We start from the raw sequence: 56714 nt of genomic DNA, 5'->3' as shown, positions 1-56714 counted from the left end.
CCGATCCTGGTGGTCTACAACATCCCCAACCGGGACTGTAGCGGCGCCAGCAGCGGCGGCCTGCCCAACCACACCGCCTACCGGCAGTGGATCGACCAGGTGGCCGGTGGCCTGAACGGGCGACCGGCGAGCATCATCCTCGAACCCGACGTACTCGCGCTGATGTCGGACTGCATGAACTCCTCCCAGCAGGCCGAGACCCAGGCGTCGATGGCGTACGCCGGCAAGGCGTTCAAGGCCGCCTCCAGCCAGGCCAGGGTCTACTTCGACGCGGCGCACTCGGCCTGGCTCGCCCCGGCGGCGATGGCCTCCCGGCTGGTCGCGGCGGACATCGCCAACAGCGCCGACGGGATCTCGGTCAACGTCTCCAACTACCGCACCACGACCGAGTCGGTCAACTACGCCAAGGCGGTGGTCGCGGCCACCGGGGCGCCGAACCTGAAGATCGTGGTGGACACCAGCCGGAACGGCAACGGCCCCGACGCCCGGGGCGAGTGGTGCGACCCGGCGGGCCGGGCGATCGGCACCGCGAGCACCACCGAGACGGGCGACCCGGCGGTCGACGCGCTGTTCTGGATCAAACTGCCGGGCGAGGCGGACGGTTGCATCGCCGGTGCCGGCCAGTTCGTCCCGCAGCGCGCGTACGACCTGGCGATCGCCGCCCCGAACCCGCCCACCCTGCCACCGACCACCCGGCCGCCGACGACGGCCCCGCCGACGACCCGGCCGCCGACCACCCCACCGACCACCCCACCGCCGGCCGGCACGAGCTGCCGGGTGACCTGGACCGCCAACTCCTGGACCGGCGGATTCACCGCCGAGATCCGGGTGACGAACAACGGTCCGGCGCTCAACGGCTGGACTCTGACCTTCACCGTCGGCTCCAACGTCCGGTACAGCAACGGCTGGAACGGCGTCTGGAGCCAGTCCGGTACCCAGATCAGCGTCGGCAACGTGGCCTGGAACGGGTCGCTGCCGACCGGCGGTACCACCAGCGTCGGCTTCCAGGGCACCTACAGCGGGACCCTGGGCACGCCGACCGGCTACACCCTGAACGGCAACGCCTGCACGAGCTGACCATCCCCTCCGGCCGGGTCGCCGACCCGCCACGCGCGGGCGGCGGCCCGGCCACCCCGGGCAGACCGCCCCTGACCCGGCCGGGCGGGCCGCAGCCGCCAGCGCCCCGGCCGTACGATCGGAATGGTGATGACGCGATGACGGTCGCCGGACAGCGGCAGCGACCGGTCGGCCAACTGCTGCGCGAGTGGCGCGAGCGGCGGCGGCTCAGCCAGCTCGAACTCGCGATCCAGGCGGACATCTCCACCCGGCACCTCAGTTTCGTGGAGACCGGCCGGGCGATGCCGAGCCGCGACATGGTGCTCCGGCTCGCCGAGCAGCTCGACGTACCGCTGCGGGAGCGCAACCACCTGCTGCTGGCCGCCGGGTACGCGCCGATCTACCCGCGTACCCCGTTGGACTCCCCGGCGCTGGCCGCCGTGCGGGCGGCGGTCCGCCAGGTGCTCACCGCCCACCAGCCCTTCCCGGCCATTGCCGTGGACCGGGGCTGGTGTCTGGTCGAGGCGAACGCCAGCATCGGGCTGTTCACCGCGGGCGCGGCAGCCCCGCTGCTCACCCCGCCGGTCAACGCGCTCCGGCTGGCCCTGCACCCGGCCGGGCTGGCACCCCGGATCGTCAACCTCGGCGAGTGGCGGGCGCACCTGCTCGGGCGGCTCCGCCGGCAGGTCGCGCAGAGCGGCGACGCCGAGCTGGCCGACCTCTACGACGAACTGCGGGCGTACCCCTGCGACCAGCCGGAGCCCGAGGTCGAGATCCCGGGGCCGGGTGAGGTGGTGGTGCCGCTGCGGATCCGGGACGGCGACCGGGAACTCGCCTTCTTCAGCACCGTCTTCACCTTCGGCACCCCGCTGGACGTCACCGTCGCGGAACTCGCCGTCGAGTCGTTCTTCCCGCTCGACGACCACACGGCGGCGGCGGTGCGCTCGACCGCCGAGCAGGAGGAGCGGCGGGTCGGCAGCGCGCCCGCACGCTGACCCGCCGGCTCTCCTCGGAACCGGACATCAGTGCCCGTCCGTTTACCGTCGGCCAGACCGGGTTACCGAGTGGGGCAGGCGGGGAATCGAGCCGTGACGAAGGAGGCTGATTCATGATGTCCAGGAACCCGACGGCGGCTTGGCGGTCCGGTATGCCTGGTATGCCGGGTATCGCCGGAGGCAACAACCTACCTGCCGGGCCGTCCGGCGAGCAGTTCAGGGCGCCGAGCAGCGACGGTGGTACGGCACCCGGGCAGCAGTCCACGGTGACCGTCGCCTCGTACCCGGACTACCCATCGGCGCAGTACACAGTGGACTTTCTTTCTGACAACCAGTTTCCGGTCGAACGCGCCGCCATCGTCGGCACCGACCTCACCCTGGTCGAAACGGTACTGGGCCGGATGACGACCGCCCGGGCCGCGTTGGCCGGTGCCGCCACCGGTGCCTGGTTCGGGCTCTTCATCGGCCTGCTCTTCGGCATCTTCACGGTCGGCAACTGGTGGGCCGTCATCCTGGTGGGACTCGCCATCGGTGCCGTCTGGGGCGCGATCTTCGGCGCCATCGCGCACGCCATGACCGGCGGCCGACGCGATTTCACCTCGGCGAGCAGCCTACGGGCCAACCAGTACGCGGTGACCGTCGACGCGACCTTCGCCGACCAGGCGCGGCAACTCATCGGCCGGATGAACTGGCAGGGCGGTCAGCGGCCGGCCGGCGCCACCGGCTGACGGGACCGCACAGTCGTTGTCCAGCCCTCTGCGGTACGGCTGCGTACCGGCCGGGTCGGCGAGTCAGTGGTAGACGCGCTCGCCGGCCCGGATCGGTGCCGCGATCCGGTTCTCCTCGGGCGCGAGCGGGCAGGCCCACCTGTCGTCGTACGCGCAGGAGGCGTTGTAGGCGTAGTTGAAGTCCAGCCGTAGCCGGCCACCGGGCAGCACCGTCAGCCCTCTGCCGTAGGTGCCCTTGACCGTGTCGGTGAGATAGCGCCCACCACCGTACGTCTCCCGGCCGGCGGTGCCGTCCCGGAACGGCAGGAAGAGCCCGCCGCCGTACGCCTCGATCCACCAGAGGGTCAGCGGACCCCACGGAGTCTCGGCGATGCCCGAACGGCGGTAGTGCACCACTCCGTCCGGCCCGCCGGTGTCGATGCTCAGCATGCCGCTGGCCGGACGTACCGGCACGTCGACCACGGCCGACGGCTCGGCCGGAAAGTAGCGCAGGCCGGTGAAGCGGGCCCGCTCGGTCAGCGGGATCGGTGACTGCGGATGCCCGGCGAAGAGGGCGTCCCGGGCCGCCCGGAATCCGGCCAGGTCGAGGTCGGACAGATAGAGCCGGGTCACCTGCTCACGCCAGTCCGCCAATTCCAGTTCCTCCACCCCACCCACCCTAGGTGTCGGTGGGTGGGCACCGCGACAACGTGTGCTCCAACTGCCCCTCTGGGGGTAGCAGAAGCACACGTACTGATGCGGCAGGAAACGGGTGGCCCGGTGGGGGGTGGGGGGACAGGATGGCGGGCATGTCTGATGATCTCTCGATGGTGCGCCTCGAACCGGTGACGGCCGACAACTGGCGGGACTGCGTCCGGCTCCAGGGTCGGCCGGACCAGGCCGACCTGGTGATGCCGGTGGTCTACAACCTGTGCCAGTGCGCGTACGGCGGTGTCTGGCAGCCGCTGGCGATCACCAGGTCGGGCCGGGTGGTCGGCTTCGTGATGTGGGGACGCGACGACGATCGGAGCATCTGGATCGGCGGCCTGCTGGTGGACGCCTCGGCGCAGCGCAGCGGCGTGGCCCGGAGCGCGGTACGCCAGCTACAGCGGCGGTTCGCCGCCGAGCCGGACTGCCCGAACGTGGCCCTCAGCTATCCACCCGGAAACACCGCCGCCCGCGACCTCTACGCCTCGCTCGGCTTCCGGGAGACCGGCGAGACCGAGGACGACGGCGCGGAGGTCGTCGCCCGGTGGACCCCGGAGGGGTGACCCCAGCAGCCCGATCACCCAGACCGTGAGCGCGAACGTCAACGATGTGTTGACACTGCGTCCGGTCGGTCGACATCATGCTCGGATGCGATCCGAGAACCGATCCGGCGACGAGTTGCCCGGCGAGACCTCGCCGCAGCCCTCGACCAGCGGACACCACCGGGCCGACCCGCCGACGACCTGGCCGTCGGACGAGGCCGGGCGACGGCTCGCCGCACACGCGGCCGTACTGGCAGCCGCCTCCGCCGCCCGGCTGGACCGGCTCACCCAGCCCTCCGGGACCGATCCCGGGCAGCCCGAGCCGCTGGCCGCGTTACGGCTGCTCGGCGGGTTGCGGGCCGGGCTGGACGAGGCGGAGCGCCAGCTCGTGGAGGCGGCCCGGGAGCGGCGGGCGAGTTGGGCGCAGATCGCCACCGCGCTGGGACTGGCCAGCCGGCAGGCGGCCGAACAGCGCTGGGTACGGCTCTCGGGTGCGGCGAGCCGCGACCCGGCCCGGGTACGCAGCGATCGTAAGCGTCAACAGTTTGTTGACAATGCCTATGGAGTGGCGATCACCCGACTTCGGGCGGCGGTGGTCGCCGTACACCGGCAACTGGGTGCGGAACCGGACCGGGACGACTGGCATCCTCGGGCGCGACTCGCGCGTACCACCCTCGGGCTGGCCGGCTCGGCCGATCCCGGCGCCCTGTACGCACTGGCCATCCAGGCCGTCGACGACCTCGACGAGGTCCCGGCCGAGCAGTTCCGCGGGGCGCTGCCGGACGCACTGGACCGGCTCCGCCGGGCCCTCGACCAAGCCGCCCCCACAACCGCCCAGCCGGCCAAGCACAGGAACGCCGGCCACGAGTTGAGTCAGCCCGACTGAAGTTCTGGTTGACATGCGATGACGGGGCAACCGAGGATGTGAGTCCTATCGACTCAACCCCTCGGAGGTCGGAACGTGCGTCCGGAACGATGGCGCGGCGCGGAGAAGCGCAACACCCTGCTCTTCGTCGGGATCTCGCTGATCTCCGGATTCGGCGGTACCGCGCTGAACGTGGCCGCCGGGGTGTGGGTACTCGACCTCTCCGGCTCCAGCAGCCTGGCCGCGCTCACCGGCCTCTGCCTCTTCGCCCCGACACTGCTCGGCCCGGCCCTCGGCGCGCTCGTGGACCGGCTGCCCCGCAGGCGGCTGATCGTCTGGACCCACCTGCTCACCGCCGTGGCCGTACTGTCGCTGCTGGCTGTGCGTACCGACGCCCAGGTCTGGCTCGTCTACGCCGTGATGGTCGGTTACGGCACCAGCCTCGTCCTGGTCGACGCCGCCGAGAACGCCCTGCTGCCCGCCGCCCTCCCCGCCGCCGCGCTGGGCGGGGTCAACGGGTTGCGGACGAGCGCACAGGAAGGCGTGAAGCTGGTCGCCCCACTGGTCGGGGCGGGACTCTTCGCCTGGCAGGGCGGATATCCGGTGGCCGCGCTCACCGCCGCCGCACTGGCCCTGGCCGCCGGTCTCTACACCCTGCTCCGGATCCGACCACAACCGGATCGGCCGGCGGGACGATCACCGGTTGCCCGGCGTCAAGCCGAACGCCGTCCGCAGCACCCGCCGGCACCGGACCGGTCCGAAGGCAACCGGCACACCTCGGCCGACCACGGCCGGGCCTCGGCCGGTGCCGGCTGCCCGACGGCCGGGCCCTCGGAAACGGAGCCGATCGAGCGCGCCGGACGGAAGTGGGGCGGGCGCCTGCGCATCCCGGCCGGTTTCGCCTTCCTGTGGCGGCATCCCGAACTGCGCACGTCCGTCCTGATCGGATCGGTCACCATCGCGATGTCCGGACTGACCACCGCCGCCGTCTACGCCGTCATCACCGAGGACCTGCACCAGCCCGCCGAGTTCATCGGGGTGCTCTCCTCGGGGCAGGGCGCCGGATCGCTGCTCGGCGGCCTGATCGTCGGCCGGCTGCTGCGTACCCGGGGAAGCCTCGTGGTCGGCGCGCTCGGCGCCGCCCTCTTCGCGCTCGGCACGCTCGGCCGGGTTGTGCCATGGTCTCCGGCGGCGGTGGCATGCTCGGTGGTGGTCGGGGTCGGCCTGCCCTGGACCCTGGTGGCCGCCGTGACGGCGGTGCAGTCCCGGACTCCCGAGGCGCTGCTCGGGCGGGTGTCGGGCAGCGCCAACACCCTGCTCTTCGCCCCGGTGGCGATCGCCACTCCGGTGGGTGCGGCCCTGGTCCTGCCGGAGCACCGGCTGCCACTGGTCGTCGCCGCCGTACTCTGCCTCGGCGTCGGGCTGGTCGCGCTCCGGTCGGCCCGAGCCGCCGGTCAGCAAACCGGTCAGCGAACTGGGCTCGGTGGAGTCGAAGCGGGCTCCGGCTCCGGTGCCTCACAAAGCCTGGACCCGCCGCCGGACGACCCGGGCCCGGTCGGGCGCACCCGGCCGGACGCCGGGGCCGGCACCGCCCCGGAGCGGGACGTGGCGACCCGCTCCTGACCGAACGCGACGTAAGCGGCCCCCGGTCGTGACCCGGACGGGACATCGCGGCACGCTCCTGACCGAACTGGGCGTGGGCGGCCCCCGGTCGTGATCGGACGGGACGTCGCGGCCCGCTCGTGAACGGGCGCGTGTCGGACCGCTCATGACCGGACGGGACGAGGCGGACCGCTCGCGGACGGGCAGTGGCGGACCCGCCAGCCGGGCTGGCCGGCGGGTCCCGTCAGCGAACCCTTCCCAACCTCCCCCTGCGGTCGGTGGTCGCCGCAGGTGGCAGACGGGGCGCACGCGCCGCGCTGCTGAGGTCCGGAAAGGTTCGGTGGGAGATCGGACACCATCACGTGGAGACGGCGAAGATGCCGGCCACGCCGAGCAGGACCATCACCAACACCGCGACGAGGGCACCACGCTCGCTCTCCACCGCCGCCCGGTCCGGTCGATCCCGCTCAACGTCCATGATCTCGCTGGACATGCTGTCCTCCCCTGGTCGTCACCTGCTCTGGACGGGCAGGACGACCACCGCCGTACCGGCTCCGACGACCTGCCGCCGACTGACCGGTTTCCCGGCGCCTCCCGCTGGTACGGCCGCCGGTCGTCCCCACCTGGGCACCCCGCCTGGGCGCCCGGGCTGCCCGGAGGCCGTGTGGAAGCACAGCCCGCACCGTCGCGCGCGATCGGGGGCAACCCGACATCGGAGTTGCCACTCTGGCCGATCGGAAACCCGGCAGCGCGGCCCGATTCCGAGGTAGCCTGCCCCACCCCGACCACCGGTGCCGGTGGGACGGCCGTGCCAAAACCGGACTACCGGGAGGGAGACGGACCGGACTACTGGGGGAGGGAGACGGGCCGGAGGGGAGGCCCGACCGGGCGAGCGGCGTGCGAGGTTTCTAACGCTGGATCCAGCCGGACGGCACCAGGATCGGCTGGTCGGGGTCGCCGGCCGGTACCAGCCGGGCCGTCCAGTCGGAGATCAGCGGCTCGCCCCGGGCCACCCAGCGGTCCCGCAGGGCGAGTACGTCGGCGGCGTACCGGGCGGCGGACGGGCCGGCCGCCTGTACCGAGCCGTCGGCGAGCAGACCCGCCCCGCCGCCGTGCAGCTCGTCCAGCAGGGTGCAGCCACCGGGGCCGCCCCAGCCGCCGGCCGGTCCCGCCGCGAAGGTGGTCCGCCGGTCCCAGGCTCCGACCGCGAACCACAGGTCGTGGTAGCGGAAGACGTCCAGCGGTGGATGCCAGCGGTGCGGATGCCGTACGGTCGGCGGCGGCAGCGCACCGGTCCGGCGGGGCGCCGGATGGGCTCCCGGATAACGGGCCGCCAACGGCCCGGCCGCGGACATGAACCCGGCGCGCAGCTCGCCGCGCGCCTCGGCCATCCCCGGCCCGCCCGGCCGGATCCGCAGCACCGGGTGGTTCCCGGCGTGTTCGACCGGGGCGAGCAGGTAACCGTCCGGTGTGAGCTGGTCCAGCCAGCGCGGCGACACCCCGGTCACCCCGACCGTGACCACCACTCGGTCGTACCCGGCGTCCGCCGGCACGCCGAGGTAGCCGTCGCCGAGGCGTACGTCGACGGCGCCGGCCAGCCCGACTCGGCGCAGCGCGACCTCGGCCCGCTCGACCACGTCCGGCGCGATGTCCATCGTGGTCACCCGGGCACCCATGGTCGCCATCAGGGCCGCGTTGTAGCCGGTGCCGACGCCGATCTCCAGTACCCGGCTGCCGGGGCGCAGCTCCAGTGACTCGATCATGGCTGCCATCAGCGACGGCTGGCTCGACGAGCTGACCGGTACCCCGTCGGCGACCTTGGTCACCAGCGGATGGTTCCGGTAGACGAGGGAGAGGAAGTCGGGATCGTCCGGCCCGATCCAGCGCCCGTCGCCGCCGTCGAAACCGCTCGCCACGAACTCCTCCCGGGGCACCATGCCGAACGCCCGGACCAGGTCGTCACCGCCGAGCAGGCCGTCCCGGCGCAGTTCCTCGACGTACCGGGAGCGCAGCTCGTCCGCCGACGTCACGACCGACCCGCCACGACGGCTGCCGCCGGTCCGGACGGACTCAGTACCGGACCCAGCCCTCGCTGCCCGGCAGCGCGAACGACGAGCGTGGCGAGTAGAAGCCCCACAGCAACTCCAACGGGTTGGCCGGCCGGAGCGCGAAGACGGGATGATCCGGCGCGAGGAACTCCACCGACTCGATCTCGAAGGGTGTGACCGGCTCGAAGACATACGGGCAGGTGGCGCCGGTGAGCTGGCTGCCGAGCCGGCTGAGGTAGCGGACGTGTCCCCGGTAGACCCGGGTGACGTTGCGGCCGATCCGGGCGGTGGTGCGGATCAGCCCCACACCGTCGGCCTCGGTCACCGCCACCAGCGCCTGTCCGGTGATCTCGATCGTGGTCCGGCCGGTGCCGGCCGGCACGCCACGTACCGCCGCCTGGGCCCGGGTGAGCGGGCTCGAACTCAGGTGCTGGGCGTACCAGCGGGCCCGGCCCGAGTCGGCCAGGTCGAGATCGGGGCCGAGTCCGGTCGCCGAGTAGCTGTCCAGCCCGGAGGTCTGGGCCGCATCGTCCACCACGTACTGCTGGAGGAAGACCTGCCGGTTCGCCGGCAGTCGCAGGCCCGGCGGCACCATCGCCGCCACCGCCTCCGGATCCGCCGGCACCCAACCGAAGTGCAGCATCCGGCAGTGCACGACGAGTAACGGCGGAACAGGCTCGCTCAACAGGACTCCTGTCGCGTCGGCGGGATAGCCGCGACGCTACGACCGGCCCCGGGTGCAGACAAGCGCAGGCAAGACGGATAGTCGACAGTCACCTCCGCCGGCTCAGTCCGTTCGGGCCGCCCGGTCCAGGGCCGTAGTGCGCGCGGGCGCCGGCCACCACGTCGGCGACCTCCTGCCACCAGGGCGCCGGGACGTCGTATCCGGGCAGCACGCCGAGCGGCCGGCCGTCGCCGTCGAGCAGGTGCAGCAGCACGGTCCGGGTCACGGCCACCAGGCTCTCGCCGGCCGGGTCCCGGCCGAGCCCACTTGGCGGGCGTGTGCCGGGGGCAACGACTCCGACCAGCGCCGGCGCAGCCGGTCGAGGTCGACCGGGGCGATCCGGCCGGGCAGCCGCAGCCGGGCCATCCCGCCGTCCGGAAAGACGTCGAGCCGGACCTCGGTGGCGGTCGGGGCCGCGTCGACCGGGAACCGGTGCCGGGTGTCCGGCTGCAACCGGGTACGCGGAAGGATCTCGAACCAGGCCGCCTCGTCCGCCGGGTCGGCGACCCGGGTGTCGATCCCGCGCAGCGTCGCCGCCGCCGGTGCGTTGCCCTTGAAGTGGCTGGTGTCCAGCTCGACCTGCCGGATCTGGCCGGGTGCGGCGAGCCGGACCCGTACCCAGTCGTTGCCGTCGTCGCGTCGGCGGGCGGTCTCCCAGCCCTCGCCCATGGTCCGGGCCAGGCCGGGCGCGATCAACTGCCGTGGCGCACCGTAGAACATGTCGCTGCACCCGACCACCAGGCCGCCGTGCTCCAGCGCCGCGAGGTCGAGCTGCCCGTCGGGAAAGAGCGCCGGATCGGGTACGACCACACCGTGCACGCGCAGCCGGGCCACCCCGCCGTCGGGGTAGATCCGCAGCCGTACGTGCGTGTAGCGGTGTGGGTCGCCCACCTCGAACAGGTTACGACCGTCCCCGCGCAACGCCGCCCGGGGCACCAGGCTGACCCAGTCGGCGTCGACCAGCTCGGCCGGATCGGGATAGCCGGCCAGCCCACACGCCTCCACCGAGGCGTACGGCGGATAGTTGCCGACGAAGTGCGCGGTGTCCACCACCACGCCGCTGACGATGCCGGGGGCGCCGAGCCGGAGGATCGCCCAGTCGTGCCCGGGCTCACGGCGGCGGCGGGTCTCCCAGCCGTCGTACACCTGGCCCTTGGCCCCGAAGGTGCCGGCGGCGAAGCCCGGCGGCTCGTCGGTGACCAGGTTGTCCCGGGCGGCGAAGAACTCGTCGTTGGCCGCCACCACCCCGCCGCCGAGCGACCGCGCCGCCAGGTCCGGCAGCTCGGTGAAGCCACTCATCCCCGCCCCTCCCCGGCCGGCTGCCCCAGCGGCAGGCTCCGGTCGCCCGTGGAGCCGTCGACGTCCACTCTGGACAGCAGACGGCCCCGGGGCGGGTCGGTCGGCGCGACCGGCTCGCCACGCAGCCAGGTGCCCCGGACCACGCCGGTCAGCCGGCGCCCGGCGTACGGAGTGACCGGGTGCCGGTGCAGCAGCCGGGCCGGCTCGACGATCCACTCCGCGTCCGGGTCCAGCGCCACCAGGTCGGCGTCGGCGCCGACCCGAAGCATCCCCTTGCCGCGCAGGCCGGCGATCTCGGCCGGCCGCCGGGCCATCCAGCGCACCAGGTCGGCGAGGCCGTGGCCGCGCCGCCGCGCCTCGGTCCAGACCGCCGGCAGGCCGAGCTGCACCGAGGCGATCCCGCCCCAGGCGGCGCCGAAGTCGCCACTGTCGCGCCGCTTCAGCGCGGGCGGGCACGGCGAGTGGTCCGAGACCACGCAGTCGATGGTCCCGTCGGCCAGGCCGGCCCAGAGCGCCGCACGGTTCGCCGCGTCCCGGATCGGCGGGCAGCACTTGAACTCGGTCGCCCCGTCCGGGATCTCGGCGGCGTCCAGGGTCAGGTAGTGCGGGCAGGTCTCCACGGTCACCCGTACCCCGTCGGAGCGGGCGGCGGCGATTGCCGGCAGAGCGTCGGCTGCGGACAGGTGCAGGATGTGCACCCGCCGGCCGGTACGCCGGGCCGCGTCCAACACCATCTCGACCGCGCGCCGCTCGGCGACCGGCGGCCGGGAGCCGAGGAAGTCGGCGTACCGGGCGGAGGCCGGGGCGACCTCGATCCGGGCCGGATCCTCGGCGTGCACCACGAAGAGCGCGTCGACCGTGGCCAGCGCCCCGGCCAGCCCGGCCGGATCCAGCGGCGGGAACTCCGGTACCCCCGAGTCGACCAGGAACGCCTTGAACCCGAACACCCCTTCGGCGTACAGGGCGGGCAGCTCGGCCAGGTGCTCCGGGACGGCACCGCCCCAGAACCCGACGTCGACGTGGCACCGGCCCCGGGCCGCGTCCTGCTTGCGGCGCAACGCCGGCACGGTGACGGTCGGCGGCACCGAGTTGAGCGGCATGTCGACGATCGTGGTTACCCCGCCGGCCAGCGCGGCCCGGGTGGCCGAGGCGAAGCCCTCCCACTCCGTCCGGCCCGGCTCGTTGACGTGCACGTGCGTGTCCACCAGCCCCGGCAGCAGGGCCAGCTCGCCGAGGTCGGTACCGGGCACCTCGTCGTACCCGGCCAGCTTCGCGATCCGGCCGTCCCGTACGCAGACCGCCGCCGGCCGCTCGCCGTCGGGCAGTACCACCCGCCGGGATCGCAGCACCAGGTCGTACCCGCTCATTGCCTTCCTCCCCCGCATTCCGACCGACAGCAGTCACACCGCCGAGAGTGTGGCCCGGTCGAAGCCGGTCTCGGCCTCGGTCAGCGCGCCGCAGTCCAGCCCGCGCAACAGGAACCCGGCCAGCGCCCGGGCCGTCGCCGGCTCGTCCAGGATCCCGCTCGACCGCCGCCCGAGGTACGCCCGCAGCCGCGCCACCGCCGCCGCCCGCCCGTCCCGGAAGAACGCGTACGTGCCGGCGAACCGGGTCGGCAACTGGGCCGGATGCAGGTCCCAGCCCTGGTAGTAGCCGCGTTCCAGCCCGCGCCGGACCAGCCCGGCGTGCTCCGCCCAGCCGGCCTGCACGGCAGCCGTCTCCCCCACCGGCAACAGGTTGGTCGAGCCGTCGGAGAGCCGTACCCCGGTCTCGGCGGCGGCCACCTGCATCACCGCCTTGGCGAAGTCGGCCACCGGGTGCGCTGAACTCTGCTGCGCGGCGGCGATCCCGCAGGCGGCGCTGTAGTCGTAGGTGCCGTAGTGCAGCCCGCTGCACCGGCCGGCGGCTGCCTCGATCAACCGGCCCGGGGTCGCCAGCCCGTCCGGCCCGAGGATCGCCGCCGGCGTCTCGATCTGCACCTCGAAGCGCAGCCACCCGACCGGCAGCCGGTACGCCGCCTCCAGCCGCTCGCAGAGCAGCACCATCGCCTCTACCTGGGCCGGCACGCTCACCTTCGGCAGCGTCACCACCAACCGGCCGGCCGGCGGCAGCTCACCGGCACCGTGCAGCGCGTCGAGGAAGAGATCGAGGGTACGCACCGCCCGGCGCCGCAGCACCCCGGTCAGGCTCTTGATCCGCAGCCCCGCGAACGGCACCCCGAGCCCAGCGCCGAGCAGCCGCCCCGCAGCCCGTGCCGCCGCGTCCTCGGCCTCGTCGTCCCGTACCCCGTAGCCGTCCTCGAAGTCGATCCGCAGGTCCTCGATCGGCTCCCGGCGCAGCTTCCCGACCACCCGCTCGTGCAACTCCGCCGGGTACGGCAGCGGCGGATGCTCGTGCAACGCCGCCAGCGCCGCCGCACCCCACCGCGCCACCAGCCCCGGACCGCAACGGTCGGCCGGCACGTAGACGGTGTGCACCGGCTGCCGCCCCACCGGCTGCCCCGGATAGCGCCGCCGCAGCTCGGCGTCGACCGGCTCCAGCCGCTCGTCCAGCTCGGCGAGGACGTCCGGGGAGAGCCGGCCCATCAGCCGGTCCCGGTCAGGTGCTCGGGCCGGACCGGTACCCGGGCCAGTGGCAGCCCGGTCGCCGCCCGGATCGCCGCCACGATCGCCGGAGTGGCCGAGATGGTCGGCGGCTCCCCCACCCCCCGCAACCCGTACGGCGCGTGCGGGTCCGCCAACTCCAGCACGTCGACCGCCATCGGCGGCACGTCCAGGATCGTCGGGATCAGATAGTCGGTGAAGGACGGGTTCCGGATCACCCCGTCGACCACCTGGAGTTCCTCCATCAGCGCCAGCCCGAGCCCCTGGGCCGTACCGCCCTGGATCTGCCCGAGCACCGCCTGCGGGTTGATCGCCCGGCCCACGTCCTGGGCGGTGGCGATCTCCACCACCCGGACCAGCCCGAGTTCGGGGTCCACGTCCACGGTGGCCCGGTGCGCCGCGAAGGCGTACTGCACGTGCGCGTCGCCCTGCCCGGTCACCGGGTCCAGCGGCCGGGTCGGCCGGTGCCGCCAGCGGACGGACCTCTCGACCGGGCCGGCGGCGAGCAGGTCGACCAGCGTGCCGAGCGTGCGCCCGGCAGCGTCCCGGATCACGCCACCGGCCAGCTCCAGCCCACCCCCGGCGACCCGCCCGCCCCCGTCGCCAACCGTGCCACCGTCGCCAACAACGCCACCGTCGCCAACAGCGCCACCGTCGTCGGCAACGCCACCGTCGTCAGCACCGGCACCGGACCCGCCGGCCAGCCGCGCCAGCAGCGCCGCCCGGACCGCCCGGCAGGCCGCCCGGACCGCGCCCCCGGTCATGTACGTCTGCCGCGACGCCGACGACGACCCCGCACTCCCCACACTCGTGTCGGCGGTCGCCACCACCACCCGCTCGACACCCAGCTCGGTCCGGGCGATCTGCGCCTGCACCGTCACCAGCCCCTGCCCCACCTCCGCCGCTGCGGTGTGCACCAGCGCGGTCGGCTCGCCGCCGATCAGCTCCAGCCGGACCCGCGCCGTCGCGTGGTCGTCGAACCCCTCCGAGAAGCAGACGTTCTTGATCCCGATCGCGTACCCGACCCCCCGGACCACCTGCTCCGGCGCGGTCGTGTTCGCCACCCCGCCCGGCAACTGCCGTGGATCGTCACCGACCGGTGGCGGTGCCGGCCGGTCCCGGACCAGCTCCAGCAACCGGGCCACCGGCGCCGGCCCCTCCACCACCTGCCCGGTCGGCATCGAGCCACCCTCGGCCAGCGCGTTGCGCACCCGCACCTCGACCGGATCCAACCCGACCGCCTCGGCCAGCCGGTCCATCTGCGACTCGTACCCGAAGCACGCCTGCACCGCCCCGAACCCGCGCATCGCCCCGCACGGCGGGTTGTTGGTGTGCACCCCGTACGCGTCCACCGTCACGTTCGGCACCCGGTACGGCCCCACCCCGAGGCTGGCCGCGTTCGCCACCACCGCCGGCGTCGTCGACGTGTACGCCCCACCGTCCAACAGGATCCGGGCCCGTACGTAGACCAACTCACCGTCCCGGGTCGCGCCGTGCTCGTAGCGCAGGATCGCCGGGTGCCGGTGTACGTGCCCGACGAACGACTCCTCCCGGCCGTAGACCATCTTCACCGGCCGCCCGGTACGCAGCGCCAGCAGGCTGGCGTGCACCTGCATCGACAGGTCCTCCCGGGCACCGAACGCCCCGCCCACCCCGGCCAGACTCAGCCGGACCAACTCGACCGGCAACCCGAGGGCGGCGGCCACCTGCCGCTGGTCGGCGTGCAGCCACTGGGTGGCGACGTACAGCTCGACCCCGCCGTCCGGCGCCGGCACCGCCAGCCCCGATTCCGGCCCGAGGAACGCCTGGTCCTGCATCCCCACCCGGTATTCCCCGGTCACCACCACCTCGGCGACCGCCGCCGGATCACCCTTCCGGATCGGCACGTGCCGCACCAGCCGCCCACCGGCCAGCGCCACCTCCGGATCGGTCACCGGCTCCCGCACCCCGTAGTCGACCACGATCCGCTCCGCCGCCCGCCGAGCCGTCTCCGGATGGTCGGCGGCCACGATCGCCACCGGCTCCCCCCGGTAACACACCTCGTCCACGGCCAGCACCGGCTGGTCCGCCACCTCCAACCCGTAGTGCCGATCGCCAGGCACGTCATCGGCGGTCAGCACCGCGTACACCCCCGGCACCGCCAACGCGGCGCCGACGTCGATCCCGCGGATCGTCGCCGACGGATGCGGGCTGCGCAGCGTCGCACCCCACAGCATGTCGTCGGCCCACAGATCCGACGAGAACGCGAACTCCCCCCGCACCTTCAACGCCCCGTCCGGCCGTACCGGACTCGCCCCGATCCCCCCGACCCCACCCCCCACGCACCGCACCCCGCCCGACGACCCACACCCAGGAGCCACCGCACCCCCCACCGCGCCCACCGACCACGCCGAACCATCCGACCTGGCCCCCGGAAGTATCTGCCCGGTCATCGACGTGCCCTCCGGACCAGCGCCCGATGCGCCCGCCGCACCCGACGCGCCAACTCCCGCGAGTCCGCCGTCCGCAGCTCACCGTCGTCCACCACGACCTCACCCCCGACCAGCAACATGTCCACCGGAGCCACCGGCCCGAAGACCAGCGCCGCCACCGGATCGTCGATCCCGACGTGCCCGAGCCCGTCCAACCGCCACAGCACCACGTCCGCGAGCTTCCCGACCTCCAGCGACCCGAGTTGGTCCCCCCGCCCCAGGCAGCGCGCCCCGCCGATCGTGCCCAGCGCCAACGCCTCCCGGGCGCTCAACGCCGCCGCCCCACCCCGGGACCGGGCCGCCAGCAGCGCCTGCCGCAGCTCCGCGCCGAGCTGACCGGCCTCCTGCGACGCCGGCCCGTCCACCCCGAGCCCGACCGGCACTCCCCGGTCCAGCAGCTCCCGGACGCGCGCGACACCAGCCCCGAGCCGGCCGTTCGAGCTGGGACAGTGCGCGACCGAGGTCCCCGTCCGGGCCAGCGCGTCCAGCCCGGCGTCGTCCAGGTGTACGCCGTGCGCGAGCCAGACGTCCGGCCCGAGCCAGCCGAGCCGTTCGGCGTACTCGACCGGGGTGCAGCCGTGGGTCTGCCGGCAGTACTCCTGCTCGTCGACGGTCTCGGCGAGATGGGTGTGCAGCCGTACGCCCCGGCGCCGGGCCAGCGCCGCCGCCTCGGCCATCAGTTTCGGCGTGACGCTGAACGGCGAGCAGGGCGCCACCGCCACCCGCAGCATCGAGTCGTCGGCCGGATCGTGGTAGCGGTCGATCGCCTCCTCGGTGGCCGCCAGCGCCGCGTCGGTCTCCTCGACGATGCTGTCCGGCGGCAGCCCGCCCGACGACACCCCGAGGTCCATCGACCCCCGGCACGGATGGAACCGCAGTCCCACTCCCCGGGCCGCCTCGACCTGCGCCGCCATCAGGTCACCGGCCCCGGCCGGATAGACGTAGTGGTGGTCGGTGCTGGTGGTGCAGCCGTGCAGCGCCAGCCAGCCGAGCCCGGCGGCGGTGGTCGCCGACACCACCTCGGCGTCCAGACCGGCCCAGACCGGATAGAGCGCCTTCAGCCAGCCGAACAGCTCCGCCTGCTGCGCCATCCCCCGGGTCGCCCACTGGTAGAGGTGGTGGTGGGTGTTGACCAGGCCGGGGGTGGCGAGGCAGCCGGTGCCGTCGATCCGGCGTACCGAGCGGTGGTAGCGGGCGGCGTGGCCGGGGCCGACCGCGACGATCCGGCCCTCGTCCAGCACCAGGTGCCCGTCGGAATACTCGGTACCGGCCGGGTCGACCGTGGCGACCGCGCAGTTCTCGATGATGATCACGACTCGTGCTCCCGCCCGGCGGCCAGGCGTACCGCCGTGAGGATCTTCTCGTACCCGGTGCACCGGCACAGGTTTCCGGCCAGCGCCTCCCGGATCTCCTCCTCGGCCGGGGACGGCGTCCGGGCCAGCAGGTCGTGTACGGCGACGATCAGTCCCGGGGTACAAAATCCACATTGGACGGCGCCGGCGGCGATGAACGCCCGCTGCACCGGATGGAGGTCGCCGTCGCCGAGCCCCTCCACGGTGACCACCTCGCGCCCCCGGGCCTGCCCGGCCGGGACCAGGCAGGCGCAGACCGGCTTTCCGTCCAGATAGACCGTGCAGGAGCCGCATTCACCCTGCTCGCAGGCGTTCTTGGCGCCCGGCAGCCCGAGCCGCTCCCGCAACACGTGCAGCAGGCTCTCCCCGGCCCACACGTCGTCGGCCCGGCGCGGCTCGCCGTTGACCACACAGTCGATCCTCATCCCCGCACCCCTCCCCGCCGGTGTTCCGCCCAGGCCCGCCGCACCGCCCGGCCGGCCAGTACCCCGAGCGCGTGCCGGCGGTAGGCGGCGGTGCCGCGTACGTCGTCGATCGGGCTGGCCGCCGCCGCGACCAGCTCGCCGAACCGGCGGACCAGCGGTTCCGGCAGCGCGGCCCGGTCCGCCCAGGGCAGCTCGGCGACGAGCAGTTCCTCGGCCGCCGCCGCCCGGACCGGGGTCGGGGCCGCCGAACCGATCCCGGTGCCGACCGTCCGGCTCACCGGACGCAGCGCCAGCGCGAACGAGCAGACCGCGATCACCATCGCGTTCCTGGTACCGACCTTGGCGAACTGCTCCGGCCCAGCGTCCGGCGGCAGCAGGACCGCCGCGATCAGCTCGTCCGGGGCCAGCATGCTGCGCTTCGGCCCGGTGCAGAAGCCGGCGACCGGCACCCGGCGGACACCCCGGACCGAGGCCAGCTCCACCAGCGCCCCGGCGGCGAGCAGCGGCGGCAGCGCGTCCCCGGCCGGCGACGCCGAGCCGAGGTTGCCGCCGACGGTGCCCCGGTTGCGGATCTGCGCCGAACCGATCGTCCGGGCCGCCATCGCCAGCCCCGGCGCCCGACCGGCCAGTTCGGTGACGATCCGCCGGTACGGCACCCCGGCGCCGAGCCGCAGCAGCCCGTCCTCGGTGCCCCAGTCGGCCAGCCCGGCGACCCGGCCCAGGTCGAGCAGGGCCGGTGGGCGGCGGCGGGCGAAGTTCAGCTCCACCATCACGTCGGTGCCGCCGGCCACCGGCAGCGCCTCCGGGTACGCCGCCCGGACGGCCAGCGCCTCGGCCCAGCTCTCCGGTTGCAGGAACTCCATCTCCGATCGCGGCAGAACCATCAGCCCGGCCCGCCGTCCCCGGCCGGATCGACATCCGGTGCCGGAGCCCCGTCCTCTGCCGCTGTCCCATCCTCTGCCGCTGTCCCATCCTCTGCCGCTGTCCCATCCTCTGCCGCTGTCCCATCCTCCGGTGTGCGGGTCACGGTGCCCTCGATCAGGCCGTACGGCCGGTCGGTGGCCACGAACACCTCGCCCGGGTTGTCCAGCCCGAACGGCGCCAGGTCCACCAGCAGGTGGTGCCGGTTCGGCAGCGCCAACCGCAGCTGCGCGATCTCGGGGCGCTCGGCCAGCACCCGGTGCCCCATCGCGTACAGGGTCTGTTGCAGCGAGCGGCTGTAGGTCTCCACGAACGCGCCGACCAGGGCGGCCCGCACCCCGGCGTACGACTCCGCCCAGTCCCGGCCCGGGTCGGTCGGGCCGACGTCGGCGTGCCGCCACCGGGCCTCGACGGCGGTGGCCAGGATCCGGTCGTCGGTCTCCGGCAACGTCGTGTACCGGTCCTTCAGATAACCCCTGAACTCCGAGTCGGTGCTGTTCAGCAGCACCAGCCCGGAGATCCCGGACTCCACTGTGGTCCCGCCGGTCGCACCGTCGGGGTCGGCGGCGTCGACGGCACCGTCCGCGTCCACCGTCACCGTGGCGGTACGGATCTCCGAACCGTCGCGCTGGAAGGAGTGCGGGCCGAGTCGCTGCCAGCCGTGCTCGGTCAGCTCCACCCGGGCCCGGGAGATCGCCGGTACGCTCCGGACGAAGTGCCGGGCGAGCAGCAGGCCGAACTCCTCCACCTGGTCGACGCCGTGTTCGCGGGCGAAGGCGTAGACGGTGTTCTTCTGCGAGTCGGTCGGCAGCACGTGCGCGTTGTCACCGCTGCGGTGCACCTCGGCGAGGTCTCCGGCGAGCGCGATGCCGACGGTCAGGTCGCGCAACTCGTGCCGGGGCCCGTCCCGGCGTACCCGGACCAGCCGCACTTCGGCCTTGCCGTACTGGTTGGCACCGAGCACGATCGCCACCGCCTGTGCCTCCTCAGCTTCCCCGGTAGGTGGTGTAGCCGTACGGGCTGAGCAGCAGCGGCACGTGGTGGTGCCGGTCCGGCTCGGTGACCTGGAAGGCGACCACGATCTCCGGGAAGAACGCCGTCCCGGGCGGATAGTGGCGCTCGACCTGGAACACCAGCCGGTAGCCGCCGGCCTGCCAGCCCCGCAGCGGCAGCCGGTCCGGCAGCGGCGTCCAGCCGGTCAGCCGGCCGTCGGAGTCGGTCCGGCCGTGCGCCACCGGCGTCCAGCCGCCACTGTCCCGCCGGTCGAGCCGGACCGGGATGTCGGCGGCCGGTTCGCCGCGTACGGTGTCCAGCACGTGCGTGGAGATCCGGATCAGGCCGTCCGGCGCAGTCGCCCGGTCGTCGGTCACGACAGCAGCCTGCTCAGCCGGAGCAGCGCGATCTGCCGCAGTTCGTCCCGCACCACCTCGCGTTCGGTGCCGGGATCGTTGCCGAGCCGCCGCCGGGCCGCCGCGAGCAGTTCCCCGTCGGTCCGGCCGTCGGCGAAGACCAGGAAGAGATAGCCGAACCGCTGTTCGTACTCCTGGTTGGCCCGGGCGAGCGCCGCGCGGGTGTCCCGGTCGGCACCGTCGAGGGCGGACTGTTCCCGGCGGGACCAGGCCGACTCCCGACCGGTGCCGGTGGGCCGCTCGCCGATCCGCGGGTGCGCGGCCAGCGCCCGCGCCACCTCCGACCAGTGCAGCCGACGCAGCGCGGCGTCGGCCACCGCGACCACCGCCGCCACGTCCGGGTACGGCCGCCCGGCCGCCACCGCCCGAGCCCAGTCCGGCACGGCGCAGCAGGCGAGCAGCTCCGTCTCGGCCTCGGCGGCGGGCCGCCGGTTGAACTCGTCCAGCACCGCGCTGACGGTGGCCACCCCGATCACCTCCTGCGGTCGCGAGAAGTACAACAGTCGGGTGGTGCCCGGGTGAATCGGCGCGAACACCGAAACCGGCGCCGGCCGCCGTATCGTTTTCGTAGATTCCTCCAACCGGCCTGTCGCCGGGATCGGACGGGTACGCGATGCTGCTGCGCGAGGCACTGGACCGCCCCCAGTTACGGCTGACCCTGCTCACCGGCGAAGCCGAGCTGGACCGCCCGGTCAGCCGGGTGTACGTCACCGACCTGCCCGATCCCCGCCGCTACCTCTCCGGGGGCGAGATCGTGCTGACCGGGCTGATGTGGCGGCGCCGGGCCGGTGACTCGGAGGGGTTCGTGGCCGCCTGCGCCGCCGCCGGAGTCACCGCGATCGGTGCCGGCGACGCCGTGTACGGGTCCGTGCCGGTGGACCTGGTGACGGCCTGCCGGCAGTACGGCGTACCACTGTTCGAGGTTCCGGTCGAGGTCTCCTTCCGGGAGATCATCGACGAGGTCACCCCGACCCTGTGGGCGCGCCGGGCGAACGGGCTGGCGACGGTGCTCGGCCGGTACCGGGGTCTGGTCGCGGCGATGGCCGGCGGCGCCCGGCTGGCCGACCTGCTCCAGCCGGTCGCCGCCGACCTCGGTGTCGACTGCTGGGTGCTGACCTCGGCCGGGCGGACCGTCGCCGGTACTCTGCCGCTGCCGTCCGACGCCCGCCGCCGGTTGGCGACCTCGTTCCTGGCCGCCGGCCGGCTGCCGGCCCTGGTCGAGGTCGACGGCCGGCGGCTCTGGCTGGTCGCCGTCGCCGGCCGTCCCGAGCACCGGCTCGCCGCCTGGCTGCTGGCCTGCGCGATCCGGCACCCCGGACCGCCCGATCTCGACGGTGCCGCCCGACCCGAGGCCACCGGCTCCACGGTCGACGCCGCCCAGTCCAAGGTCACCGGCTCCACGGTCGACGCCGCCCGGTCCGCCGAGCTGGCCAGCCCGGCGCTGGACCGGGCCCACCCGGTCGTCGATTCCGCCCCGCCGCCCGGGCTACCCGAGGCGGCGGCCGAGCTGGTCAGCCTGGTGGCGCTGGAACGGGCCCACGCCGACGAGGCGGGCCGGGTGGAACGGCGGCTCGCCGACCAGCTCGGTACGGCGCTCTCCAGCGGCGCCTCCCCGGCCGAGCTGCGCGCCGCGCTCTCCTCCGGCGGGCTGCCGCCCCGGTCGCCCCTGCTGGTGCTGGCCCTCCGGCTGACCGGGCTGACCACGCCCCCGGAGCTGGCGGTCGCGATCACCGAGGAACTCGTCCGGTCGGCGACCCTGCCGGCCATGGTCACCGGCGCCGCCCGCCCCGGGACGGTACTCGCCGTGCTGGCCGGTGGCCGGACCGAACTGGCCGGGATTCCGGACGCGGTCCGGGGTACGGTCGCGGGGCTGGTGCCGGGGCTCGGCGCCGGGCGGCTCGCGGTGGGGATCAGCGGACCGGCGGCCGATCCGGGTGCCCTGCCGGGCGCGGTGGAGCAGGCCGAACACGCCCTGACGACGGCGTTGGCGGATCCCGGCACCGGCAGCGTGGTCTCGGCCGGTGACCTCGCCTCGCACCTGCTGCTGCTCTCCGGCGTACCCCCGGAGGCGCGGCGGGCGTTCCGGGACCGGGTGCTCGGCCCGGTGCTGGCCTACGACCGGGCGCACGACGCCGACCTGGTCGGCACGTTGGAGGAGTTCCTGGCCTGTTCCGGTTCGTGGAGCCGGGCGGCCGAACGGCTGCACCTGCACGTCAACACCCTGCGTTACCGGATCGGCCGGATCGAGCAGCTCACCGGGCGGGACCTGTCCCGGTTTCCCGACCGCGTCGACTTCTATCTCGCGCTGCGCCTACCGCACTGAACCTTTTTCAACCTCCCCTTGCGGCCCGGCTGGCCGCAGGGTCGGACGCGGTGCCTGAGCACCACGTGGTTCAGGTTGAAAAAGGTTCACTGACCCGCCGCGCCGCCCCGGTCCCACGCCGCCGGTCGGGAACACCCGGCCCGGACACCGCCGAGGTCGGCGACTGGATCGTCCGGGAGCGTCACGGCACGGTCGCCGGTGGCACGTCCAGGTCCGCGTCGTCCGCGACGTCGGCACAGGGTACGACCGACAGCAGCCCCTCGTGCCGGCGCAGGTACGGCCGGGCACCGACGTCGCCGACCGCCAGCTCGGCCACTCCGGGCCAGTGTGACCGGCCGAGCAGCACCGGATGGCCGCGCCGGGCGCCGTAGCCGGCCATGCCGAGCGCGTCCGGTGTGGCGATCTCGACCAGCCGACGGACCGCCTCGGCGGTGATCCCGGGCATGTCGACCAGTAGCACGACCGCCGCGACGGCGCCGGAGTCCCGCAGTGCGGCCAGCCCGACCCGCAGTGAGGAGCCCATCCCGGTCGCCCACTCCCGGTTCTCCACCGGTACGGCGTCGCCGAGATCGGCCCGGGACCGGACCGTCGACGCGGCGGCGCCGAGCACCGCGACCACCGGCTCGCAGCCGCCGGCCCGGGCGACCTGGACCGCCCGTTCGACCAGGAGTTGGCCGTCGAGCCGGACCAGTGCCTTGGGCCCGCCGAAGCGTCGCCCGGCACCGGCGGCGAGCACCAGCCCCCCGACCCGACCGGCGGCGACCGGGGCGGTTGTCGACCGTCCGGGCGACTGGTCCGGAGCGAGTGGGGTCACGGTCGGAGCCTAGTTCAGGCCCAAGATCTCGGCGAAGTTCCCGGCTTTGAGCAGCGTTGCCGGTTTTATACATCAGCCGTTCGGCTAGCCTCAGCCAATACCAACGGGCTAAGGTGATGCCTGAACAGCCGCACCACCACCCGACCACCCAGCACCACCCGACCAGCACCAACCGACCGGACAACCCCGTCCCCGCCACCACCACAGTGCAGGGAGGACCACCTTGACAACCACCACAACCAGTCGGGCCACCACCCGGGCCGACAACCCCGCCCCCACCGACACCGCCACCGACCTCCTCCACGCCCTGACCGCCCTACCCACACACCACCCCTCCCGACCCGCCCTCCGCGACAGAACCATCGAAGCCTGGCTCCCCCTCGCCCACCACCTCGCCCACCGCTACACCGGACGCGGCGAACCCACCGACGACCTCACCCAAACCGCCGCCATCGGCCTCATCAAAGCCATCGACAAATACGACCCCACCCGCGGCGTCGACTTCGCCGGCTACGCCATCCCCACCATCATCGGCGAACTCAAACGACACTTCCGCGACCGCACCTGGGACATCCGCGTCCCCCGCCGCCTCCAGGAACTCCGCCTCGCCATCAGCGAAGCCAACAGCACCCTGCACCAGACCCTCAGCCGCTCACCCACCATCACCGACATCGCCACCCACCTCAACCTCACCGAAGAAGACATCCTCGAAGGACTCGAAGGGGCTCGCGCCTACAACGCCGTCTCCCTCTCCACCCCCACCGGCGACGGCGAACGCACCACCGAACTCGGCGACCTCCTCGGCACCGAAGACACCCAGTACGAACTCACCGAACTCCGTGTCGCCCTCGGCCCCGCCCTCGCCACCCTCGACCCCCGCGAGCAGAAGATCCTCACCCTCCGCTTCTACGGCAACCTCACCCAAACCCAGATCGCCGAACAGATCGGCGTCTCCCAAATGCACATCAGCCGCCTCCTCACCCGCGCCCTCAGCAAACTCCGCAACCAACTCGCCGACACGTACTGAACCCGGCCGAGGAGTTGTGCTCACGGGCGCCGCGCGGCCCGCCGCCGCCCCAGGGCTGACCGGTAGCCGGCCGTCGGTGCCGCCGGTGCGACACTGGCCCGGTGTCAGCGCCTGAACCCGCCGCCGAACTGCCGGTCCGGCACGTCCTGCCGGCCCTGGTCGAGACGCTGGCGGAGCGGGGTGCCGCCGTGCTGGTGGCGCCGCCCGGCGCCGGCAAGACCACACTGGTCCCGCTGGCGCTGGCCGACCAGGTCGACGGGCGGATCGTCGTCGCCCAGCCGCGCCGGGTCGCGGCCCGGGCCGCCGCCCGCCGGATCGCGGAGCTGCGCGCCGAACGCGTCGGCGAGACCGTCGGGTACGCCGTCCGTGGCGAGCGCCGCACGAGTGCCCGGACCAGGATCGAGGTGGTCACCACCGGTCTGCTCGTGCAGCGGCTCCAGCACGATCCGGAGTTGCCGGGCGTCGGCGCGGTACTCCTCGACGAGGCCCACGAGCGGCAGCTCGACGCCGATCTGGCGCTGGCGTTCGGCATCGAGGTACGGGCGGCGCTCCGTCCCGAGCTGCGCCTGCTGGCGATGTCCGCCACCGCCGAGGAGGAGCGGCTCGGCGTACTGCTCGGCTCGGCGGGGGAGCCGGCCCCGGTGCTGCGTGCCGAGGGTCGGGCGTACCCGGTCGACGTGGTCTGGGCCCCGCCGCCCCGGCCGGTGGACCCGCCGCACGGGCTGCGGGTGGATCCCCGACTACTCGACCACGTGGCGGCGACCGTACGCCGGGCGCTCGCCGAGCACGACGGTGACCTGCTCGTCTTCCTCCCCGGTGCCGGGGAGATCAACGGTGTCGCCGGCCGACTGACCAACCTCGCCGGCACCGACCTGGTACGCCTGCACGGCCGGCAGACCAGCGCCGAACAGGACGCCGCGCTCCGCCCGGCCGCCGGCCGACGCCGGGTCGTACTGGCCACCGCCGTCGCGGAGACCAGCCTCACCGTGCCCGGGGTGCGGGTGGTGGTCGACGCCGGGCTGAGCCGGGTGGCCCGGACCGACCTGGCCCGGGGACTCGGCGCGCTGGTGACGGTGCCGGTGTCCCGGGCGGCGGCGACCCAACGGGCCGGTCGGGCCGGCCGGGAGGCGCCGGGCCGGGTCTACCGATGCTGGTCGGCGGCGGACCAGGACCGGTTGCCGGCGCAGCCCGAGCCGGAGATCGCGGTAGCCGACCTCACCTCGTTCGCGCTCCAGCTCGCCTGCTGGGGACGCCCGGACGGCACCGGTCTGGCGCTGCCGGACCCGCCGCCGGTGGCGGCGATGCAGGTGGCCCGGGCCACCCTGGAGGCGCTCGGTGCGGTTGGCCCGGACGGCCGGGTGACCGGGCGGGGCCGGGCGATGGCGGCGGTCGGCGCGCATCCACGGCTGGCCCGGGCCCTGCTGGACGGTGCCGCCCCGGTTGGCCCGGGCCGGGCCGCCGAGGTGGTCGCGGTGCTCGCCGAGTCCGCTCCCGGCGACGACCTGGTCGCCGCCTGGCGCCGGCTCCGCTCGGGTACGGACCCCGCCAGCACCAGGTGGCGGGCGGAGGTGAACCGGCTGCGGGCCGCCCTCGACGAGTCACCGCAGACCCCTGCCCACGACGAGCAACAGAGCGGGCGGGACGGTCGACGGGCCGGGGGACCCGGTCACCCGGCGTTGCCGGACGACCTGGCCGCCGGGCTGCTGGTCGGGCTGGCGTACCCGGAGCGGCTGGCCCGGGTCCGGCAGGCCGGCGCCGAGACGTACCTGATGGCCGGCGGCACCGCGGCGGACCTGGCGCCGGGCTCGCCGCTGGCCGGGGCGGAGTGGCTGGCGATCTCGGTGGCCGACCGGGCACCGGGGCGGCGGGGCGCGGCGATCCGCCAGGCGGCGGTGCTGGACGAGGCGACCGCCCGGGAGGCCGGTGCCGCGCTGCTCCGCCGCGAGCAGGAGATCGCCTGGTCCGGCGAGGACGTGCTGGCCCGCGAGGTGGAGCGGCTGGGCGCGATCGTGCTGCTGGACCGTCCGCTGGCCCGCCCGGATCCGGCCCGGGTCGCCGCCGCGCTGCGGGACGGGCTGCGGCAGGTCGGGCTCGACCTGCTGACCTGGCCGCCGCGGGCGCGGGAGCTGCGGGACCGGCTCGCGTTCTGCCGGCAGGCCCTCGGCGGCGAGTGGCCGGAGGTGACCGACGCGGCGCTGCTGGACCGGGCCGACGAGTGGCTCGGTCCGGAACTGGCCACCGCCCGGCGCCGGGCGGACCTGGCCCGGATCGACGTGCCGGCCGCGCTGCGCCGGCTGCTGCCGTGGCGCGAGGCGGCCCGGCTGGACGAGTTGGCCCCGGAGCGGCTGGCCGTACCGAGCGGGTCGCGGCACCGGGTGGACTACGCCGATCCGGCGGCACCGGTGCTGGCGGTGAAGTTGCAGGAGACGTTCGGCTGGCAGGACGTGCCCCGGATCGCCGACGGGCGGGTGCCGGTGCTGCTGCACCTGCTCTCCCCGGCCGGCCGCCCGGTCGCGGTGACCCGGGACCTCGCCTCGTTCTGGCGGACCGGCTATCCGCAGGTACGTGCCGAGCTGCGCGGTCGCTATCCCCGGCACCCGTGGCCGGCGGACCCGACCGAGGCGGCCCCGACCCGTGGCCTGCGACCCCGCCGGAGCTGAGCCGCCCGCCGGGCGTACCCGTGGAGGAGCCTGGCGGGGTGTGGTCAGGGGGTGTCGATGACGTCGGCGACCACGACGGTGATGTTGTCCGGCCCGCCGGCCCGCAGGGCCAGGTCGACCAGCCGCTGCGCGCAGCCGGCCGGGTCGGAGTAGCCGAGCAGCGCCTCGGCCAGGCTGTCCGGGCGGACCACATTGGAGAGTCCGTCGCTGCACAGCAGCCACCGGTCGCCGGGCTGCGGCACCACGGTGGTGTACGTGGGGGTGACCGGCTCGCCCTGCAACGCCCGGGTGACCACCGCCCGGCGGGGATGGCTGTGCGCCTCCTCCGGGCTGATCACCCCCTCGTCGACCAGCATCTGCACGAAGGTGTCGTCCCGGGTGAGCTGGGTCATCGTGCCGCCACGCAGCAGGTACGCCCGGGAGTCGCCGACGTGGGCCAGCGCGAGGCAGGCGCCGGTACGAGCGAGCAGCAGCGCGGTGAGGGTGGTGCCCATGCCCTGCCGTTCCGGGTCCTCGGCGATCGCACCCCGGATGCCCGCGCTCGCCGTGTCCAGGGCGCCCTGAAGGGCGGCGACCAGCCCTTCCTCCGGGGTCTCCACGTCCAGCGGCCGGATCGCGTCGATGGCGATCGTGCTGGCCAGGTCGCCGGCGGCCATTCCGCCCATGCCGTCGGCCACGGCGAGCAGCCAGGGTCCGGCGTGCACGGAATCCTGGTTCGCTCCCCGGATCAGGCCGCGGTCGCTCACCGCCACGGATCGCAGCTTCAGGCTCATGGCAGGCAGCCTGCCAAAAAGACGGCCAGAATGCTTGCAGTAGATCACCAACGGGCCGGAGTGGCGGTCGAAATTTACCGTACGTGGCTACGGTGATCACGAACCGCGAGCCGCTCCGGCCCCGGTAGCTGGTCCTCGGCCGCCGACCCGGCAGGAATTCGATCCAGCTTGGTCGATTGACATGCCAGAAACGGACTGGCAACATCGGCTCCGTATTGGGAGCGCTCCCACCAGCGCTGCCGGTTCCACCGCCGCGAACCCGAGTGCTGCGGGCCGCTGGCGGCACGCCCACCGGAAGGGATCCCCCGTGCTCCGACCCCGCCACCGCCACCGCCGGCCCGCCCGCGCGGTCACCCTGCTCGCCACCGCCGCCCTGCTGCTCACCGGTACCGCCACCGGGGCGCAGGCCCGGCCCGACGGCTCCGCCGGCACCCTGGCGTCGACCGAACACATCGTCAACGGCACCTTCACCGACAGCACCGCCCCGTGGTGGTCCACCGCCAACCTCACCCTCGCCGTGGTCGACGGCCAGCTCTGCGCCGAGGTCCCCGGCGGCCTCGCCAACCCCTGGGACGCCAGCCTCGGCCACAACACCATCCCGCTCGCCGACGGCGCCAGCTATGCGCTGAGCTTCCGCGCCTCGGCCAGCGCGCCGGTCACGGTCAAGGCGAACGTGCAGCTCAACGAGGACCCGTACACCACGGTCTTCTCCCGGGACGTCGGGCTGGACGCCAGCGCCGAGGAGTTCGGGTACGAGTTCACCGGCACCCTCGACTCGGCCAACGGCACCCTCACGTTCCAGCTCGGCGGTGCCGCCGAGGCGTACACGTTCTGCCTGGACGACGTCTCGCTGAGCAGTGACGCCGACACCGGGCCGCCACCGGGTGGGGCCGAGCAGTTGACCAACGGCGACTTCGCCGACGGCACCTCCGGCTGGTACTCCTACGGCACCACCTCGACCGGGGTGACCGACGGCCGGCTCTGCTCCGCCGTGCCGGGCGGGCTGGCCAACCCGTGGGACGGCGGCGTCGGGCAGAACGACGTGACGCTGGTGAACGGCGAGTCGTACACGCTCTCCTTCGACGCCTCCGCCGCACCCGGCGCCACCGTACGGGTGGCGGTGCAGCTCGGCGTCGACCCGTTCACCTCGTACTTCGCCGAGGACATCACGTTCGGCCCCGAGGCGCAGCACGTCGAGCGGACCTTCACCGCCACCGCCGACACCGAGGTCGCCCAGGTCGCCTTCCAGGTTGGCGGCAACGCCTCGGCGTACACGTTCTGCCTGGACAACGCCTCGCTGCTCGGCGGCGAGGAGGAGCCGCCGTACGTGCCGGACACCGGGCCCCGGGTCCGGGTCAACCAGGTCGGCTACCTGCCGGCCGGGCCGAAGAACGCCACGATCGTCACCGAGGCCACCGATCCGCTGGGCTGGGAGCTGAAGTCGGCCGCCGGTGCCGTGCTGGCCAGCGGGCGGAGCACCCCGCGCGGCGTGGACCGGGCGTCGGCGCAGAACGTGCACACCGTCGACTTCTCCGCGTTCCGCACCCCGGGCAGCGGCTACACGCTGACCGCCGACGGCCAGACCAGCCACCCGTTCGACATCTCGGCCGACGTCTGGAAGCAGCTCCGCTCCGACTCGCTCCAGTTCTTCTACATCCAGCGCAGCGGCATCGCGATCGACGGCGGCCTGGTCGGCGCGGCGTACGCCCGGCCGGCCGGGCACCTCGGGGTGGCGCCGAACCGGGGCGACACCGACGTACCGTGCCAGCCCGGGGTCTGCGACTACCGCCTCGACGTCCGGGGCGGCTGGTACGACGCCGGTGACCACGGCAAATACGTCGTGAACGGCGGCATCGCCACCTACCAGTTGCTGAACGCCTTCGAGCGCACCAAGACCGCGCCCACCGCCGGTGGCGGCGCGGCCCTGGCCGACAGCACGCTGCGGGTGCCGGAACGCGGCAACGACGTGCCGGACATCCTCGACGAGGCCCGCTGGGAGCTGGAGTTCCTGCTCCGGATGCAGGTGCCGGCCGGCAAGCCGCTGGCCGGGATGGCACACCACAAGATGCACGACCGGAACTGGACCGGGCTGCCCCTGCAACCCGAGGACGACCCGGAACTGCGCGAACTGCACCCGCCGTCCACGGCCGCGACGCTCAACCTGGCCGCCACCGCCGCACAGTGCGCCCGGCTGTACGCCCCGTACGACGCCGCGTTCGCACAGCGCTGCCGGACCGCCGCCACGACGGCGTACGCGGCGGCCAAGGCCAACCCGACCCGGTACGCCGACCCGAACGACGGCAACGGCGGCGGCTCCTACAGCGACGGTGACGTCACCGACGAGTTCTACTGGGCCGCCGCCGAGCTGTACCTGAGCACCGGCGGTGCCTCCTACCTGGCCGACCTGACCGCCTCGCCGCACCACACCGACGACGAGGTGTTCGCGTCCAACGGCTTCGGCTGGGGCAGCACCGCCGCGCTCGGCCGGCTCGACCTGGCCACCGTGCCGAGCGGCCTGTCGACGGCCGAGCGGGACCGGATCCGTGCCTCGGTGGTGACCGCCGCCGACGGCTACCTGGCGACCGCGCAGGGCCAGGCGTACGGGCTGCCGATGCCGGGCAACCCGGGCAGCTACTTCTGGGGCGGCAACAGCAACATCATCAACAACGCGGTCGTCCTGGCCACCGCCTTCGACCTGACCGGACAGGCCAAATACCGGGACGGCGCGGTGCAGGGGATGGACTACATCTTCGGCCGGAACGCGCTGAACCAGTCGTACGTGACCGGGTGGGGCGAGAAGGCGTCGAGGAACCAGCACAGCCGGATCTTCGGCAACCAGTACGACGAGTCGCTGCCGAACCCGCCGGCCGGCTCGATCGCCGGTGGTGCGAACGCCGGCCTCGACGACCCGTTCGCCGAGCAGTTGCTGGAGGGCTGTGCGCCGCAGTTCTGCTACGTGGACGACATCGCCTCGTACGCCACCAACGAGGTGGCGGTGAACTGGAACTCGGCGCTGGCCTGGATCGCCTCGTTCCTGGCCGACCAGGGCGGCAGTACCGCCGTACCGGCCGGCTCCGGCTGCCGGGTGACGTACGTCAACTTCGGCAGCTGGGCCGAGGGCGGCGGGTTCACCGGGCAGGCGACCATCACCAACACCGGTACCGCGCCGATCAACGGCTGGACGCTGAGCTTCGCGTTCAACGGCGACCAGAAGGTCCGGGAGGCGTGGATGGCGAAGGTGACCCAGTCGGGTGCCCGGGTCACCGCGCGGAGCGAGTCGTACAACTCGCGGATCATGCCGGGCAGCAGCCAGATGTTCGGCTTCAACGCCACCACCGCAGGCGGCCCGAACCCGAACCCGACACTGTTCACGGTCAACGGGGTGCCCTGCACCTGAGTACCGGTCCGGCCGGGCCCCCGGCGCGTGCGGCGACGCGCCGGGGCCCGCGCCGGCTCAGCGCAGCCGGGCTCGACCGGGCCGGACGCGAGAACGGTTCGCAGTGGTACCGGTAAATAGATCTTCTGCCAACATGGACGTTGTGCCAACGAGCCCTTCTCCACCTGAACGGCGTGGCGCGCGCGCCCCGACATCCGGCTACACCGCGGACGGACCGCAAGGGGAGGCCGCGCAGGGTTCGCCGGAACAGCTCGTCGTCCGGCCCGGCGGCCCCGACGACGTCGGCACGGTGCTCGCCCTGCTCGACGGCGCCACCCGCTGGCTGATGCAGCGCGGTCGCACCGGCCAGTGGGGCACCGCGCCGCACTCCGGCAACCCACGCCGGATCGCCCAGGTCCGGCGCTGGGCCGCCGACGGCGACCTCTACCTGGCCGAGTTCGCCGGGCGCCCGGTCGGGGCGATCGTCGTCGGCACGGCGGTGCCGCACGTCCCGCCCGCGACCGAACCCGAGTTGTACGTCAACCTGCTGGTCAGCGACCGGGCCCACGCCGGGCTGCGGGTCGGCGCCCGGCTGCTGGAGTACGCCGAGGAACTCGCCCGGGCCCAGGGGGTCGACCTGCTCCGGGTGGACTGTTACGCCGGTGACGACGGCGCCCTGATCCGCTACTACGAGCGCCAGGGCTTCACCGCCACCGAGCCGTTCACGGTGCCGCTTGTCGACCGGCAGTGGCCGGGTCAGCTCCTCGAACGCCGGCTGAGCCGCCCCGGCGACGACGGGCCGGACGCGACCTGAACCGGACACCGGCCAGCCCCGGCCCGGCCGCACACCCGGTACGGCGACGAATCTCCGCCGACCGGTCACCGGGGCAGGGTGCGGCGATGGGGCGCTACTCGCTGTGCGCGCCCGCGCCGGTACCGCCCGACGTGCCCGCGCCGATCCAGACGGCCTTGAGGTTGCAGAACTCCCGGATGCCCTGCGCCGACAGTTCGCGGCCGTAGCCGGAGTTGCCGACGCCACCGAACGGCAGCTCCGGATAGGACGTGGTCATCCCGTTCACGAAGACCATTCCGGCGTCCAGGTCGGCGACGAAGCGCTGCTGCTCGTCCGGGTCCCGGGTCCAGGCGTTGGCGCCAAGACCGTAGTCGGTGCCGTTCGCCACCTCGACCGCCTCGGCGTACGAGTCGACCCGGTAGAGGCCGGCGACCGGGCCGAAGACCTCGTCGGCGTACATCCGCATCTGCGGGGTCAGCTCGGTGACCACGGTCGGCGGGTACCACCAGCCGGGGCGGTCCGGCACCTCCCCGCCGCAGAGCAGCCGGGCCCCCTTCGCCACCGCGTCCCGGACCTGCTCGGCCACCTCGGCGCGGCCCCGCTCGGTGGCGAGCGGCCCGACGTCGGTCCCGTCGTCCATCGGGTCGCCGAGCCGCAGCGCCGACATCCGGGCCACGAACGCGTCGGCGAACTCGTCGAAGACCTCGGTGTGCACGATGAACCGCTTCGCCGCGATGCAGGACTGGCCGTTGTTCTGGCAGCGGGCCACCGTGGCCACCTCGGCGGCCCGGGCCACGTCGGCCGAGGGCATCACCACGAACGGGTCACTGCCGCCGAGTTCCAGCACGGTCTTCTTGACGTACCTCCCGGCGATCGACGCCACCGAGCGGCCGGCGCCCTCGCTGCCGGTCAGCGTCGCGGCCCGGACCCGGGGATCGGCGAGTACCCGCTCGATCCGCTCCGAGCCGATCATCAGGGTCTGGAACGCGCCGGTCGGGAAGCCGGCACGGCGGAACAGCTCGTCCAGATAGAGCGCTGTCTGCGGCACGTTCGAGGCGTGCTTGAGCAGCCCGGCGTTGCCGGCCATCAGGGCTGGGGCGGCGAACCGCAGCACCTGCCAGAGCGGGAAGTTCCACGGCATCACCGCCAGTACCGGCCCCATCGGGAAATAGCGGCCGTACGCCGAGGTGGCACCGATCGAACCGGCGTCGGCGGGCTCGTCGGCGAGGAACCGCTCGGCGTGTGCCGCGTAGTACCGGCAGGCCGCCGCGCACTTGGCCACCTCGGCCTTTGCCGAGGCGTACGTCTTGGCCATCTCCGTCGTCATCATCCGGGCCACGCCGTCGCACTCGACCTCCAGCAGGTCCGCCACGGCGGACATCCACCGGGCCCGGTCGGCGAAGGTGGTGCCGCGCAACTCGTCGAAGCCGGCCGCCGCCCGGGTGAGGGCGGCCTCCAACTGCTCGTCCGTCATCTCGTCGAAGGTCTTGAGCACCTGTCCGGTGCTCGGGTCGATGGTGGCGATCGACATGTCGTACTCCCTGAAATGTCGGCTCGTACTCCCTGGAATGTCGGCGGATCGGGCGGAGCGCGGGTCACGGGCGGGCCGGGACCGGCTCCGTGCTCACTCGAAGATCGAGTGCTTCGTGCCCGGCGGCTCCTCCCGGCGCCGCGCGGCCCGGCGGCGCTGCACCACCACCAGGTCGACCGCGGCGGCCAGGGCGAGGATGCCCAGGACCACCGCGAGCACCACCAGGTGGGCCCGAATCGCCAGCACGCCGAGCCCCACACAGATCACCAGACCGAACAGGGCCAACCCCAGGCGCAGGTTGAGCGCGCTGTACGGGTGGCCAACCGTCCCTTTCGCCCCTCGGGGCTGCGATTTCGCGGCCATTTCGCCGAACTACCCGGTATGGGCGCGGACTAACCTGGCCGGCCACCCCTGGTCGCCGCCACCCCTGGTCGCCGCCACCCCTGGTCGCCGCCACCCCCGGACGCCGCCACCCCCGGACGCCGCCACCCCCGGACGCCGCCACCCCCGGACGCCGCCACCCCTGGTCGCCGCCGGACCTGGTGCCCGGGGCAGCGGTGGGGATTGTTCTGGTGTCCTAGCTGGCCTCGGTTCTGTCGGGAGTGCCGGGCCGGGGCAGGTGTCGGTGATCCGCGTGCCGGGCGGCGGGTCCGAGGGTTCCGGGTCGACGGCGGCCCCGCGTACAGTTACGGAGCGATTGCTGTCCGCTCCGTACCGGGGGAAGCATGCCCAGACGTTGGACCGCCGCCGTCCTCGCCCTGCTCGCGGCCTTCGCGCTGGCCTGCGAGGGCTCCGACGGCGGCGGTGGCGGCCAGCCCGATCCTCCGGCCGCCTCGCCCCGGCCCGGGCTGCCCGACTCGATCGCGGCGCTCGGCGACTCCATCACCGCCGGCTTCGGCTCCTGCCTGATCCTCGCCGCCTGCCAGCGCAACTCCTGGTCGACCGGGGACAGCAGCCGGGTGGAGAGCCTCTACCGGCAACTCCGCGAGGTGAACCCGGCCATCCGCGGCAAGGCGCACAACGAGGCGGTGAACGGGGCCCGCGCCTCCGGACTGGCCAGCCAGGCCAGCGCGGCGGTAAGCGCCAAGGTGGACTACGTGACCGTACTCATCGGAGCGAACGACGCCTGCCGGGGCGGGATCGAAGACATGACCAGTGTCGCGACCTTCCGCGACGGCGTCGACCGTGGACTCGCGACCCTGAAGAAGGGCCTACCGAAGGCTCGGGTGCTGGTGGTGAGCATCCCGAACCTGTACCGGGTCTGGGAGGTCGGCCACGAGGACACCCGGGCGGTACGCGCCTGGCGGGGTCGGATCTGCCCCGCGCTGCTGGCCAGCCCCACCTCGACCGAGCCGGCCGACCGTACCCGCCGGTCGACGTTCCGGGCCCGGATCGACGCGTACAACGAGCAACTCGCCGCCGCCTGCAAGGCGTACGGGTCCCGCTGCCGCTACGACGGCGGCGCCGCGCACCGGGTACGGTTCGGGCTGGACCTGCTGAACCGGCTGGACTACTTCCACCCGAACGTGGCCGGGCAGAACGAGCTGGCCAAGGTGGCCTGGCGGGCCTCCGGCCTGGCCAGCCAGGCCCGACGCGCCGACTGAAAGCCGTCGACCCGACCAATGCGACCGGCGACGAGCAGTGCGACCGGCCCAACCGAGGCGACCGGGCCGACGAGGTGGCCCGCCAATGCGACCGAGCCGACGACGGTGGTGGCCGGGCTGACGACGGTGGTGGCCGGGGGCTACCGGCTCGGCGGCAGGATCGCCGGGAGGCGGTACAGCTCCCGGGACCGGGCCGCCAGGCTCTTGGTGGCCGACGAGTTCGCCCAACTGCCGAGCACCACCGCTGCCCCGGGTACCGCCTTGGCGACCAGCCGCTTCGCGGCCCGGACGCCGGCCATCTGCGCCAGCTTCAGGCCGAGCCGCAGCATCACCCGGGCCAGCGGAGTCTCCGACCCGCTTCGCAGGGCGTCGATCCGCTCCCGCCCGGCGGCCACCCCGAGGGCCAGCCGCGCCGTCTCGGCGACCTTGTGTACCCGTTGCAGCACCAGCAGGTCGGTGGCCCGGTCGGGATGCTCGGGGTCGTGGCCGTAGGCAGCCGCGACGTAGAGCACCATCCGGGCCTGGGTCCAGGCCAGCACTCCCATGTCGAGGACCGCGCCGGGCAGTCCGGCGGCCCCGGAGATCGCCCCGGAGACCCGGGCGTGGTTGACGAACTTCCGGACCGCCGTCTCGGCCATCGCCTCCGGCGTCATCTGCGGATACCGGGCACGGGTGCGCTCGGCCCAGGCCCCGGCCTGTGGCCCGATCCGTCGGACCGCCTCCAGGGCGAGGTGCTCCGGGGCGTACTGCGGATCGGCCTTCATCCGCTCCCACAGCCCGCTGGGCGGGGCGACGGTCACCTCGGGGTCGTCCATGGGGTCGACCTCGGCCGGGTCGGCATCGGCGTCCGGGCCGACGACCTGGGCGACCCCGACGGCCGCACCCGGTGCGTCCGGATCGGGTGCCGTGCCCGGGTTCGCGGCGGCCGGCGGCGTACGGTCGGTCGGCGGGACCGGCGCGGCGGTTCCGCCGCCGACCGGCTGGGACTCGGTCACGGGACACTCCGGATGTCGAGGTGGGGGCGGATCAGGGGGTACGACGACCCGGACGGTCAGCGCCGGCCGCGCAACCGGTACATGATCCGGCGCATCCGCTGCTGGTTCGACGGCTTGGCCAGTTCGCGCCGGCCCCGCTCGACGAGCTGCCGGCCCTGTGGAGAGCTGAGGAACATCCGGATCCGTTGCACCAGTGACGCCATCTCGGTCCTCCTCGTGTGGGTCCTGACATCAGGTTTACCCGATCCCCCGCCCGACCACACCGGCCTCGCGATCCGAGCGGGTCCACGCCTCCATCGTGGCCGGACCGAGCAAGTCGCCGACCGTCGATGCAACGTCAGTCCTGTCAAGTCGTAGTCGACGGCGGGCCGGCACTCCGGGAGGTCGCCCCGGGCTCAGCGCCAGGACGGGACGAGCCTGTCGACCACCCTGGTCGCCTGGCCCTCGTGCTTGGCGTAGTGCTCCGGGTAGGCCGAGTACTGCACCGCCTGGGCTGCCTCGGTCAGCCGCATCCCCTGCCAGCCGGGCACCTGACGCAGCGCCTCGAAGAACCGCGCACTCGCGTACGCCGGGTCCATCAGGCGGTTGACCGGGCCCCAGCCGCTGCTGGTGCGCTGCTGGAACAGTCCGACCGAGTCGTGGTCCCAGCCGGTGCCCTGGTGCCGGTAGCGCTTGGACTCCGGCAGCACCTCGCTGGCCCGGTTGAGCAGGTTGCTCTCCTGCATCGCGGTGGCCACCCCGATGATCAGTCCACGACGCGGCATCCCCATGTCCCGGCCGGTCCGGACGATGGCCCGGGCGTTGTCCATCTGGACCTCGGTCAGCCCGGCCACCGGCTCCGCGTCGTCCAGTGGCGAGGACGCGTCCGGGTCCGCCCCGTCCGACTTCGCCTCGTCCGACTTCGCGGCGTCCGACCGGTCGCTGTCGGCGGGGCGACTCGACCGGTGGTCCGCCGAGCGGCCGGCGCCGGACCGGTCACCGGCGTCGTCGTCCGGCCGGGAGGGCCCGGCCCGGTCCTCGGCGTTCGCGGTGCTGCTGCCAGCGGGGTCGGCCGACGGCGAGACCGCCCCGACGGCGGCCAGTACGCCGAGGCATGAGAGCAGCCCGGCGGCCACCGCGACCCCGGCCGGACGGCGCAGGCCGAGCCGGTCCGGCAGTCCGGCCCGGGCAGCCAGGGCGGCGCCCCGGGCGGCGAGCCGGCGAGCCGGTGGTGCGGCCCGGCCGGCTACCTGGCGTACCGCCCGCTCGGCGCCCTGGACGGCGGGCACCCGGCGGGCCCGGACCAGCCCAGGCTCGACGGCCCGACGCAGGCGTCGTCCCTGGGTCCTGACGACCCGACGCAGGCGTCGCCCCTGGGCTTGGAGCCGGGTCAGGGCCGGCTCGGCGGCGACCCACAGTCGGGCGGCGATGACCCGCAGTCGGGCGGCCAGCACCTCGACCCGCCGGCCGGCAGCCATGGCGCCGGGCCGGGCGATCCGGGCCACGGCAGCGGCGCCCCTGGCGAGCCACCGGGCCAGGGCGGAGCCGAGCGGCCGGAGTCGACCGAACAGGGCCGACAGCAGCAGTACCAGTCTCCGTAGCCGGGCCGGGGCGGACCGGAGGCCCCCGGGCGACTGGCGCGACGAAGCGCCGGCTGCCGAGTCGGAGGAGGAGACATCATCCGATCGGACAGTGCTGGGCGCGGCGGAGTACCCGGTCTCAGAACGGTCGTCGTCAGGCATCCGACGAGGCTAGGCAGGCCGACGGCCAACTACGGGGAGTCACCGGGTGGGCTCTACCACATCTACTGACTGAGCAATCGGTCAGCGGACCACAGGCGCGGGCAGCGCTGGCCAACCCGGGCAAGCACGGCATCCCGGGGAAAGCACGTTTCACGCATCAGCCGGGCATCTACCTTCCAACCGGCCGTCACTCCTTGCAACATCAACCGCCTCCTCCGATCGGTGGAGTCGGGCCCAGCCGGCCGGTCACCCACCCGTTCCCCGGACCGGTCCACCTCGTGAGACCGTGGACTATGGCACCGGTCACCGACCCGCTCCCGCGCCGCGACCTCCGTCGGCTGCCCAAGACCAACCTGCACCTGCACCTCACCGGCTCGATGCGCCCGGAGACGCTGACCGAGCTGGCGGACCGGGACGGTCTGCCGCTGCCCGAGCCGCTCCCGTCCGGCGCCCTCTCCGGCTGGGCCGCGTTCCAGACCCGCTACGACCTGGCCCGGGCGGCCCTGCGCAGTGCCGAGGACCTGGGCCGGGTGGTGGCCGAGGCGACCGCCGACAACGTCGCCGACGGCGCCGGCTGGGTGGAGATCCAGGTCGACCCGACGACGTACGCCGACCGGCTGGGCGGGCTGGAGCCGGTGGTGGAGGCGATACTCGCCGGGGCGGCCGGTGGGCGTACCGGAGTGGTGCTGGCGGCCAGTTGGGCCGGACCGCCGGACCGGGCGGAGCGGGTCGCCCGGCTCGCCGCCCGGTACGCCGGGCAGGGTGTCGTCGGCTTCGGGCTCTCCAACGACGAGCGCCGGGGCCGGATCGCCGACTTCGTCCCGGCGATGCGGACGGCGACCGAGGCCGGACTACTGGCCGTGCCGCACAGCGGGTTCTACGAGGCCGCCTGGCACGTCCGGGACTGCGTCACGCTGCTCGGCGCGCACCGGGTCGGACACGGGCTGACGGCGGCGGTCGACCCGGCCACCCTCGACCTGCTGGCCGAGCGGGCGGTGGCGATGGAGGTGTGTCCCAGCTCATATCCGCCGTTCGGTGTCACCACCGGGCTGGCGGCCACCCCGCTACGCACCCTGCTCACCGCCGGCGTTCCGGTGGCGCTCGGCACGGACGATCCGCTGCTGTTCGGTACGAACCTGCTCGACCAGTACGTGCTGGCCCGGGACGTACTCGACTGCGCCGACGCCGAACTGGCCGCGCTGGCCCGGTCGTCGGTCGAGGCGTCCGCCGCCCCACCGGAGGTCCGGACGACGATGCTGGCGGGGGTCGCGGAGTGGTTCGGTGGAATGGACCAAGATAGCGGCAGCGTTTGCTACATCGGGGCGCCGCCCGCCAGAGGCGCGTCCCGGTGTACCCCCTGAGGAGGTCCTGACCGGTGCTCGACCCGAACGAGCTCTACCAGCTCACCGACGACCTGCCCGAGCTGGGTCAGCCGGTGCTGATCCAGGCGCTTTCCGGCTTCGTCGACGCCGGAAACGCGACCCGGCTCGCCCGGGAACACCTGGTGTCGACCCTCGAGTCCCGGATAATCGCCACCTTCGACGTCGACCAACTGCTCGACTACCGCTCCCGGCGACCCACGATGATCTTCGTCGAGGACCACTGGGAGCACTACGAGCAGCCGAAGCTCGAACTGCACCTGCTGCGCGACGACGAGAACACCCCGTTCCTGCTGTTGTCCGGCCCCGAGCCGGACTTCCAGTGGGAACGGTTCATCGCCGCCCTGACCAGCCTGATCCGGCGGCTCGGCGTACGGGTGACGATCGGGCTGAACGCGATCCCGATGGCGGTGCCGCACACCCGGCCGATCGGGGTGACCGCGCACGCCACCCGAGCGGAGCTGATCAGCGGCTACGAGTCGTGGCTGCAACGCATCCAGGTGCCCGGCAGCGCCGGCAACCTGCTGGAGTTCCGCCTCGGCGAGCAGGGCCGGGACGCGGTCGGCTTCGCCGTGCACGTGCCGCACTACGTGGCCCAGACCGAATACCCGGGCGCGGCCGAACTGCTGCTGACCTCGGTCTCCCGGGCCACCGGCCTGCTGCTGCCCACCGAATCGCTGCGGGAAGCCGCCGAGGCCGTCCGGATCGACATCGACCGGCAGGTGGCGCAGACCGACGAGGCGACCTCGCTGGTACAGGCGCTGGAGGAGCAGTACGACGCCTTCACCCGGGGACGGGGCGAGCCGAACCTGCTCGCCAACCAGACCGGGCCGCTGCCCACCGCCGACGAACTCGGTGCGGAACTGGAACGCTTCCTCGCCGAGCAGGGTCGGCCCGGGGACAACCCGGGCACCTGACGGCGGGACCGTGCTGCCGGGTCCCGCCGGCGGTGGGCCCCGGCGGCGGGTACCCGCGCGTCGCGTACCCGCGCGTCGCGTACCTGCGTTTCCCGCCCCGATCGGGCAGGCTGGGCAGATGCGCCTGGCGACCTGGAACGTCAACTCGGTGAAGGCCCGCCTCCCCCGGCTGCTGGACTGGCTCGCCGGTACGGAGCCGGACGTGGTCTGCCTACAGGAGACGAAGTGCCCGGACGGGTCGTTCCCGGCCGACGAGGTCGGCGAGCTGGGCTACGAGGTGGCCAGCCACAGCGACGGGCGGTGGAACGGGGTGGCGATCCTGTCCCGGGTCGGCCTGGCCGACGTCGCGGTCGGGTTCGCCGACGAGCCCGGGTTCCCGGAGCCGGAGGCACGGGCGATCTCCGCGACCTGCGCCGGGCTCCGGGTCTGGTCGATCTACGTGCCGAACGGGCGTACCCCGGACTCGCCGCACTACGAATACAAGCTCGCCTGGTTCGCGGTGCTGCGCGACGCGTTCGCCGCCGAACTGCGGACCGGGCTGCCGCTGGTGGTCTGCGGTGACTACAACGTGGCGCCGACCGACGCCGACGTCTGGGACCCGACCCTCTTCGTCGACTCGACGCACGTGACTCCGGCGGAACGGCAGGCCCTGGCCGACCTGCGTGCGCTCGGGCTGACCGACGTGGTGCCGACGCCGATGAAGGGTCCACACCCGTTCACCTACTGGGACTACCGGGCCGGGATGTTCCACCAGAACAAGGGCATGCGGATCGACCTGGTGTACGCGACCGAGTCGTTCGCCGACCGCGTCACCTCCGCCTACGTCGACCGCGAAGCCCGCAAGGGCAAAGCCCCCTCCGACCACGCCCCGATCGTGGTGGACACCACCCCGCCCTCCGTCGACGCCTGAGCGCAACATCGCGCCTCTTCCCGCGAGATCGCGCTCGTTCCGGGAAGGAGTGGCTTCCACGCGGGCCGAGGCCACTCGTTCCCGGAGAGAGCCCCCGCCGGCTCGACACGCGGCTTCCCGTCGGGCGGGCGGATGGGCGAGGTTAGGGTGGGGCCATGGCAGTGGTGAAGATCAACGCGATCGAGGTTCCGCCGGGGGCGGGTGCCGAGCTGGAGCGGCGGTTCGCGGCTCGGCAGGGCGCGGTCGAGGGCTCTCCGGGGTTCCTCGGCTTCGAACTGCTCCGGCCGGTGGCCGGGGAGAGCCGCTACTTCGTCTACACGAAGTGGGAGAGCCAGGAGGCGTACGACGCCTGGGCTTCCGGGCCGGCCCGGGAGGCGCACGCGCGCGGGCCCGCTGACGGCGGGTCGGGCGGGGAGCAGCCGCGACCGGTCGCCACCGGCGCCACGCTGCTGGAGTTCGAGGTGGTCCAGCAGGCCACCCCGACCGCACCGTAACCTCGGCCGCCCGCGCCTGCCCCGTTCCGTCCCGGGCCCCTTCCAGGAACCGCCACCCGGCGGTGTCAGGGGATCAGGGCTTCCGGGAGTCGACCAGCGAGGCGAAGGCGACGATGTTGTCGGAGTAGCCCGTACCGCCGCCGACCCAGCGTCCGCCGCAGGTGATCAGGCGGAGCCAGGGGCGGCGGAAGTCGCCGTACACCCGCTCGGCGGGCAACCCGTTCTTGTCGAAGTGCTCGACCGAGTTGACCTCGAAGATCGCCACCGACCGGTCCTGCCGGGTCACCTCGATCCGGGCACCCGGCCGGAGCTTCACCAGATCGTGGAAGACCGACGGCCCGGTACGGGTGTCCGCGTGCCCGACGATGATCGCCGGCCCGAACTGGCCGGGGGTCGGGCCGCGGTCGTACCAGCCGACCTCGTTGTGCTTCTCCAGCGCGGGTACGGCGATCGAACCGTCGTCGGCGAGCCCGACCCGGTGTACCGGGGCGCCTACCCCGATCGACGGGACCGCCAGTTTCACCGGTCGGCTCGGCGCGAGCACCGGGAAGTCCCGGGGCGGCTCCTTGCTGCCGCCGCTCAGCCAGCGCCACGGCCCGCCCGCCGACTGGCCCAGCCCGGCGCCGGTGGCGAAGATCCCGACGAGTACCAGGACGATCGCCAGCGGCCCGATCAGGTTCCGCCGGGGGCGGCTGCCGCCGGAGCGGGCCGCCGGATGCCGCAGGTGTGCCGCCGGCTGCCGGCCGCCGATCCAGGGGCGCCGGCCGGTGGAGGTACGGGCCATCGGGGCGAGACTCCTCCCGGTCAGGTCCGGCGCGGGGAGGTCGACCGGGCCCGGCGGCGGATGGCGAGCAGCCCCAGCGCGGCGCCGAGTACGGTGCTGGCCAGCCCGGCGGCCACCAGCAGTCCGCCCGGGTCGTCCGCGGCGCTGCCGCCGAAGCCGGTCGCCGGGCCCCGTTGCGGCCGGGTGGCGCCCACCACCATCAGCCGGGTGGTGCCGGTCCCGCCGTCCGGGCAGCTCAGCCGGACCCGGTAGGTGTCCGCCCGGGTCGTCTCCGGCACGGTGGCGACCGCGGTGAGGAATCCGGCCTGCGGCTGCACGGTCACGGTGCCGAAGGCCGGCGACTCGACCGTGGCGGGCTGGGTGTTGGTCCGGCAACTGGCCTTGATGCCGACCATGAAGCCGGCCTCGACGGTGCTCGGATTGACCTGCACGAAGACGTCGGCGGCGCGGGCCGGGGCGGGCACGGCCAGGAGCAGGGCGAACGGGACACCGCAGAGGATCGCGATGCGTCGACGCGTTGCCACTGGTCCCCCTCCCGGCACCTCGGACAGGGCCGGGCGCGCGGGGCCCGGGGCCTGCCGTATGCGGAAATCCTCTCATCTGCCGACGCCGGGCACACCCGGTCGGGCGTTATCGGATAGCTCCGCGGCCGGCCGGTTCGATCGCGTAGGCTGGCTTTCCCGTGACCCTCGCCAGCCAGGACCAGACCCCCGCACCCACGCCGGCCCGGCAGCCCGCACCAGCGCTCCGGCAGCCCGCGCCCGCCGAGGTGCCGACCCGGGCGCCGTCGGAGCGAGGGGCGTCGAGCCGGGACCCGTCGGCGCAGGTGCCGTCGGAGCGAGTGGTGTCACGCTGGGGCGTGCCGGGGCAGGTGGCGTCGGAGCGAGGGGCGTCGAGCCGGGTGCCGTCGGGGCGGGTGGCGCGGATCCGCACCTTCCACCCGCGTCGGGGGCGGCTCAGCGGGCGGCACCTGGACGCGCTGGAGCGGCTCTGGGCCAGCTACGGACTGACCGTCCCGACTCCCGAGGGACCCGAGAGCGACCGGCCCGACGCCGGGCGGCTGGACCTGGTCGAGCTGTTCGGGCGTACGGCGCCGGTGGTGCTGGAGATCGGTTCCGGGATGGGCGACGCGACCGTGGCGATGGCCGCCGCCGACCCGGGTCGGGACTACCTCGCCGTCGAGGTGCACACCCCGGGCATCGCCAACCTGCTCGCCCTCACCGAGCGGCAGGGGCTGACCAATGTCCGGATCGCCCAGGGCGACGCGCTCGACCTCGTCCGGCACCTGCTGCCGCCGGACCGGCTCGACGCCGTACACGTCTTCTTTCCCGACCCCTGGCCGAAGCCGCGGCACCACAAGCGCCGGCTGATCCAGCCGGCGCACGTCGCGCTGCTCCGCTCCCGGCTGGTCCCCGGCGGCACCCTGCACTGCGCGACCGACTGGCCGGAGTACGCCGAGAGCATGCGCGACACCCTGACCGCCGACCCGGAGCTGGTGAACCTGTTTCCCGGCTTCGCCCCCCGCCCGGCGCACCGGCCGGTGACGAAGTTCGAGCGGCGCGGTACGGCCGCTGGCCGCCCGATCCGCGACCTGATCTTCCGGCGCCGCTGAGCACGCCGACGGCCGAGGCACCAGAGCGAGGCACCAGAGCGAGGCACCGGATCGAGGACGGCGAGATCGTCCGGACCGGACCGGATTGGCGTTGCCGAGCCGGGCCAGGCACCATGGACCGGCTATGACGCTCACCGACCAGCTGCCGGGCAGCGCCGACCCCGACGCCCTCTTCGACACGTTCGCCGGTTGGGCGCAGGAGCGTGGTCTGAGCCTCTATCCGCACCAGGAGGAGGCGCTGATCGAGATCGTCTCCGGGGCGAACCTGATCCTGAGCACCCCGACCGGCTCCGGCAAGAGCCTGGTCGCCACGGGTGCCCACTTCGCGGCCCTGGCCGACGACCGGGTCAGTTTCTACACCGCGCCGATCAAGGCGCTGGTCTCGGAGAAGTTCTTCGCGCTCTGCGAGATCTTCGGTGCCGAGAACGTCGGGATGCTGACCGGCGACGCCAGCGTCAACGAGGACGCGCCGATCATCTGCTGTACGGCGGAGATCCTCGCCAACATCGCGCTGCGGGACGGCGAGCGGGCCGACGTCGGCATGGTGATCATGGACGAGTTCCACTTCTACGCCGAGCCGGACCGGGGCTGGGCCTGGCAGGTACCGCTGATCGAGCTGCCCCAGGCGCAGTTCGTGCTGATGTCCGCCACGCTGGGCGACGTCACCCGGTTCGTCGACGACCTGACCCGGCGTACCGGGCGGCCGACCGCGCTGGTCCGGAACGCCGAGCGGCCGGTGCCGCTGATGTTCTCGTACGCGATGACGCCGCTGCACGAGACCCTGGAGGAGCTGCTCTCGACCCGGCAGGCGCCGGTCTACGTGGTGCACTTCACCCAGGCTGCCGCCCTCGAACGCGCCCAGGCGCTGACGAGCGTCAACGTCGCCACCCGGGCCGAGAAGGACATGATCGCCGAGGCGATCGGCAACTTCCGGTTCACCGCCGGCTTCGGGCGTACGCTGTCGCGGCTGGTCCGGCACGGCATCGGGGTGCACCACGCGGGGATGCTGCCGAAGTACCGGCGGCTGGTGGAAACCCTGGCCCAGGCCGGGCTGCTCAAGGTCATCTGCGGTACCGACACCCTCGGGGTCGGGATCAACGTGCCGATCCGCACCGTCCTGTTCACCGGCCTGTCGAAGTACGACGGGGTCAGGACCCGGCTGCTCAAGGCGCGCGAGTTCCACCAGATCGCCGGCCGGGCCGGGCGGGCCGGCTTCGACACCATGGGCACGGTGGTGGTGCAGGCGCCGGAGCACGTGATCGAGAACGAGAAGGCGCTGGCCAAGGCGGGCGACGACCCGAAGAAGCGCCGCAAGGTGGTCCGGAAGAAGCCGCCGGAGGGGTCGATCGGGTGGGGCCGGCCCACCTTCGAGCGGCTGGTCGAGGCCGAGCCGGAGCCGCTGACGTCGAGCTTCCAGGTCAGCCACGCGATGCTGCTCAACGTGATCAGCCGGCCCGGCGACGCGTTCGCCGCGATGCGGCACCTGCTGACGGACAACCACGAGGACGGCGCGGCGCGGCGCAAGCACATCCGCCGGGCCATCGCCATCTACCGGGCGCTGCTGGCCGGCGGCGTGGTCGAGCGGCTCGCCGAGCCGGACGAGACCGGCCGACTGGTACGCCTCACCGTCGACCTCCAGCTCGACTTCGCGCTCAACCAGCCGCTCTCGCCGTTCGCGCTGGCCGCGATGGAGCTGCTGGACGCGGCGTCCCCGACCTACGCCCTGGACGTGCTGTCGGTGATCGAGTCCACACTGGACAACCCACGGCAGGTGCTCTCGGCGCAGCAGTTCAAGGCCCGTGGCGAGGCGGTCGCCGCGATGAAGGCCGACGGCATCGAGTACGAGGCCCGGCTCGAACTGCTCGACGAGGTGACCCACCCGAAGCCGCTCGTCGAGCTGCTGGACGCCGCCTACGAGATGTACCGGCGGGGGCACCCCTGGGTGGCCGACTACGAGCTGCGGCCGAAGTCGGTGGTCCGGGACATGTACGAGCGGGCGATGACCTTCGTCGAGTACGTCAGCTTCTACGGCCTGTCCCGCTCCGAAGGGCTGGTGCTGCGCTACCTGGCGGACGCGTACAAGGCGCTGCGGCAGAGCGTGCCCGAGGACGCCAAGACCGAGGAACTGATCGACCTGATCGAGTGGCTCGGCGAGCTGGTCCGGCAGGTCGACTCCAGCCTGATCGACGAGTGGGAGCGGCTGCGCAACCCGGCCGACCCGACCGCCGTGGTGGTGGACGAGAAGCCGCCGGCGGTCACCGGCAACGTGCGGGCGTTCCGGGTACTGGTCCGCAACGCGCTGTTCCGCCGGGTGGAGCTGGTCGCCCTGCGCCGCTGGGACGAGCTGGCCGCACTCGACGCCGAGGACGGCTGGGACACCGACGCCTGGGCCGACGCGCTGGAGCCGTACTTCGAGGCGTACGACGAGATCGGCACCGGGCCGGCGGCGCGCGGGCCCGCGCTGCTGATGATCGAGCAGGGCCGGGACCGCTGGACGGTCCGGCAGATCTTCGACGACCCGGACGGCGACCACGACTGGGGGATCAGCGCGGAGGTCGACCTCGCCGCCTCCGACGCGGCAGGCACGGCCGTGCTCCGAGTAACCGAGGTCGGCCAGCTCTGACGGCCCGATCCTATCCTTGCCCGCATGACGATCACCGATCATGAGCTGGCCATCGCGGCGGCGCGGGCGGGTGCCGAGGTGGTGCGCTCCCGCTACGGCACCGCGCTGGCCCGGTTCGACAAGGGACCGGGCGACTTCGCCACCGTCGCCGACATCGAGGCGGAGCGGGCGATCGTGGCGGTACTCCGCGCCGCCCGGCCGGACGACACCGTGGTCGGCGAGGAGAGTGGCCGCACCGGATCCGCCGGCAACGGTCGGGAATGGCTGGTCGACCCGCTCTGCGGGACGCTGAACTACGCCGCCCGCAGCATGCTGGTCGCGGTGAACGTCGCGCTGCGCTCCGGTCCGGAGACCACCGTTCCGGAGATCACCGCAGCCGCCTCGGCCGACCCGTTCAGCGGAGAGGTGTTCTGGACCGACGGCATTCGGGCCCGGGTACGCCACGACGGCGTGGACGCCGAACTCCGGCCGTCGGCCGACTCGTGGCTGGTGGACGTCAACCTGGATCCGCCCTTTCCGAACGACCCCGCCTTCCGGGCCGTACGACTGCTCGCCGACCGGGGGTTCGCCGAGCGGTTCCGCCCGCGGGTGGTCTCCAGCACCCTCGCGGTGGCCTGGGTCGCCGCCGGTCGACGGGCCGGGTACGTGACCGACGGACACCTGCGGGACAGCGTGCACTTCGCCAGCGGGATCGCGCTGTGCCGGGCCGCCGGTTGTGTGGTCACCGACCTGCGCGGGCAGCCGCTGCACACCGGTCGCGGCGGCCTCGTCGTGGCGGCCGACGAAGAGACCCACGCTGCCCTGCTGGCCCTGGTCGGCAACCAGTTCCGGTCCGACGCCGACGCCTCGGCGTGAGCCCTCATGCTCAACGCTGCGACAAGCGGTTGGCCAAGATGACGCGGACGCGTGAGGGCACTCGCGTCCGGATCTACTTGGCACTTTCCGTGCACGGTAAGGAGCGGATGATCTTTATCGGGTTGTCCGGCTGCGTGCGGCAATTTCGCGAGCCTCAGCTCGGCGATACGCCCCACGATCGCGCGAGCCACTCACTCGGACTTCAGGTTCAGGATTGCGGTGCCGTCGGTGATGCTCTTGACAGTCACCGTTTGTTTGATGTACATGCCGAGGATATCCTCTGGTTCTCTCGTGCACGATGTGTGTGCCAATCCATCGGCGTTGTTCCCGTAGAAGGCAGTCGTGCAGCCCTTCTTGATGGTGACGTCAAGACTTGGCCCGGCGGGGAGGGCCATGCGTACCTCAATGCTGCCGGCGTTCACCTTCCGTACCGTAAAGGGACCGGCTGTCAAGTCGACCGGAGAATCGGACAACGTGATCGTGACCGGTTTGGACACAGCGATCTCACAGTTGCCGCCAAGACATGCCTTGTAGTTCGTACCGTCCTGGGCGCTCGGCTGGATCGAGGTCGGGACGGGCTCAGACGCCGCGGTGGAGGCGCTGGGTGTGGTGGAGGCGCTGGGCGGAACCGGCGTTGACGTGGACGAGCCGTCAACGGCCGGCTCGTTCGAGGAACACGAGGCGAGTGCCGTGAGCGCGATCGCGGACAGCAGGAAGCGGGCAAGCCGGCCGGACCGGGCTAGTGGCTGCAGGCAGGTCATCAGGGTATTCAACACTCTCACTGCTGGTGTCGACCAAGACTGGCCTGTACCGGCAAGCAACCGCCATCTACCTCGCACCAACTCCATGCCCCAGGATGCGGGCTGTCACGGCTGTTCCAGCTTGGGCAGGGTCAGGTCGGCTGTGGCCGGTCTTGACCTCAAGTCTTATTGGGGTTGAAAGATCTAAGCCAGGACCACGATCTCTGACAACCCATGCACGGGAGAGCACATGCGTACTGACACCGGCTTCTATTCGATCATCGATTACACGGTCGATGGACCTGACACGCAACGTGAACTCGTGGCTGCCTTCGCGAACATTCAGGAGCGATGGGTCCGGTTCTATCCTGGGTACCGGTCGGCCCGGTTCCACGTCAGCACCGACGGCACGCGCGTCTACAACATCGTGCACTGGGCAAGCGAGGCGGACTACCGCAACTTCGAGGTGACCTCCGACACTGAAGGCCGGATGGCAGCCATCGACAAGGCACTGCAGGGCTTGTCCGGCAAGGCCGAGCCCCGGATGAGCGGCGACCCCCGCTACGTCGTCGTCCGCGAGGTCGGTCCCGGCCCGCGGCAGACCGACGCCTGAATCCGACTCACCCGAGCATGTGCATCGATCCAACGCTGCCCGCCATCCGAAGCTACCCATGAAGATCGAGATCTACGCGGACATCCTGTGCCCCTGGTGCTACATCGGCAAGAGACGCCTCGCCGCCGCTCTGGCCAGGATCGTCGACCGCGACCGGATACAGGTCGTCTGGCGCAGCCACGAACTCGCTCCGCAGGAAGGCAAACTCCCTGGCCTGACGGCCGCTGAGGCAATGGCGGGCTGGTGGGGAGAGCAGGCTTCCACCTCATCGTGTCGGCGACACCGTGGTCGGCGGCAAGGTGACACAGCCGGCGGGCGTCGAACGTGTTCACCGGCCGCGCACGGTGCAGGTTGAGTTCCAAGCCTTCTGCCGTACCAAGTGCGCGGATGCGCATGATCCTGATGGAGCGCCTGCTCCACGCCTACCACACCGAAGGTCTCAACGTCGCCGAGCCGCAGACCCTCGAACGGCTGGGCAACGAGGCCGGGCTAGACCGAACCGACGTACACACCATGCTCGGCGGTGAATGCCGCGCTCCGCAGCCCGGCGTTCGTCGGCCCGAACATGCTCGGCGTAGTCGTCACCGCTGGACTGTCCGGATTTACCTGGGACTTTCTGTGTTGGGCTCCGTTGCGGGACGGTTCGGGTTCTGTTCTACGTTCCACAGTGCCTCCAGCACGACGACCTAGGCGGATCCGGGGAACCGGCCACGTGTCCGGGCCGTCACAAGACCTCGTGAAGGCCCGGACGCGACGCCTGCTCATCTCGGGTGCCCTTGCCGTTCTCTTGTCGGTGGGGCTTCTCGCCATAGGCCACCACCACACATGGTGGGGACCCGAGCCATCACGCGATCCGGGCGCGCTCGTGCTACGGATCCGGTTCGTGGAGGGCATGGCGTCGCCCTTCGACCGCCCTGTCCCCGACATCTCGGTGTACGGCGACGGGCGGGTGCTGACCACGGCGATCGATCTCGCCGCGTCGCCCGCTCGGGAGGTCGTCAAGGATCAGCGGCTCACCCACATTGCGTACCGCCGGGTCTACCGCGACGCCCACCTCGCCGGGCTGGGAAGGTCCCGTAGCTTCCACAGCGATCAGCAGATCCTCGACGCCGGCCCCACCGTGGTGACGCTCCTGGCGGGTGGCCGGCGGCACGTCTCGACCGTGCAACCAGGCGCCAGCGGTGCACGGGTTTGGCTGATCAACCGGCTCGCCAACCATCTGCGGTCCCTGCCACGCAGCGACCTCGAACGCCCGCCAGTAACCTATCGTCCGGAGCGGATGGCGATCGTGGCGTGGCAATCCCAAGAGAAGTGGCAATCCCAAGAGAGCTCATCCGGAAGCTCGCCCGACGCTGGGACCACGGTCACGCCATGGCCGCTTCGGCCGCTCCCAGCAGGTCAGCAGGCGACCTGCACCCTCCTTACCGGGGCCGACTCCGAAGTCGCGGCGCGACTCGCCGACTCAGCCGCGCCCAACACAGCGTGGCGTAGCGGCCCGAACCTGTACGCCGTGCTCTTCCGGCCGTTGCTGCCCGACGAGACGGACTGCACGGCGCTGACCCCGTAACCCGACCCCCAGCACCACCACAGCACGCACGGAATCCCGAAACGTCGTTCGCGTCACCGTCCATGCTGTGCGTACGGCCACCGGCCTGTTGAGCGGCTACCGGCGGCTGGCCACCTTCAGCCGGACGTGGCCGCGCCGTTGGCCAACTTCAAGCGGACTGGCCAACTTCGCCCGGACCGGACAACGATGTCGTGTCCGGCTGAAGGTTGCGGATGATCAAGGTGCTGACCAGCGACTCGCAAGGTAGGTTCGGACGATACTGCGGCGAAGCGTCCTAACATACCTTGCGGATTCCCGATCCTGGCCGGCCCGCAGTCGAGCCGCGCAGAGCCGCTGACCAGCGGCTCGTGTTGAGCGACAGATTCGTGCTCTGGCTGCAGGTGCGCCGTTTCGTGTGCCAGAACGCTGCCTGCCGGGCCAGGACGTTTGTGGAGTAGGTGCTGCCCGGCCCGCTGCGCTGACCCGCGGTGCCCGGCTGCGCCGAGTGGGCCGGTCTGCTCTCCCCGAGCGGGACCGGGCCTGGTGTGATTGTGGAACCCGCGAGTCGGCTGCGGCCATGAATGGTTGTGATGACGGACCAGGAGGCGCCGCCGGCGGTCGATGCCGGTCAGTTGTTCGCCAAGCACGCGACACATCTGCTGCGGTACTGCCGCGGGCGGATCGACGCCGCCGACGCCGAGGACGTCGTCGCGCAGGTGTTCCTGGTCGCGCACCAGCAGCGCGACCGGTACGAGGACACCGGCCCCGGGGTCCGGGCCTGGTTGTTCGGCATCGCGACCAACCTCCTGCGGGAGCACCGTCGTGCCGAGATCCGCCGGCTGCGCGCGCTGGCCCGGCTACCCGCCGGCGCGACGTCCACCGAGGACCATGCCGACCGGGCGGTCGAGCGGGTCGACCGGACGGCACGCGGCCGTCGGGTTCTGGTCGCGCTGGCCGGGCTGTCCCGGCGCCAGCGCGACGTGCTGCTGCTGTACGCCGTTGCTGAGCTGACCTACGAGGAGATCGCCCACGCGGCCGGGATGCCGGTGGGTTCGGTTCGTTCGACGCTGCACCGGGCCAGAGCCAAGGTCCGTGCGGCGCTGGCCACCCAGGGGAGGAGCACTGATGCCTGAGTACGACGACGAGGACCTGCGGGTCCTACGCTCCCTGCTGACCGTCGAGCCCGGCGAACTCGACGAGTCGCGGCGCCGCACCCACGCCGCGCTCCACGCCCGGCTCGCCCGACCTGCCCGGCACCTCGGGTGGCGGCACCCCACGGCGCGGCGGTGGGTACCCGCGCTCGCCGCCGCGCTGATACTGCTCGTCGTGCTGGGCACGGTCTCGTACCTACGCCGCCCGGTCGCCGAGCAGGCCGCTGCCCCGCCGACCATCGACATCGCCACGGCGTTCGACGCGCTCGCCACCGCGGCGGCCGACCAGGACCCGGTCACCCTCGGCCCCGGGCAGGTGCTCTACGTGCGCACCGACGGTGTCACCACCGACTTCGAGCACAGCCCGGCGTTGAAGTTCCACTACAGGTACGAGGCATGGAAGGATCCGGAGGGCATGGTGCCGCTGCGGACGCGCCAGTACGAGACCCGCATGGACATCCCGGTACTGGACATGCGCCAGGCCGACCTTGCCGCCGGCCAGGTCGCCCGACCGGGCACCGACCTGGCCTCGGCCACCCCCGCCTGGATCGCCCAGCTGCCGACCGACCCGGTCGCGATGCGCGCCACGCTGGTGTCCGCCAGCGCGTCCGGACGCGGTGATTGGTCCGTCGACCACGGCGTGTGGGAGGCCATGCGCCAATTCCTCCCGACCGCCGACCCGCTGCTGCCACCCGCGGTCCGCACCGCGCTGTACCGCGCGCTCGCCGGGATCAGCAGGCTCACCGCCGTCCAAATCGAGATCGCCGGCCGACCGGTCGTCTCCCTCCGGCGCGTCGAGCGCACCACGGTCGTCGAGTTGCTCTTCGACGAGCGGACCGGCCGGTTCCTGGGCGAGGGCAGCGGCGCCCTCGACCTACCTCTGGTGACCAGGGCCCCGTCGCCGGTGCCCGACGTCCCGCTGGAACGCACGATCACCACCCGGCTCCTCGTCACCTGCACGATCGTGTCCCGGGATCAGATCCCGGCCTGAGACCAGGTCGATGGCTGTCGCGGCCGTGATTTCGCTCCTGAGAATGCATAGGGGTTCTGGAGGTCGACATCACACTTTCTGTACGGCAGCCGCCGCGATGTCGCGCCACTCCTCGCTCGTCAGCCGAACATGCAGACGGTATGGCCGACCGGACGTCCGTTCCCGGGGCCGAGCAACTGGCCGCATCACCCCTACATCGATCGAGGACTCGACAGTCATGCCACGACATCTTTCGCTCCATCGATGCCCGCCTCGCGTTACCAGCTCGGCACGTACGCCCCAGCGACCGACCCGACACGCGCGGGTGACTCGCAAGGAATTCCGGACGCCTTGCAAGATCACTCGCAAGGTAACCCGGCACTCGCAAGGTTGGCCCGGACGCGACAGCTGTCCTGTCCGGGTGAAGGCTTCGGATGATCAAGGCTGTGAGCTGCGACCCGAAATGTAGGTCCGGACGGTCGGGGCGCGAGTTGTTCGGATCTACTTTTCGGAATCGAATGATCTTGTGCCTCAGAATGGGTGTGCGGCGGTGCGGGTGAGCGCGGCGGCCCGCTTGCTGCCGGTCAGGCTCTTCTCGGCGTCGAGCATGGGTCGCCCGCCTCGGGGTTGGCGGGGTCGGGTGCGGGTGGGCCAGGGCACCGGGTTGGTCGCGGTGGCGAGGTAGTCCGACTGCGCGGGGATGGGCCGCAGGTACTCGGCGGCGACCAGTTCGCGGACGTCTTTGACGGTGAGGTGGGTGGGTCGTGCGGCGGCGTTGCGGAACTTCCACCTCGGCCCACCCGTAGTTTTCGGACCAACAACAACTCCAGCGCTGGTCAAAGGCGGGATGTAGATCCCCGGGTTCCGGGCGTTCGCACCGCCCACGACCAGGGCTGGAGTTGTTCTTTCGCTGAGAACTACGGCGAGGCCGGACCGGGCCACGAATCAAGACAGGCGCTCCTGCGAGCGCCCGCCTCCGATATGGCCCGGCGGAAGCCGCGCCCAGTTTCCAGCCCGTACCGGCCGGGACCGGTCCCGGCTCGGCCGTACTACATTGAGGAGATGGTGCTGCCACCCTGCGTCGTATGCGGCGAGCCCGTACTTGACGGTTCGGGATGGGCATCGACGCTGACCCGAGCCGAAGCCACCGCGTTGCTCAGGAATGCCCCGCCGAAGGACCGGTCGGTCATCGATCCGAAGGTGAGCCAGCCCGTCTGGGTAGGGCACGAGCATTGCACGGGCAACTATCTGCGTACGAACGAACAGTCGGCCGAGGAGCTGGAGAAGCGGCTGGTGCGGCGGGCGGGACTGCAGTCCGAGGCCACCCGGCAAGCGAAGGCCGCGGCCGGCCGGCCGGTCCGCCGCCGCCCACTTCCACCGCAGCCCCGAAACGCGAGTCCTGTGAGAAGGCGGGAGTTCTGGCGGGACCACGGTTTGGTCGACGGCGAGCGCGTCGACTGCGCGGTGTGCGGCCGCACCCTCCGAGCGAGGGTCTTCAGCCCGACCGAGGTAGCGGTCGGGGTGCATGGAAAACTCAAGGGCATCGCGCTGATCTGTGGGGATTGTGGCCGCCTGCACTGCGTCGACTGCGCCGTCCCTGGGGCCTCGCCTCGACCAACCTGCCACTGGTGCAGGCGGCCGGGAAGCGTGACGGTCCCGGTGACCTGATAACCACGGCGGGTCGGATCAGCCAGCCACACCCGGCTGGTCCGCGACTGCGCCCAAGCCGTTAGCCGAGTGTGCCCGGCTGCGGTGCTTGGCACGCTGGTCGTGCCAAGCAGACGTCCGTACTGGTCAATCGCCGCTGTCATGCCCCACCCCAGACCTCCGTCGCGTCGCCTCAACCTGTGCGGCGCCGCCGCCCAGCGGGAACGCGGGCAGAACTGCAGTGGGACGCTTCGGGCTCCTATCAGGCCACATCGGCCCCGGCCGGCGGCGGCACGGCGACGTCCTCCCGCCGGTCGACGTATCGCTAACAAGGCACCGCGGCCCGTTGTTTTTCGGGTCAGACCGCCGGGAGGACGTCGTTGATCACGATGCCTACAGTTGTTTTTGGGCTGGCAGTCGGGGGGGCCTCCAGGTGTCGGCGCTGGCTACGACGGTGGCGGTGAACAGGTCCATGCGGACCGACCAGTCGCGGACCAGGACCGGGCCGACGTGGCGGTGGTAGAGGATGACGCGGCCGCCGCGGGCCGAGACGGTGGACCGCCGCGCAGACGCAGGCCCACATGCATGCCGGTTTGAGTGTCGGTCCGTGCCAGACACTTGCGCCCGGCATGCGGATGAGCTCGTTGTTCATCCGACACAGCGGTGCACGTAGGGCGGACGGGCCGGGAACCGGGCGAACAGCGAGTGCGGCGTCATGACCGGCTCGGGTCGACCGGCCTGATCGAGCAGGGCGAGTTGCTCGGGCGACAGTTCGATGCCGAGCGCGTCGAGGTTGGCATCCAACTGCTCGACGGTGGTGGCGCCGATGAGGGTGCCGAGTATGGCCGGCCGGCTGATGATCCAGTTCAGTGCCACCTGCGCCGGCGCCCGGCCGACCTCGGCGGCGATGGTGCGCAGCACGCCAAGGATCTGCCAGTGCTGCTCGCTGGGGGTCACCGGCAGTGGCCACTGGCTGCCCGCCGACAGCCTGCCAGCGCTTTCGGATAGTTGCCGCTCGTACTTACCGGTGAGGAAGCCGTTGGCCAGCGGCGACCAGGCGACGATCGCCATGCCCAGGTCCTGGGCGGCGGGCACGTGCTCCCACTCCGCGGTTCGCTCGACGAGCGAGTACTCCAGTTGCAGTGCCGCGACCGGCTCCCACCCACGGTGGTGGGCCAGCATCTGTGCTTTCGTCGCCCACCACGCCGGGACGTTGCTGAGCCCGACGGCGCGGACCTTGCCGCCGCGTACCAGCGTGTCGAGGGTGGACATGACCTCCTCGACGCCGGTGACCTGGTCCCACAGGTGCAGCCAGTACAGGTCGACGTAGTCGGTCTGCAGTCGGCGCAGCGACGCCTCGAGTGCGGGGAGGATGTGCTTGCGGCCGTTGCCGCGGGCGTTGGGGTCCGACGGGTCGGTCGGCCCGCCGAACTTGGTCGCCAGGACCAGACGGTCCCGGCTGCCGGTCTCCTGGATGAGCCGGCCGAGCAACTCCTCGCTGGCTCCGGCGCCGTAGATGTCGGCCGTGTCGATGAAGTTGCCGCCCCGGTCGAGGTACCGGTGGAAGATCGCGCGCGCGGCCTCCTCGCCGGCGTGCCACCCGCCGGTGCCGAACGTCATGGTGCCCAGCCCCACGGGGGAGACCCGTAGGCCGGTGCGGCCGAGCAGGAAGTAGTGATCAAGATCAAGGATGGTCACAGGTGCCGCCTTTCGCCGAGGATGTGGCCACCCTGCATGCTGGAGTGCGCTCCCGGTCAAGCCGGTTGACCGGGAGCGCACTCCAGGTGTGATCCTCGGTCGGTGCCTTCCTACACGCCCCGCGAAGCGGCCGCGCACAGCGGTTTCAGCCTCGACACACTGCGCTACTACGAACGCATCGGTCTGCTGCCCCCGATCAGGCGCACCCGTTCGGGACGGCGGTCCTTCACCGACATGGACCTGCAATGGCTGGCACTGCTGCGTTGCCTGCGCGACACCGGCATGCCGGTCACCGAAATGCAGCAGTTCGTGCGGCTCATGCGCGATGGGCAGGGCACGACGCAGGAGCGACTCGCGGTCCTGCTGACGCATCAGCGGCGGGTCCAGGAGCAGATCACGCGCCTTCAGCAGCATCTGGGGCAGATCCTGACCAAGATCGATATCTACCGGCAGGGGCAGGCGTGGAACCCGCCCCACGGCCGCGCGCCTCACGTCGGTGATCCTTTGAGAATCGCCAACTCTGATGAGACGGAATCCGGGCAACTGGGACACGCCAACGGCCACGACCGCCATGCCACCCGAGAATGCGCCGAGACGCCCGCTGGGATCCCTGAGAACCTGCCAACCTCACCGGGACCGGACAGGCAGGGCCACAACGCATCCGAAAAGTAGGTCCGGACTCCGAAGCGTTCGAGCGGACAGTGTCCCGTCCGGATAAAGATGGTGAGTCCGCTGGTATTTGAGCTGCTGTCCGCCATGTTGATGTGGATGGTTCGGCTGCGAGATGTCCACGTTTAGTTGGCGGATTCGGTGGATCTTCGCGTTCCGAGTCAGCCAGCGGTACCCGTCGGATCAACGCGTGGCGCCGGTGAGGTTCGCCTCATGCATGATCGCGCCGGTCAGGTCGGCCCCTTCGAAGTCGGCGCTGGCGAGATACGCCCGATGAAGATCAGCGCCGAAAAGCTTGGCGTAGCTCAGATCGATCATGTGGTTGGCGTCGTGGCGCGGGTCGCGTCGCCCCATGACCGTCAACGCCGCCTGAATGTCCCCGGGCGCCGCCGGCAGCAGCCGTTGAGCTCCAGAGCGGCTCCTGTTGTTGCCGCGTGGCAAGCTCGTCGCCATGATCGATGATTTCGCGAAGGACTTCCTGCACGGCCGGTTGAAGGTGATCCGTGAGGCGCTGGTCTGGAAGCTCGATGGCCTGTCCGAGTACGACATCCGGCGTCCCCTGGCGGCGACGGGGACCAATCTCCTCGGCCTGGTGAAGCATATGGCGACCTTGGAGGCCTGGTATTTCGGTGAGGTCTTCGGTCGCCCATCCCCGGAGCCGCTGGGGCGATGGCAGGACGCGGATGGCAGCGACCTGTGGGTGAGCCCGGACGAGACCCGCGAACAGATCATCGACTTCTACCAGCGTGCCTGGAAGCATGC

Annotated in this window: 55 protein-coding genes (2 of these 55 cut by a window edge); 27 read left to right on the top strand and 28 right to left on the bottom strand. The window is 72.7% G+C overall.

Annotation, left to right across the window (positions count from 1 at the left end; all coding sequences use genetic code 11):
- From Pma05_RS24485 to Pma05_RS24475, 3 genes are all read left to right on the top strand, one after another.
- On the top strand, positions 1–1077 hold the 3' portion of the coding sequence (locus tag Pma05_RS24485; protein ID WP_203859801.1) for a glycoside hydrolase family 6 protein. The gene continues 309 nt to the left of window position 1, outside the view; the window shows 1077 of its 1386 coding nt (coding positions 310–1386); its start codon lies off the left edge, out of view; its stop codon occupies positions 1075–1077.
- 137 nt (positions 1078–1214) lie between these two features.
- Positions 1215–2051 carry a helix-turn-helix domain-containing protein gene (locus Pma05_RS24480; RefSeq protein WP_203859800.1) on the top strand — a complete coding sequence of 279 codons (837 nt, stop codon included), beginning with the start codon at positions 1215–1217 and terminating at the stop codon, positions 2049–2051.
- A 113-nt stretch (positions 2052–2164) separates the two neighbouring features.
- Complete coding sequence (locus tag Pma05_RS24475) at positions 2165–2779, top strand: YflT domain-containing protein (RefSeq protein ID WP_372441548.1); 615 nt, start codon at positions 2165–2167, stop codon at positions 2777–2779.
- A gap of 63 nt (positions 2780–2842) precedes the next feature.
- Here Pma05_RS24475 and Pma05_RS24470 read toward each other — a convergent pair whose 3' ends face one another.
- Entirely contained in the window at positions 2843–3427 is a 585-nt protein-coding gene (locus Pma05_RS24470) for a DUF1684 domain-containing protein (RefSeq protein WP_203859799.1), read from the bottom strand.
- A gap of 140 nt (positions 3428–3567) precedes the next feature.
- Between Pma05_RS24470 and Pma05_RS24465 the strand changes: the two genes are divergently transcribed.
- From Pma05_RS24465 to Pma05_RS42740, 3 genes are all read left to right on the top strand, one after another.
- Positions 3568–4029, top strand: coding sequence for a GNAT family N-acetyltransferase (locus tag Pma05_RS24465; protein ID WP_203859798.1), 462 nt, complete (start codon positions 3568–3570; stop codon positions 4027–4029).
- 85 nt (positions 4030–4114) lie between these two features.
- A complete protein-coding gene (locus tag Pma05_RS24460) occupies positions 4115–4894 on the top strand; it encodes a hypothetical protein (protein WP_203859797.1) in 780 nt (259 codons plus the stop codon).
- Between the two features lie 75 nt (positions 4895–4969).
- Entirely contained in the window at positions 4970–6496 is a 1527-nt protein-coding gene (locus Pma05_RS42740; protein ID WP_239313007.1) for an MFS transporter, read from the top strand.
- A gap of 337 nt (positions 6497–6833) precedes the next feature.
- On the opposite strand, the gene Pma05_RS43540 is transcribed toward Pma05_RS42740, so the two are convergent.
- The 14 genes from Pma05_RS43540 to uraD form a co-directional block, all read right to left on the bottom strand.
- Positions 6834–6968 (bottom strand): hypothetical protein, encoded by a 135-nt coding sequence (locus Pma05_RS43540; RefSeq protein ID WP_275414743.1) that lies wholly within the window; start codon positions 6966–6968, stop codon positions 6834–6836.
- A gap of 415 nt (positions 6969–7383) precedes the next feature.
- Complete coding sequence (locus tag Pma05_RS24445; protein ID WP_239313005.1) at positions 7384–8505, bottom strand: protein-L-isoaspartate O-methyltransferase family protein; 1122 nt, start codon at positions 8503–8505, stop codon at positions 7384–7386.
- Between the two features lie 40 nt (positions 8506–8545).
- Positions 8546–9208 carry a hypothetical protein gene (locus Pma05_RS42735; protein WP_239313003.1) on the bottom strand — a complete coding sequence of 221 codons (663 nt, stop codon included), beginning with the start codon at positions 9206–9208 and terminating at the stop codon, positions 8546–8548.
- Positions 9209–9296: 88 nt separating this feature from the next.
- Entirely contained in the window at positions 9297–9473 is a 177-nt protein-coding gene (locus Pma05_RS24440; RefSeq protein ID WP_203859795.1) for a hypothetical protein, read from the bottom strand.
- The gene (gene alc, locus Pma05_RS24435; RefSeq protein ID WP_203859794.1) at positions 9470–10546 is read right to left on the bottom strand and encodes an allantoicase; all 1077 of its coding nucleotides are present in this window, start codon (positions 10544–10546) and stop codon (positions 9470–9472) included. The genes Pma05_RS24440 and alc overlap by 4 nt, the downstream gene beginning before the upstream one ends.
- Complete coding sequence (allB, locus tag Pma05_RS24430; RefSeq protein WP_203859793.1) at positions 10543–11913, bottom strand: allantoinase AllB; 1371 nt, start codon at positions 11911–11913, stop codon at positions 10543–10545. Before allB ends, alc begins: the two co-directional genes overlap by 4 nt.
- 33 nt (positions 11914–11946) lie before the next feature.
- Positions 11947–13131: a DUF6986 family protein gene (locus Pma05_RS24425; protein ID WP_203859792.1), complete on the bottom strand. Its 1185-nt coding sequence runs from the start codon at positions 13129–13131 to the stop codon at positions 11947–11949.
- Positions 13131–15470 (bottom strand): molybdopterin cofactor-binding domain-containing protein, encoded by a 2340-nt coding sequence (locus Pma05_RS24420; RefSeq protein ID WP_203859791.1) that lies wholly within the window; start codon positions 15468–15470, stop codon positions 13131–13133. Before Pma05_RS24420 ends, Pma05_RS24425 begins: the two co-directional genes overlap by 1 nt.
- Positions 15471–15577: 107 nt before the next feature.
- Positions 15578–16933 carry an 8-oxoguanine deaminase gene (locus Pma05_RS24415; RefSeq protein WP_203859790.1) on the bottom strand — a complete coding sequence of 452 codons (1356 nt, stop codon included), beginning with the start codon at positions 16931–16933 and terminating at the stop codon, positions 15578–15580.
- Positions 16930–17397 carry a (2Fe-2S)-binding protein gene (locus tag Pma05_RS24410; protein WP_203859789.1) on the bottom strand — a complete coding sequence of 156 codons (468 nt, stop codon included), beginning with the start codon at positions 17395–17397 and terminating at the stop codon, positions 16930–16932. Before Pma05_RS24410 ends, Pma05_RS24415 begins: the two co-directional genes overlap by 4 nt.
- Complete coding sequence (locus tag Pma05_RS24405) at positions 17394–18260, bottom strand: FAD binding domain-containing protein (protein ID WP_203859788.1); 867 nt, start codon at positions 18258–18260, stop codon at positions 17394–17396. Before Pma05_RS24405 ends, Pma05_RS24410 begins: the two co-directional genes overlap by 4 nt.
- A gap of 20 nt (positions 18261–18280) precedes the next feature.
- On the bottom strand, positions 18281–19291 hold the full coding sequence (pucL, locus tag Pma05_RS24400) for a factor-independent urate hydroxylase (protein WP_203859787.1): 1011 nt from the start codon (positions 19289–19291) through the stop codon (positions 18281–18283).
- A 13-nt stretch (positions 19292–19304) separates the two neighbouring features.
- On the bottom strand, positions 19305–19688 hold the full coding sequence (gene uraH, locus Pma05_RS24395; RefSeq protein WP_203859786.1) for a hydroxyisourate hydrolase: 384 nt from the start codon (positions 19686–19688) through the stop codon (positions 19305–19307).
- The gene (gene uraD / locus Pma05_RS24390) at positions 19685–20227 is read right to left on the bottom strand and encodes a 2-oxo-4-hydroxy-4-carboxy-5-ureidoimidazoline decarboxylase (protein WP_239313001.1); all 543 of its coding nucleotides are present in this window, start codon (positions 20225–20227) and stop codon (positions 19685–19687) included. Before uraD ends, uraH begins: the two co-directional genes overlap by 4 nt.
- Positions 20228–20340: 113 nt before the next feature.
- Here uraD and Pma05_RS24385 point away from each other — a divergent pair, with 113 nt between their 5' ends.
- Positions 20341–22050, top strand: a complete 1710-nt coding sequence (locus tag Pma05_RS24385; protein ID WP_203859785.1) for a PucR family transcriptional regulator — start codon at positions 20341–20343, stop codon at positions 22048–22050.
- A 181-nt stretch (positions 22051–22231) separates the two neighbouring features.
- On the opposite strand, the gene Pma05_RS24380 is transcribed toward Pma05_RS24385, so the two are convergent.
- Positions 22232–22864 (bottom strand): nucleotidyltransferase family protein, encoded by a 633-nt coding sequence (locus Pma05_RS24380; protein ID WP_372441546.1) that lies wholly within the window; start codon positions 22862–22864, stop codon positions 22232–22234.
- A 223-nt stretch (positions 22865–23087) separates the two neighbouring features.
- Between Pma05_RS24380 and Pma05_RS24375 the strand changes: the two genes are divergently transcribed.
- Positions 23088–23891 (top strand): RNA polymerase sigma factor SigF, encoded by an 804-nt coding sequence (locus tag Pma05_RS24375; RefSeq protein ID WP_203859784.1) that lies wholly within the window; start codon positions 23088–23090, stop codon positions 23889–23891.
- A gap of 101 nt (positions 23892–23992) precedes the next feature.
- On the top strand, positions 23993–26551 hold the full coding sequence (gene hrpB / locus Pma05_RS24370) for an ATP-dependent helicase HrpB (protein ID WP_203859783.1): 2559 nt from the start codon (positions 23993–23995) through the stop codon (positions 26549–26551).
- 44 nt (positions 26552–26595) lie between these two features.
- On the opposite strand, the gene Pma05_RS24365 is transcribed toward hrpB, so the two are convergent.
- The gene (locus tag Pma05_RS24365; RefSeq protein ID WP_203859782.1) at positions 26596–27324 is read right to left on the bottom strand and encodes a PP2C family protein-serine/threonine phosphatase; all 729 of its coding nucleotides are present in this window, start codon (positions 27322–27324) and stop codon (positions 26596–26598) included.
- A gap of 307 nt (positions 27325–27631) precedes the next feature.
- Between Pma05_RS24365 and Pma05_RS24360 the strand changes: the two genes are divergently transcribed.
- Entirely contained in the window at positions 27632–30721 is a 3090-nt protein-coding gene (locus Pma05_RS24360) for a glycoside hydrolase family 9 protein (protein WP_239312999.1), read from the top strand.
- 133 nt (positions 30722–30854) lie between these two features.
- Entirely contained in the window at positions 30855–31514 is a 660-nt protein-coding gene (locus tag Pma05_RS24355) for a GNAT family N-acetyltransferase (RefSeq protein ID WP_203859780.1), read from the top strand.
- Positions 31515–31608: 94 nt separating this feature from the next.
- Here Pma05_RS24355 and Pma05_RS24350 read toward each other — a convergent pair whose 3' ends face one another.
- Entirely contained in the window at positions 31609–33024 is a 1416-nt protein-coding gene (locus tag Pma05_RS24350) for an NADP-dependent succinic semialdehyde dehydrogenase (protein ID WP_203859779.1), read from the bottom strand.
- Positions 33025–33117: 93 nt separating this feature from the next.
- Positions 33118–33387: a DUF6343 family protein gene (locus tag Pma05_RS24345; protein WP_203859778.1), complete on the bottom strand. Its 270-nt coding sequence runs from the start codon at positions 33385–33387 to the stop codon at positions 33118–33120.
- 362 nt (positions 33388–33749) lie between these two features.
- Between Pma05_RS24345 and Pma05_RS24340 the strand changes: the two genes are divergently transcribed.
- A complete protein-coding gene (locus Pma05_RS24340; RefSeq protein WP_203859777.1) occupies positions 33750–34628 on the top strand; it encodes an SGNH/GDSL hydrolase family protein in 879 nt (292 codons plus the stop codon).
- 140 nt (positions 34629–34768) lie between these two features.
- Here the strand turns inward: Pma05_RS24340 and Pma05_RS24335 are convergent, their stop codons facing one another.
- From Pma05_RS24335 to Pma05_RS24325, 3 genes are all read right to left on the bottom strand, one after another.
- A complete protein-coding gene (locus tag Pma05_RS24335; RefSeq protein WP_203859830.1) occupies positions 34769–35443 on the bottom strand; it encodes an EcsC family protein in 675 nt (224 codons plus the stop codon).
- Positions 35444–35679: 236 nt separating this feature from the next.
- The gene (locus Pma05_RS24330) at positions 35680–35826 is read right to left on the bottom strand and encodes a hypothetical protein (RefSeq protein ID WP_203859776.1); all 147 of its coding nucleotides are present in this window, start codon (positions 35824–35826) and stop codon (positions 35680–35682) included.
- A 192-nt stretch (positions 35827–36018) separates the two neighbouring features.
- The gene (locus Pma05_RS24325; protein WP_203859775.1) at positions 36019–37344 is read right to left on the bottom strand and encodes a hypothetical protein; all 1326 of its coding nucleotides are present in this window, start codon (positions 37342–37344) and stop codon (positions 36019–36021) included.
- Between the two features lie 293 nt (positions 37345–37637).
- Here Pma05_RS24325 and add point away from each other — a divergent pair, with 293 nt between their 5' ends.
- The 4 genes from add to Pma05_RS24305 all read left to right on the top strand — a co-directional run bounded on the left by add (position 37638) and on the right by Pma05_RS24305 (position 41044).
- A complete protein-coding gene (add, locus tag Pma05_RS24320) occupies positions 37638–38705 on the top strand; it encodes an adenosine deaminase (RefSeq protein ID WP_239312995.1) in 1068 nt (355 codons plus the stop codon).
- Between the two features lie 14 nt (positions 38706–38719).
- A complete protein-coding gene (locus Pma05_RS24315) occupies positions 38720–39640 on the top strand; it encodes a proteasome assembly chaperone family protein (RefSeq protein WP_203859774.1) in 921 nt (306 codons plus the stop codon).
- Positions 39641–39758: 118 nt separating this feature from the next.
- A complete protein-coding gene (locus tag Pma05_RS24310) occupies positions 39759–40550 on the top strand; it encodes an exodeoxyribonuclease III (RefSeq protein WP_203859773.1) in 792 nt (263 codons plus the stop codon).
- A gap of 155 nt (positions 40551–40705) precedes the next feature.
- Entirely contained in the window at positions 40706–41044 is a 339-nt protein-coding gene (locus Pma05_RS24305; RefSeq protein WP_203859772.1) for an antibiotic biosynthesis monooxygenase family protein, read from the top strand.
- Between the two features lie 73 nt (positions 41045–41117).
- Here Pma05_RS24305 and Pma05_RS24300 read toward each other — a convergent pair whose 3' ends face one another.
- On the bottom strand, positions 41118–41828 hold the full coding sequence (locus Pma05_RS24300; protein ID WP_203859771.1) for a class F sortase: 711 nt from the start codon (positions 41826–41828) through the stop codon (positions 41118–41120).
- Between the two features lie 20 nt (positions 41829–41848).
- The gene (locus Pma05_RS24295) at positions 41849–42352 is read right to left on the bottom strand and encodes a hypothetical protein (RefSeq protein ID WP_239312994.1); all 504 of its coding nucleotides are present in this window, start codon (positions 42350–42352) and stop codon (positions 41849–41851) included.
- Between the two features lie 377 nt (positions 42353–42729).
- Between Pma05_RS24295 and trmB the strand changes: the two genes are divergently transcribed.
- The 3 genes from trmB to Pma05_RS24280 all read left to right on the top strand — a co-directional run bounded on the left by trmB (position 42730) and on the right by Pma05_RS24280 (position 46918).
- Positions 42730–43440: a tRNA (guanosine(46)-N7)-methyltransferase TrmB gene (trmB, locus tag Pma05_RS24290; RefSeq protein WP_203859827.1), complete on the top strand. Its 711-nt coding sequence runs from the start codon at positions 42730–42732 to the stop codon at positions 43438–43440.
- A 124-nt stretch (positions 43441–43564) separates the two neighbouring features.
- The gene (locus Pma05_RS24285; RefSeq protein ID WP_203859770.1) at positions 43565–46063 is read left to right on the top strand and encodes a DEAD/DEAH box helicase; all 2499 of its coding nucleotides are present in this window, start codon (positions 43565–43567) and stop codon (positions 46061–46063) included.
- 24 nt (positions 46064–46087) lie between these two features.
- A complete protein-coding gene (locus Pma05_RS24280; protein WP_203859769.1) occupies positions 46088–46918 on the top strand; it encodes an inositol monophosphatase family protein in 831 nt (276 codons plus the stop codon).
- 191 nt (positions 46919–47109) lie between these two features.
- On the opposite strand, the gene Pma05_RS24275 is transcribed toward Pma05_RS24280, so the two are convergent.
- Positions 47110–47694 carry a hypothetical protein gene (locus Pma05_RS24275; protein WP_203859768.1) on the bottom strand — a complete coding sequence of 195 codons (585 nt, stop codon included), beginning with the start codon at positions 47692–47694 and terminating at the stop codon, positions 47110–47112.
- 214 nt (positions 47695–47908) lie between these two features.
- Between Pma05_RS24275 and Pma05_RS24270 the strand changes: the two genes are divergently transcribed.
- The 6 genes from Pma05_RS24270 (at position 47909) to Pma05_RS24245 (ending at position 51959) form a co-directional block, all read left to right on the top strand.
- The gene (locus Pma05_RS24270; protein ID WP_203859767.1) at positions 47909–48271 is read left to right on the top strand and encodes an antibiotic biosynthesis monooxygenase family protein; all 363 of its coding nucleotides are present in this window, start codon (positions 47909–47911) and stop codon (positions 48269–48271) included.
- A 58-nt stretch (positions 48272–48329) separates the two neighbouring features.
- Positions 48330–48626 carry a DsbA family protein gene (locus Pma05_RS24265; RefSeq protein WP_203859766.1) on the top strand — a complete coding sequence of 99 codons (297 nt, stop codon included), beginning with the start codon at positions 48330–48332 and terminating at the stop codon, positions 48624–48626.
- A 32-nt stretch (positions 48627–48658) separates the two neighbouring features.
- Positions 48659–48961, top strand: a complete 303-nt coding sequence (locus Pma05_RS24260; protein ID WP_203859765.1) for a thioredoxin domain-containing protein — start codon at positions 48659–48661, stop codon at positions 48959–48961.
- Between the two features lie 193 nt (positions 48962–49154).
- Complete coding sequence (locus tag Pma05_RS24255; protein WP_203859764.1) at positions 49155–49838, top strand: hypothetical protein; 684 nt, start codon at positions 49155–49157, stop codon at positions 49836–49838.
- Positions 49839–50407: 569 nt separating this feature from the next.
- Complete coding sequence (locus tag Pma05_RS24250) at positions 50408–50950, top strand: RNA polymerase sigma factor (RefSeq protein ID WP_203859763.1); 543 nt, start codon at positions 50408–50410, stop codon at positions 50948–50950.
- Positions 50943–51959, top strand: a complete 1017-nt coding sequence (locus Pma05_RS24245; RefSeq protein WP_203859762.1) for a CU044_5270 family protein — start codon at positions 50943–50945, stop codon at positions 51957–51959. The genes Pma05_RS24250 and Pma05_RS24245 overlap by 8 nt, the downstream gene beginning before the upstream one ends.
- Before the next feature lie 510 nt (positions 51960–52469).
- Here Pma05_RS24245 and Pma05_RS24240 read toward each other — a convergent pair.
- Positions 52470–52778, bottom strand: coding sequence for a hypothetical protein (locus tag Pma05_RS24240; protein ID WP_203859761.1), 309 nt, complete (start codon positions 52776–52778; stop codon positions 52470–52472).
- Between the two features lie 1455 nt (positions 52779–54233).
- Positions 54234–55283, bottom strand: a complete 1050-nt coding sequence (locus Pma05_RS24235; RefSeq protein ID WP_239312993.1) for an aldo/keto reductase — start codon at positions 55281–55283, stop codon at positions 54234–54236.
- Between the two features lie 102 nt (positions 55284–55385).
- On the opposite strand from Pma05_RS24235, the gene Pma05_RS24230 reads away from it, so the two are divergent.
- Positions 55386–55955 carry a MerR family transcriptional regulator gene (locus Pma05_RS24230; RefSeq protein ID WP_203859760.1) on the top strand — a complete coding sequence of 190 codons (570 nt, stop codon included), beginning with the start codon at positions 55386–55388 and terminating at the stop codon, positions 55953–55955.
- 180 nt (positions 55956–56135) lie between these two features.
- Here the strand turns inward: Pma05_RS24230 and Pma05_RS24225 are convergent, their stop codons facing one another.
- Positions 56136–56405 carry a pentapeptide repeat-containing protein gene (locus Pma05_RS24225; RefSeq protein WP_203859759.1) on the bottom strand — a complete coding sequence of 90 codons (270 nt, stop codon included), beginning with the start codon at positions 56403–56405 and terminating at the stop codon, positions 56136–56138.
- On the opposite strand from Pma05_RS24225, the gene Pma05_RS24220 reads away from it, so the two are divergent.
- On the top strand, positions 56404–56714 hold the start of the coding sequence (locus Pma05_RS24220; RefSeq protein ID WP_203859758.1) for a DinB family protein. Its footprint extends 313 nt past the window's final position; 311 of the gene's 624 nt are visible here — the first part of the coding sequence; the start codon lies at positions 56404–56406; its stop codon lies beyond the right edge, outside the window. The two genes, Pma05_RS24225 and Pma05_RS24220, sit on opposite strands and share 2 nt — an antisense overlap.

Origin of the sequence: Plantactinospora mayteni (genome assembly GCF_016862935.1) — a bacterium.
Classification (GTDB): Bacteria; Actinomycetota; Actinomycetes; order Mycobacteriales; family Micromonosporaceae; genus Plantactinospora; species Plantactinospora mayteni.
This window is presented reverse-complemented; position numbering and strand designations above follow the sequence as displayed.

Excerpts from the sequence above, each read along its gene's own strand:
- Pma05_RS24480 (WP_203859800.1), top strand. The coding sequence starts at position 1,215 with ATGACGGTCGCCGGACAGCGGCAGCGACCGGTCGGCCAACTGCTGCGC.
- Pma05_RS24475 (WP_372441548.1), top strand. The coding sequence starts at position 2,165 with ATGATGTCCAGGAACCCGACGGCGGCTTGGCGGTCCGGTATGCCTGGT.
- Pma05_RS24465 (WP_203859798.1), top strand. The coding sequence starts at position 3,568 with ATGTCTGATGATCTCTCGATGGTGCGCCTCGAACCGGTGACGGCCGAC.
- Pma05_RS24460 (WP_203859797.1), top strand. The coding sequence starts at position 4,115 with ATGCGATCCGAGAACCGATCCGGCGACGAGTTGCCCGGCGAGACCTCG.
- Pma05_RS43540 (WP_275414743.1), bottom strand. The coding sequence starts at position 6,968 with ATGTCCAGCGAGATCATGGACGTTGAGCGGGATCGACCGGACCGGGCG.
- alc (WP_203859794.1), bottom strand. The coding sequence starts at position 10,546 with ATGAGTGGCTTCACCGAGCTGCCGGACCTGGCGGCGCGGTCGCTCGGC.
- allB (WP_203859793.1), bottom strand. The coding sequence starts at position 11,913 with ATGAGCGGGTACGACCTGGTGCTGCGATCCCGGCGGGTGGTACTGCCC.
- Pma05_RS24425 (WP_203859792.1), bottom strand. The coding sequence starts at position 13,131 with ATGGGCCGGCTCTCCCCGGACGTCCTCGCCGAGCTGGACGAGCGGCTG.
- Pma05_RS24410 (WP_203859789.1), bottom strand. The coding sequence starts at position 17,397 with ATGAGGATCGACTGTGTGGTCAACGGCGAGCCGCGCCGGGCCGACGAC.
- Pma05_RS24405 (WP_203859788.1), bottom strand. The coding sequence starts at position 18,260 with ATGGAGTTCCTGCAACCGGAGAGCTGGGCCGAGGCGCTGGCCGTCCGG.
- Pma05_RS24385 (WP_203859785.1), top strand. The coding sequence starts at position 20,341 with ATGCTGCTGCGCGAGGCACTGGACCGCCCCCAGTTACGGCTGACCCTG.
- Pma05_RS24365 (WP_203859782.1), bottom strand. The coding sequence starts at position 27,324 with ATGAGCCTGAAGCTGCGATCCGTGGCGGTGAGCGACCGCGGCCTGATC.
- Pma05_RS24355 (WP_203859780.1), top strand. The coding sequence starts at position 30,855 with ATGGACGTTGTGCCAACGAGCCCTTCTCCACCTGAACGGCGTGGCGCG.
- Pma05_RS24350 (WP_203859779.1), bottom strand. The coding sequence starts at position 33,024 with ATGTCGATCGCCACCATCGACCCGAGCACCGGACAGGTGCTCAAGACC.
- Pma05_RS24345 (WP_203859778.1), bottom strand. The coding sequence starts at position 33,387 with ATGGCCGCGAAATCGCAGCCCCGAGGGGCGAAAGGGACGGTTGGCCAC.
- Pma05_RS24340 (WP_203859777.1), top strand. The coding sequence starts at position 33,750 with ATGCCCAGACGTTGGACCGCCGCCGTCCTCGCCCTGCTCGCGGCCTTC.
- Pma05_RS24335 (WP_203859830.1), bottom strand. The coding sequence starts at position 35,443 with ATGGACGACCCCGAGGTGACCGTCGCCCCGCCCAGCGGGCTGTGGGAG.
- Pma05_RS24330 (WP_203859776.1), bottom strand. The coding sequence starts at position 35,826 with ATGGCGTCACTGGTGCAACGGATCCGGATGTTCCTCAGCTCTCCACAG.
- Pma05_RS24325 (WP_203859775.1), bottom strand. The coding sequence starts at position 37,344 with ATGCCTGACGACGACCGTTCTGAGACCGGGTACTCCGCCGCGCCCAGC.
- add (WP_239312995.1), top strand. The coding sequence starts at position 37,638 with ATGGCACCGGTCACCGACCCGCTCCCGCGCCGCGACCTCCGTCGGCTG.
- Pma05_RS24310 (WP_203859773.1), top strand. The coding sequence starts at position 39,759 with ATGCGCCTGGCGACCTGGAACGTCAACTCGGTGAAGGCCCGCCTCCCC.
- Pma05_RS24305 (WP_203859772.1), top strand. The coding sequence starts at position 40,706 with ATGGCAGTGGTGAAGATCAACGCGATCGAGGTTCCGCCGGGGGCGGGT.
- Pma05_RS24300 (WP_203859771.1), bottom strand. The coding sequence starts at position 41,828 with ATGGCCCGTACCTCCACCGGCCGGCGCCCCTGGATCGGCGGCCGGCAG.
- Pma05_RS24285 (WP_203859770.1), top strand. The coding sequence starts at position 43,565 with ATGACGCTCACCGACCAGCTGCCGGGCAGCGCCGACCCCGACGCCCTC.
- Pma05_RS24280 (WP_203859769.1), top strand. The coding sequence starts at position 46,088 with ATGACGATCACCGATCATGAGCTGGCCATCGCGGCGGCGCGGGCGGGT.
- Pma05_RS24270 (WP_203859767.1), top strand. The coding sequence starts at position 47,909 with ATGCGTACTGACACCGGCTTCTATTCGATCATCGATTACACGGTCGAT.
- Pma05_RS24265 (WP_203859766.1), top strand. The coding sequence starts at position 48,330 with ATGAAGATCGAGATCTACGCGGACATCCTGTGCCCCTGGTGCTACATC.
- Pma05_RS24260 (WP_203859765.1), top strand. The coding sequence starts at position 48,659 with ATGCGCATGATCCTGATGGAGCGCCTGCTCCACGCCTACCACACCGAA.
- Pma05_RS24250 (WP_203859763.1), top strand. The coding sequence starts at position 50,408 with ATGACGGACCAGGAGGCGCCGCCGGCGGTCGATGCCGGTCAGTTGTTC.
- Pma05_RS24245 (WP_203859762.1), top strand. The coding sequence starts at position 50,943 with ATGCCTGAGTACGACGACGAGGACCTGCGGGTCCTACGCTCCCTGCTG.
- Pma05_RS24225 (WP_203859759.1), bottom strand. The coding sequence starts at position 56,405 with ATGGCGACGAGCTTGCCACGCGGCAACAACAGGAGCCGCTCTGGAGCT.